Annotated in this window: 43 protein-coding genes and 2 riboswitches (1 of these 45 only partly in view); of the genes, 29 read left to right on the top strand and 14 right to left on the bottom strand. The window is 73.5% G+C overall.

The window, feature by feature from the left end; translation table 11 throughout:
- Positions 1 to 194: 194 nt before the first annotated feature.
- From ACFWP2_RS07600 to ACFWP2_RS07575, 6 genes are all read left to right on the top strand, one after another.
- Positions 195 to 1,835 (top strand): APC family permease, encoded by a 1,641-nt coding sequence (locus tag ACFWP2_RS07600; RefSeq protein ID WP_380449326.1) that lies wholly within the window; start codon positions 195 to 197, stop codon positions 1,833 to 1,835.
- A gap of 273 nt (positions 1,836 to 2,108) precedes the next feature.
- Positions 2,109 to 3,545 carry an aldehyde dehydrogenase family protein gene (locus tag ACFWP2_RS07595; RefSeq protein ID WP_380449325.1) on the top strand — a complete coding sequence of 479 codons (1,437 nt, stop codon included), beginning with the start codon at positions 2,109 to 2,111 and terminating at the stop codon, positions 3,543 to 3,545.
- A gap of 277 nt (positions 3,546 to 3,822) precedes the next feature.
- A complete protein-coding gene (locus ACFWP2_RS07590; RefSeq protein WP_380449324.1) occupies positions 3,823 to 4,260 on the top strand; it encodes a Pycsar system effector family protein in 438 nt (145 codons plus the stop codon).
- A 69-nt stretch (positions 4,261 to 4,329) separates the two neighbouring features.
- Positions 4,330 to 4,983, top strand: a complete 654-nt coding sequence (locus ACFWP2_RS07585) for a Crp/Fnr family transcriptional regulator (RefSeq protein ID WP_380449323.1) — start codon at positions 4,330 to 4,332, stop codon at positions 4,981 to 4,983.
- Positions 4,984 to 5,156: 173 nt separating this feature from the next.
- Entirely contained in the window at positions 5,157 to 5,924 is a 768-nt protein-coding gene (locus ACFWP2_RS07580) for a hypothetical protein (RefSeq protein WP_380449322.1), read from the top strand.
- 11 nt (positions 5,925 to 5,935) lie between these two features.
- Complete coding sequence (locus ACFWP2_RS07575) at positions 5,936 to 8,038, top strand: hypothetical protein (protein WP_380449321.1); 2,103 nt, start codon at positions 5,936 to 5,938, stop codon at positions 8,036 to 8,038.
- A gap of 129 nt (positions 8,039 to 8,167) precedes the next feature.
- On the opposite strand, the gene ACFWP2_RS07570 is transcribed toward ACFWP2_RS07575, so the two are convergent.
- Positions 8,168 to 9,625 (bottom strand): glycine hydroxymethyltransferase, encoded by a 1,458-nt coding sequence (locus ACFWP2_RS07570; RefSeq protein ID WP_380449320.1) that lies wholly within the window; start codon positions 9,623 to 9,625, stop codon positions 8,168 to 8,170.
- 19 nt (positions 9,626 to 9,644) lie between these two features.
- Positions 9,645 to 9,741: riboswitch (ZMP/ZTP riboswitch) on the bottom strand.
- 305 nt (positions 9,742 to 10,046) lie between these two features.
- Here ACFWP2_RS07570 and ACFWP2_RS07565 point away from each other — a divergent pair.
- From ACFWP2_RS07565 to ACFWP2_RS07545, 5 genes are all read left to right on the top strand, one after another.
- Positions 10,047 to 11,027, top strand: coding sequence for an ABC transporter permease (locus tag ACFWP2_RS07565; RefSeq protein ID WP_380449319.1), 981 nt, complete (start codon positions 10,047 to 10,049; stop codon positions 11,025 to 11,027).
- A 72-nt stretch (positions 11,028 to 11,099) separates the two neighbouring features.
- On the top strand, positions 11,100 to 12,860 hold the full coding sequence (locus tag ACFWP2_RS07560; RefSeq protein WP_380449318.1) for an ABC transporter substrate-binding protein: 1,761 nt from the start codon (positions 11,100 to 11,102) through the stop codon (positions 12,858 to 12,860).
- Between the two features lie 223 nt (positions 12,861 to 13,083).
- Positions 13,084 to 14,076, top strand: a complete 993-nt coding sequence (locus ACFWP2_RS07555) for an ABC transporter permease (protein WP_359901642.1) — start codon at positions 13,084 to 13,086, stop codon at positions 14,074 to 14,076.
- 104 nt (positions 14,077 to 14,180) lie between these two features.
- A complete protein-coding gene (locus ACFWP2_RS07550; protein ID WP_380449317.1) occupies positions 14,181 to 15,896 on the top strand; it encodes a dipeptide ABC transporter ATP-binding protein in 1,716 nt (571 codons plus the stop codon).
- A gap of 235 nt (positions 15,897 to 16,131) precedes the next feature.
- On the top strand, positions 16,132 to 16,695 hold the full coding sequence (locus tag ACFWP2_RS07545; RefSeq protein ID WP_380449316.1) for an EF-hand domain-containing protein: 564 nt from the start codon (positions 16,132 to 16,134) through the stop codon (positions 16,693 to 16,695).
- 134 nt (positions 16,696 to 16,829) lie between these two features.
- On the opposite strand, the gene ACFWP2_RS07540 is transcribed toward ACFWP2_RS07545, so the two are convergent.
- Positions 16,830 to 17,960, bottom strand: coding sequence for an EamA family transporter (locus ACFWP2_RS07540; protein WP_380449315.1), 1,131 nt, complete (start codon positions 17,958 to 17,960; stop codon positions 16,830 to 16,832).
- Positions 17,961 to 18,091: 131 nt separating this feature from the next.
- Between ACFWP2_RS07540 and ACFWP2_RS07535 the strand changes: the two genes are divergently transcribed.
- The 6 genes from ACFWP2_RS07535 (at position 18,092) to ACFWP2_RS07510 (ending at position 22,664) form a co-directional block, all read left to right on the top strand.
- Positions 18,092 to 18,523 (top strand): gamma-glutamylcyclotransferase family protein, encoded by a 432-nt coding sequence (locus tag ACFWP2_RS07535; RefSeq protein WP_380449314.1) that lies wholly within the window; start codon positions 18,092 to 18,094, stop codon positions 18,521 to 18,523.
- Between the two features lie 95 nt (positions 18,524 to 18,618).
- Positions 18,619 to 19,920 (top strand): precorrin-6y C5,15-methyltransferase (decarboxylating) subunit CbiE, encoded by a 1,302-nt coding sequence (cbiE, locus tag ACFWP2_RS07530; RefSeq protein ID WP_380449313.1) that lies wholly within the window; start codon positions 18,619 to 18,621, stop codon positions 19,918 to 19,920.
- A complete protein-coding gene (cobM, locus tag ACFWP2_RS07525) occupies positions 19,917 to 20,678 on the top strand; it encodes a precorrin-4 C(11)-methyltransferase (protein ID WP_380449312.1) in 762 nt (253 codons plus the stop codon). The genes cbiE and cobM overlap by 4 nt, the downstream gene beginning before the upstream one ends.
- Complete coding sequence (locus ACFWP2_RS07520; protein ID WP_380449311.1) at positions 20,675 to 21,415, top strand: cobalt-precorrin-6A reductase; 741 nt, start codon at positions 20,675 to 20,677, stop codon at positions 21,413 to 21,415. The genes cobM and ACFWP2_RS07520 overlap by 4 nt, the downstream gene beginning before the upstream one ends.
- A 156-nt stretch (positions 21,416 to 21,571) precedes the next feature.
- Positions 21,572 to 22,075: a DinB family protein gene (locus ACFWP2_RS07515; protein WP_380449310.1), complete on the top strand. Its 504-nt coding sequence runs from the start codon at positions 21,572 to 21,574 to the stop codon at positions 22,073 to 22,075.
- Between the two features lie 82 nt (positions 22,076 to 22,157).
- Complete coding sequence (locus ACFWP2_RS07510) at positions 22,158 to 22,664, top strand: protein phosphatase (RefSeq protein ID WP_380449309.1); 507 nt, start codon at positions 22,158 to 22,160, stop codon at positions 22,662 to 22,664.
- A 25-nt stretch (positions 22,665 to 22,689) separates the two neighbouring features.
- On the opposite strand, the gene ACFWP2_RS07505 is transcribed toward ACFWP2_RS07510, so the two are convergent.
- Both ACFWP2_RS07505 and ACFWP2_RS07500 read right to left on the bottom strand, forming a co-directional pair.
- A complete protein-coding gene (locus ACFWP2_RS07505; protein WP_380449308.1) occupies positions 22,690 to 24,219 on the bottom strand; it encodes a UDP-N-acetylglucosamine 1-carboxyvinyltransferase in 1,530 nt (509 codons plus the stop codon).
- A 146-nt stretch (positions 24,220 to 24,365) separates the two neighbouring features.
- Positions 24,366 to 25,592 carry a cobalt-precorrin-5B (C(1))-methyltransferase gene (locus ACFWP2_RS07500; protein WP_380449307.1) on the bottom strand — a complete coding sequence of 409 codons (1,227 nt, stop codon included), beginning with the start codon at positions 25,590 to 25,592 and terminating at the stop codon, positions 24,366 to 24,368.
- Between the two features lie 329 nt (positions 25,593 to 25,921).
- Here ACFWP2_RS07500 and ACFWP2_RS07495 point away from each other — a divergent pair, with 329 nt between their 5' ends.
- The gene (locus ACFWP2_RS07495; protein WP_380449306.1) at positions 25,922 to 27,661 is read left to right on the top strand and encodes a TIGR03767 family metallophosphoesterase; all 1,740 of its coding nucleotides are present in this window, start codon (positions 25,922 to 25,924) and stop codon (positions 27,659 to 27,661) included.
- A 118-nt stretch (positions 27,662 to 27,779) separates the two neighbouring features.
- Here ACFWP2_RS07495 and ACFWP2_RS07490 read toward each other — a convergent pair whose 3' ends face one another.
- Genes ACFWP2_RS07490 through ACFWP2_RS07480 form a run of 3 tightly spaced genes read right to left on the bottom strand, consistent with a single transcriptional unit; the run spans position 27,780 to position 31,284 of the window.
- Positions 27,780 to 29,297 carry a precorrin-2 C(20)-methyltransferase gene (locus tag ACFWP2_RS07490; RefSeq protein ID WP_380449305.1) on the bottom strand — a complete coding sequence of 506 codons (1,518 nt, stop codon included), beginning with the start codon at positions 29,295 to 29,297 and terminating at the stop codon, positions 27,780 to 27,782.
- 8 nt (positions 29,298 to 29,305) lie between these two features.
- Entirely contained in the window at positions 29,306 to 29,932 is a 627-nt protein-coding gene (locus ACFWP2_RS07485) for a precorrin-8X methylmutase (RefSeq protein WP_360338504.1), read from the bottom strand.
- Positions 29,929 to 31,284 (bottom strand): cobalamin biosynthesis protein CobG, encoded by a 1,356-nt coding sequence (locus tag ACFWP2_RS07480; protein ID WP_380449304.1) that lies wholly within the window; start codon positions 31,282 to 31,284, stop codon positions 29,929 to 29,931. The genes ACFWP2_RS07485 and ACFWP2_RS07480 overlap by 4 nt, the downstream gene beginning before the upstream one ends.
- Positions 31,285 to 31,554: 270 nt before the next feature.
- Positions 31,555 to 31,641, top strand: a riboswitch (cobalamin riboswitch).
- Between the two features lie 47 nt (positions 31,642 to 31,688).
- Between ACFWP2_RS07480 and ACFWP2_RS07475 the strand changes: the two genes are divergently transcribed.
- The 3 genes from ACFWP2_RS07475 to lnt all read left to right on the top strand — a co-directional run bounded on the left by ACFWP2_RS07475 (position 31,689) and on the right by lnt (position 37,157).
- Complete coding sequence (locus ACFWP2_RS07475) at positions 31,689 to 31,844, top strand: hypothetical protein (protein ID WP_380449303.1); 156 nt, start codon at positions 31,689 to 31,691, stop codon at positions 31,842 to 31,844.
- Positions 31,841 to 35,464 (top strand): cobaltochelatase subunit CobN, encoded by a 3,624-nt coding sequence (gene cobN, locus ACFWP2_RS07470; protein WP_380449302.1) that lies wholly within the window; start codon positions 31,841 to 31,843, stop codon positions 35,462 to 35,464. Before ACFWP2_RS07475 ends, cobN begins: the two co-directional genes overlap by 4 nt.
- 88 nt (positions 35,465 to 35,552) lie before the next feature.
- Complete coding sequence (gene lnt, locus ACFWP2_RS07465; RefSeq protein WP_380449301.1) at positions 35,553 to 37,157, top strand: apolipoprotein N-acyltransferase; 1,605 nt, start codon at positions 35,553 to 35,555, stop codon at positions 37,155 to 37,157.
- Here lnt and ACFWP2_RS07460 read toward each other — a convergent pair.
- The 3 genes from ACFWP2_RS07460 to gdhA form a co-directional block, all read right to left on the bottom strand.
- Complete coding sequence (locus ACFWP2_RS07460) at positions 37,133 to 37,897, bottom strand: VOC family protein (protein WP_380449300.1); 765 nt, start codon at positions 37,895 to 37,897, stop codon at positions 37,133 to 37,135. The genes lnt and ACFWP2_RS07460 overlap by 25 nt on opposite strands.
- A 208-nt stretch (positions 37,898 to 38,105) precedes the next feature.
- A complete protein-coding gene (locus ACFWP2_RS07455; protein ID WP_380449299.1) occupies positions 38,106 to 38,981 on the bottom strand; it encodes a GyrI-like domain-containing protein in 876 nt (291 codons plus the stop codon).
- Between the two features lie 181 nt (positions 38,982 to 39,162).
- Positions 39,163 to 40,563 carry an NADP-specific glutamate dehydrogenase gene (gdhA, locus tag ACFWP2_RS07450; protein WP_380449394.1) on the bottom strand — a complete coding sequence of 467 codons (1,401 nt, stop codon included), beginning with the start codon at positions 40,561 to 40,563 and terminating at the stop codon, positions 39,163 to 39,165.
- Between the two features lie 328 nt (positions 40,564 to 40,891).
- Here gdhA and ribA point away from each other — a divergent pair, with 328 nt between their 5' ends.
- Positions 40,892 to 41,521: a GTP cyclohydrolase II gene (gene ribA, locus ACFWP2_RS07445; protein ID WP_380449298.1), complete on the top strand. Its 630-nt coding sequence runs from the start codon at positions 40,892 to 40,894 to the stop codon at positions 41,519 to 41,521.
- 137 nt (positions 41,522 to 41,658) lie between these two features.
- Here the strand turns inward: ribA and ACFWP2_RS07440 are convergent, their stop codons facing one another.
- The 3 genes from ACFWP2_RS07440 to ACFWP2_RS07430 all read right to left on the bottom strand — a co-directional run bounded on the left by ACFWP2_RS07440 (position 41,659) and on the right by ACFWP2_RS07430 (position 48,708).
- Positions 41,659 to 44,757 carry a hypothetical protein gene (locus ACFWP2_RS07440; RefSeq protein WP_380449297.1) on the bottom strand — a complete coding sequence of 1,033 codons (3,099 nt, stop codon included), beginning with the start codon at positions 44,755 to 44,757 and terminating at the stop codon, positions 41,659 to 41,661.
- 866 nt (positions 44,758 to 45,623) lie between these two features.
- Positions 45,624 to 47,735 carry a putative bifunctional diguanylate cyclase/phosphodiesterase gene (locus ACFWP2_RS07435; RefSeq protein WP_380449296.1) on the bottom strand — a complete coding sequence of 704 codons (2,112 nt, stop codon included), beginning with the start codon at positions 47,733 to 47,735 and terminating at the stop codon, positions 45,624 to 45,626.
- A 166-nt stretch (positions 47,736 to 47,901) separates the two neighbouring features.
- Positions 47,902 to 48,708 (bottom strand): SAM-dependent methyltransferase, encoded by an 807-nt coding sequence (locus ACFWP2_RS07430; protein WP_380449295.1) that lies wholly within the window; start codon positions 48,706 to 48,708, stop codon positions 47,902 to 47,904.
- Between the two features lie 248 nt (positions 48,709 to 48,956).
- On the opposite strand from ACFWP2_RS07430, the gene ACFWP2_RS07425 reads away from it, so the two are divergent.
- From ACFWP2_RS07425 to ACFWP2_RS07395, 7 genes are all read left to right on the top strand, one after another.
- Entirely contained in the window at positions 48,957 to 49,454 is a 498-nt protein-coding gene (locus tag ACFWP2_RS07425) for an SRPBCC family protein (protein WP_380449294.1), read from the top strand.
- Complete coding sequence (locus ACFWP2_RS07420; RefSeq protein ID WP_380449293.1) at positions 49,451 to 50,683, top strand: aminotransferase class I/II-fold pyridoxal phosphate-dependent enzyme; 1,233 nt, start codon at positions 49,451 to 49,453, stop codon at positions 50,681 to 50,683. Before ACFWP2_RS07425 ends, ACFWP2_RS07420 begins: the two co-directional genes overlap by 4 nt.
- A gap of 264 nt (positions 50,684 to 50,947) precedes the next feature.
- Positions 50,948 to 52,255 carry an ergothioneine biosynthesis glutamate--cysteine ligase EgtA gene (gene egtA / locus ACFWP2_RS07415; protein ID WP_380449292.1) on the top strand — a complete coding sequence of 436 codons (1,308 nt, stop codon included), beginning with the start codon at positions 50,948 to 50,950 and terminating at the stop codon, positions 52,253 to 52,255.
- Between the two features lie 119 nt (positions 52,256 to 52,374).
- Entirely contained in the window at positions 52,375 to 53,706 is a 1,332-nt protein-coding gene (gene egtB / locus ACFWP2_RS07410) for an ergothioneine biosynthesis protein EgtB (protein ID WP_380449393.1), read from the top strand.
- Positions 53,706 to 54,455: an ergothioneine biosynthesis protein EgtC gene (gene egtC, locus ACFWP2_RS07405; RefSeq protein ID WP_380449291.1), complete on the top strand. Its 750-nt coding sequence runs from the start codon at positions 53,706 to 53,708 to the stop codon at positions 54,453 to 54,455. The genes egtB and egtC overlap by 1 nt, the downstream gene beginning before the upstream one ends.
- Before the next feature lie 45 nt (positions 54,456 to 54,500).
- Complete coding sequence (gene egtD, locus ACFWP2_RS07400; RefSeq protein WP_380449290.1) at positions 54,501 to 55,472, top strand: L-histidine N(alpha)-methyltransferase; 972 nt, start codon at positions 54,501 to 54,503, stop codon at positions 55,470 to 55,472.
- Between the two features lie 144 nt (positions 55,473 to 55,616).
- Positions 55,617 to 57,041 carry a sugar porter family MFS transporter gene (locus ACFWP2_RS07395; RefSeq protein ID WP_380449289.1) on the top strand — a complete coding sequence of 475 codons (1,425 nt, stop codon included), beginning with the start codon at positions 55,617 to 55,619 and terminating at the stop codon, positions 57,039 to 57,041.
- A gap of 134 nt (positions 57,042 to 57,175) precedes the next feature.
- Here the strand turns inward: ACFWP2_RS07395 and ACFWP2_RS07390 are convergent, their stop codons facing one another.
- On the bottom strand, positions 57,176 to 57,671 hold the 3' portion of the coding sequence (locus ACFWP2_RS07390) for a TetR/AcrR family transcriptional regulator (protein ID WP_380449288.1). 224 nt of this gene lie beyond the right edge of the window; 496 of the gene's 720 nt are visible here — the last part of the coding sequence; its start codon lies off the right edge, out of view; its stop codon occupies positions 57,176 to 57,178.

Here is a 57,671-nt window from a genome sequence, read left to right as displayed (position 1 = left end):
CGTCGGCCTCCTCACCGGTCCGCACCGGCCCGGAAGCCGGACACGAGATGGCAACAATCAGACGGTTTGAGCTTTCCCTGAGGTATTCACCCGTTTTCGGACCATAAGCTGCTCTCCGTTTGTCCGAAATAGCGACTCAAAATCGCAAAAACACCGACACCACCCGATGAACCACGAGCGAGAGGACCGATACGTTGAGTGAGCCCGAATCGTCGACGGCATCACACCAGAACTACCGCCGATCGCTCGGCACGATCAGCCTGACCGCGGTCGGGCTGGGGTCGATCATCGGCTCCGGGTGGTTGTTCGGCGCCGAGCGGGCCGCCAAGCTCGCCGGACCCGCCTCGATCCTCGCCTGGGTGATCGGCGCCGCGGTGGCGCTGACCATCGCGCTCACCTACAGCGAGCTGGGCTCGATGTTCCCCAAGGCCGGCGGCATGGTCCGGTACGGCCAGTACTCGCACGGCTCGCTGGCCGGCTACCTGGCCGCCTGGGCCAACTGGATCGCCATCGTCTCGGTCATCCCGGGCGAGGCCACCGCCTCCGTGCAGTACATGAGCTCCTGGCACTTCGGCTGGGCGCAGGGGTTGTACGACGGCAAGGAGCTGACCCTCAGCGGCGTGGCACTGGCCAGCGTGCTGCTGGTCGTCTACTTCGTCCTCAACTGGTTCGCGATCACGCTGTTCGCCAAGACCAACACCGCGATCACCGTCTTCAAGGTCATCGTCCCGACGGTGACCGCCGGTGCGCTGCTCTTCGCTCACTTCGACTCGGCCCACTTCACCGACCACGGCGGCTTCGCGCCGAACGGCTGGAGCTCGGTGTTCACCGCCGTCGCGGTCTCCGGCATCGTCTGGGCCTTCAACGGCTTCCAGTCCCCGCTCAACCTGGCCGGTGAGGCCCGCAACCCCGGCAAGTCGCTGCCGAAGGCCGTCATCGGCTCGATCCTGATCGCCCTGGTGATCTACGTCGCGCTGCAGATCGCCTTCCTCGGCGCCATCCCGGGCGGCGACCTGGCGAACGGCTGGAGCAACCTCTCGTACACCTCGCCGCTGGCCGACCTGGCCATCGCCTGGGGCCTGAACTGGCTGGCGATCCTGCTCTACGCGGACGCGTTCATCTCGCCCTCCGGCACCGGCATGATCTACGCCGCCACCACCTCGCGCATGATCCACGGCGTGCAGGAGAACGGCCACCTCCCCAAGATCTTCGGCAAGGTCGACGCCAAGACCGGCATCCCGCGCCCGGCGCTGCTGCTCAACCTGGTCGTCGCCTTCCTGTTCCTCGCGGTCTTCCGCGGCTGGGGCTCGCTGGCCGAGATCGTCTCGGTGGCCACCGTGATCTCGTACATCACCGGCCCGGTCGCCGTGATGGCGCTGCGCCGCCTGGCCCCGGACCTGCCGCGGCCGGTCCGGCTGCGCGCCATGCCGGTGATCGCCCCGGTCGCGATGGTGTTCGGCTCGCTGGTGCTCTACTGGGCCCGCTGGCCGCTCACCGGCAAGGTCATCCTGCTGATGGCCGCCGGTCTGCCGATCTGGGCCTGGTACGAGCTGCGCAAGCCGTTCGCCGAGCTGAAGCCGCACCTGAAGGCGGGTGCCTGGATGGTCGCCTACCTGTTCGTGATGGCCGGCGTCTCCTGGGCGGGCAGCGCCGACTTCGGCGGGCACGACTACCTGCCGGAGGGCTGGGACCTGCTGATCGTCGCCGCGATCGGGCTGGCGTTCTACTACTGGGGCGTCGCCAGCGCCTGGGCCAACCCCTCGCTGGCCGCGGTCCGCGAGGAGATGGCGGCGGAGGCCGAGAACGCCGGGGCGGCGGAGCCCTCCCGGGTTTGATCCTCCTCACACCGTGAAGGGTCGGTCGGATTCCTCCGACCGGCCCTTCGGCGTCCGCGGTGCGCCGAGGTGGGCATCGAGCCGTTCGGCGTCCGCGGTGCGTCGAGGTGGGCATCGAGCCGTTCGACGAGTACACCGCGCGGTTCGCCCCGACGTCACCGTCAGGTCCGCCGATCCGGATTGACTCTTGCGCGCGGCCGCCCGGGCCGCATTGACTGGCCTCCGACTAGCGCTGCTAGTTAAAGGGCGGCTGAGTGGACGAGAGGACGATCGGTGCGGCAGTACGCGCAGTACCCGGAGCACGGCGACCAGTACATCGACGGCGAGTGGCGGCCCTCCGGTGACACCGGGTCGATCACCGTACTGAACCCGGCGACCGAACAGGTGCTGGCCACGGTGCCGGCCGGCGGCTCGACCGACGTCGACGCGGCGGTGACGGCGGCCCGCCGGGCGGCCCGCGGCTGGGGCTCGACCACCCGGGAGGAGCGGCTGGCGCTGCTGACCCGGCTGCGGGACGGGATCGCCGCCGCGCAGAACGAGATCACCGAGACGGTCGTCGCCGAGCTGGGCTCGCCGATCGGCTTCACCGGGGCGGTGCACGCCGGGCTGCCGCTCGCCGTGGCGACGTCCTACCTGACCCTGCTCGCCGAGCACCCCTTCGAGGAGCGGATCGGCAACTCGGTGGTGCACGCCGAGCCGGCCGGGGTGGTCGCGGCGATCACGCCGTGGAACTACCCGCTGCACCAGATCGTGGCCAAGGCCGTCCCGGCGCTGGCGGCCGGCTGCCCGGTGGTCCTCAAGCCGGCCGAGGACACCCCGCTGGTGGCCCGGCTGTTCGCCCGGCTGGTGCACGAGGCGGGCTTCCCCGCGGGCACCTTCAACCTGGTGACCGGCACCGGCGCGGTGGCGGGCGCGGCACTCGTCGCGCACCGGGAGGTGGACCTGGTCTCCTTCACCGGCTCCACCGGCGTCGGCCGGCAGATCGCCGAGACGGCCGGCCGGGGGCTGAAGCGGGTCTCCCTGGAACTGGGCGGCAAGTCGGCCAACGTGGTGCTGCCGGGCGCCGACCTGGCCCGCGCGGTCAAGGTGAACATCGCCAACGTGTTCGCCAACTCGGGCCAGACCTGCAGCGCGCTGACCCGGCTGCTGGTGCACGAGGACCAGTACGAGGAGGCGGTCGCCCGGGCCGAGGAGTTCGCCGCCCAGTACCGGCCGGGCGACCCGACCGACCCGCAGACCCGGATCGGCCCGCTGGTCAACGCCAGGCAACTCGACCGGGTGCGCGGCTACATCGACGGCGCGCTGGCCGAGGGCGCCCGGCTCCTCGTCGGCGGATCGGAGCCGGTCGCCGAACTGCCCACCGGCTACTACGTCCGCCCGACCGTGCTCGCCGACGTGACCCCGGAGATGACGGTGGCCCAGGAGGAGGTCTTCGGCCCGGTCCTGGCGATCCTCCGCTACCGCGACGAGGACCACGCCGTCGAACTCGCCAACGGCACCCCGTACGGCCTGGCCGGCGGCGTCTGGGCCCGCGACACCGACACCGCCGCCGCCTTCGCCCGCCGCCTCGACACCGGCCAGGTGGACCTCAACGGCGGCCGCTTCAACCCGCTCGCACCCTTCGGCGGCTACAAGAACTCGGGCCTCGGCCGGGAGCTGGGCCGCCACGGGCTGGAGGAGTTCCTCCAGTACAAGTCGCTGCAGTACTGACCGGACCGCCGGTGCGTGGTGGTGCGCGGGCCGTCCGGTCCGCGCACCACCGGGCGCCGCTGCTCACCCGGCCACCCGTCCGCTCCGCGGGGTGACGCAGGTCTCGGCGGATCGGCAATCCAGTGGGCAGTACGGGCCGGCGATCGCTCGGACACTGGGGCCTCCGAGTCCCGTAGACCGAGGGAAGGCCCCCGTCATGCGAGTGATCCGTCCCCTTGCAACCGGTCCGACCGGCCGTCAGGCTCCGGTCCGGATGGTGTCGTCCACCCAGGAGGTCATGGCAGAGCTGCAACGCAGCGACGCCAAGGCCACCGGCATCGGAGCCGCGGCCGTCGGCGGCATCACCATGGCCACCGCGCTGAGCAGCACACTGCCTCCGCTCTCCCCTGCGGCCAAGGTGACGCTCCTGGGCGCCATCGCGCTCCTGCTCGGCGCGCTCGCCCTCTCGTTGGCGGCCGCCAGGCCCCGGCTCCGCCACGAGGGCCACCGCCCCCTCTCCTACCTGGAGTTCGCCGGTTTGACGCCGGAACAGCTGGTCGAGTCGTTCTCGGAGCGGAACTCCGGTGATCTCGCGACCGCACACGCACGGCGTCTGGTGGAGCTCTCCCGTCTCGTCCTCCGGAAGTACCGCCTTCTGCGGCGCGCGGTCGACCTGCTCTCCTGCGGGCTGGCGCTGGCCACGGTGGCCGCCGCTCTGATGCTTGCGGCACACTGAACGGATCACCTTGTCCGGCCGGCACGTCGGCAATCCGCCGACCGTGGGACCGGCCGTCGGAGGCGCCACGTGCAGGAGTCACACCGGGAGTTCCTGAGCGACGAGAAGTGGTCGCTCCTGCGGCAGTTGGCGCCGGAGCGGTACCGCGCCTCCCGCACCACGCTGCTGCGGCAGGACGAGCCCGCCACCTGCGTCGTGCTCCTGGAGACCGGCAGTGTGATGGTGACCGCCGACGGTCCCCGCGGCGGCGAGCAGCTGCTCGCGGTGCGCGGCGACGGCGAACTCCTGGGCGAGATGTCGGTGTTGGCGGAGGGGGTGCGCAGCGCGACCGTACGGACCCTGGAGCCCTGCCGGGTTCGCGTGGTCCCGGCCGTGGACTTCACGGAGTTCGTCGAAGCGCACGGCCTGCTGCGACCGCTGCTCAGGCACTCCTACAGCCGGCTCCGCGAAGCCGACCGGACCAAGCTGGAACTCACGACCGGATCCGTCGCGCTCCGGCTCTCCGGGCTCCTCATGCGGCTCTCCGGCCCGGCGACGCCCGGCGGCCCGTCCCGGATCCGGTTGCCGCAGGAGGACCTCGCCAAACTGATCGGCGCCTCCCGCAACGCCGTCGGCAAGGTCCTGAAGGAGTGGAGCCGGCACGGCTGGCTGACCACGGCCCCGGGCGGCGGCGTGACGGTGACCGACCTGCCGGCCCTGCGTAGGCACGCCGCGGAGCGGTAGGACCGCCGACGTCGATCGCACAGTGGCGCAGCTCACTTCCGTCCTGCCATCCGTTGGGCAGCACCGACCGCCCGCTCGGAGGCATGATCGCTGCCGAGCGCGCGGACCCCGGACCCGCACCAGTACCCGCACCCGCACCCGCACCCGCACCCGCACCCGGAGGACAGACAGACATGCTCCCCGCCCCCGTCGACTGGGATGACCTCCCGCCCGACCTCGCCATCCTCGTGGTCGACATCGTCGGCTACAGCAAGGTGCCGGAGACCGCGATGCCCGGTCTTCGGGCCGCACTGGACGCCGCCGTCGCCGAGACCTTCACCCGCATCGACCTGGCCGCTCTCTGGGCCGACGAGCGCCGGGGCAGCGATACGGGGGACGGCTGGATCAGGATCGTGCCCGCCGCGAAGGTCGTTCGGCTGGTCGACCCGGGCATCGCGCTCCTGGAGGACGCGCTGCACCGCCACGACCGGGAGCGGCGTGCCCACGAGCCGGTCCTGCGGACCCGGCTGAGCGTCCACCTCGGCCCGCTCTCCCCCGATCACCGGGGCGATGCCGTCAACGACGCGTGCCGTCTGGTGGACAGTGACGAGGTCCGCGCCGCGGCCGGGGTGGCCGCGGAACACGACTCGTTCGTCGCGGCGATCGTCTCGGACGAGGTCCACCGGCGGGCCGTCGCCGCCGGTCGCACCCGCACGCTGTCCGAGCGGGACTTCCTGGACGTCTCGGCGGCCGTGCCGAAGAAGCAGTTCCAGCGCGCCGCGTGGGTCCACGTACCGCGGCTCGCGCCCGCGACGGTCAAGGCGGCCCTCGGCCGGAAGGAGCCTCCCGTGGAGCCCGCACCAAGCCCCGCGGCCGGTCCACAGCTCACCTTCAACGGCAACGTCGGCACAGCCGTCGGATCAGTCGAGACCCTGAACGTGGGGGGCGTCAACTTCGCATGACCATGGACGACTTGGAGCGGATTCAGGCCTTCCTGCCCGCGCCGGTCCGCACCGCCCCGGCCGGTACCACCAGCAAACCCGTCACGCCGGAGCGCGCTGCGCCCTCGTTGACGTTCATGGCGGACGTCGGGATCGCCGTCGGCCAGGTCGACAGGATGTACCAGGAGATCCGTCAGGACTTCCTCGAGGCCAGGACGCTGGACCGCACCAAGCTGCTCGAATCCCGGACGTTCACCCTCCCGTCCACCTGGAACACCGTCCGAACGCAGCTGATCGACGCGCTGGCGGACCCCGGGGTGCGGGTGATCATCGTGGTGGCCCCGCGCGGCTACGGCTCGACCACCTTCGTCCACCACCTGCTGGCGAGCCACGCGCCGGGCGAGATGAAACTCGTCGAGCTCGAACCGGACGGGCCGCGCCCGAGGGTCTCGAGGATCCGCCGGGATCCCGGACGGGCCTACCAGTTGGACCTCAAGGACCCGCAGACCGACCGCCCGTCGACGACGTTCCTCGGCGACGTCGCCGGAAGCGTCTCGATGCTGCGGCAGGCCCGCTCGCTCTGGGTCCTCAACATCGCGGCGGATCTGTGGACGGAACAGCGGACCTGGCCCGTCGCGCCCGGGGTCCGGGTGGTCGAGCTCCGCTCCCCGCCGGAGCCGTACGCCGTCGCGGCGCGCCATCTGACGGCGGCCGGCATGTCCTGGCTCGTGCCGTACCTCCGGTCGGACACCGCCCGGGTCCATCTGTCGTCCCTGCGCAACGCGGTGGAGGCGGTGCGCGCGGCCGGCGCCGTGGCCGAGCAGTGGCTGGAGTTCAAGCGCGACCACCCGGAGGAGGCCGGCTGGATCGAGGAGGGACTCGGTCGGCCCGGTGAGGCGGGCGACGACGCGTGCCATCCCGAACTCCGCACGAGCGTCGAGAACGCCCTCGGCGACTGGCGCACCGAGTTGGACGGCGTCTTCGCCCACGGCGGCGACAGCGGTGGTGCGCTGTCCCTGCCCGACCGCTGCCTGTTGCTCTCCCTCGCCCTCCACCGGGTCGCGCCGGCCGCCAGGATCTCGCGGGACGCACGCGCCTTGGAGGAGCTGATCGCCAAGAAGGACCGGACGCACGCTCCGACGAACCTCGGCCAGGTCTTCGCCGGGCGCGGACTTCGGCAGCGGCTCACCGCGCTGCACGCGACGGTGAGTTCCCAGGACATCGTCTCGCTCAGTCGTCCTGGCTACGGCCAGGCCGTCCTCACGTACGTCTGGGACAACTACGAGGACATGCGGTCCGTCCTGCTGGAGTGGCTGATCGCGACCGCCCCGACCGAGCGGGGCAAGGCGGACAAGAGCGTCTCCGCCCTGACCACGCTGGCGGCCCGGCACCGGGCGCCGACGGTTCTGACCGAGATCCGCGACACCGCCCACGAGTCCGGGCGGTCGGACATGTGCGCGGCCGTCATGGCACGCGTGCTCGAGGACGCGGGGATGGAGCGGGCCGCGTGGGCCCGGCTCTACGACTGGGCCGACGACCGCCACCACGGAACGCAGTCCGTGGTGGTCGACGTGGCGGAGCACGTCCTGAGCGCCGAGGACCCCGGGGGCAGGGGGCACCGCAAGGCGATGACGCGGCTGCGTCGGGTCGCCTCGACTTCGAGGGACCAGTCCCTCCTCGGCAGTGTCTTGGCCGTCTTCCGTCGTCTCGGCCACCGGGAGGAGGGACGGAACCTGCTGCTCTCCGAGGTGCTGCGCTGGCGCGAGAGGAAGGCCGCCCGATCCGGGAAGATCGCCATGCTGGCGCTGATGGGGCAGTTCGACGGCCCGTGGCCCTGGCTGCTCGGTACGGCCAACGAGAAGGCTCGTACCGAGATCGACGAAGGCCTGCGGGACCTCCTGGCGGACCCGCAGTTCGAGCCCCGGGCGGTCACCGCCATCTGCGCGTGGTTCGAGGCCGCGGCGACCGACACCGAGGCGTACGCCGCCGTCCGGGACCGGGTCGTGCCCGCGCTGGGCGGACACTCGTCGCGGGACGCCGGAATCGACTTCTTCCGCCAGGTCGACCGACTGGCCCTGCCCGACGGCACCCAGGTCGGCGATGACGTCTGGGCCTCGTTGGTCCGGCTGCGGTGACCTGAGGCCCGCTCACGGCCGGCAGCTGACGGCTGACGGCTTTCAGCGAACAGATGACAGATTTCGAAATCTGTCATCTGTTCGCTGTCGACTGTCTTCTGCAGGCCGTCCGCCGCCTGTCGTTCGCCGTCAGGCCAGGTCGACGCCCGGGTAGAGCGGGTACGGGGCGAGCAGGTCGGCGGCGCGCTTGGCGGTGGCGTCGCGGAGCGTGGCGTCCAGGGCGTAGGTGGCCTTGGACGGGGCGCCCTTGGCCGTGGTGGTGGGGGTGGTGGCGCTCAGGACGGTGTGGATCAGGTCGGCGATCTCGTCCATCTCGGCGGTGCCGAGGCCGCGGGTGGTGAGGGCCGGGGTGCCGAGGCGGACGCCCGAGGTGTACCAGGCGCCGTTCGGGTCCTGCGGGACGGAGTTGCGGTTGGTGACGATGCCCGAGTCGAGCAGGGCCGCCTCGGCCTGGCGGCCGGTCAGGCCGTAGCCGGAGACGTCGGCGAGGACCAGGTGGTTGTCGGTGCCGCCGGTGACCAGCTTGCCGCCGCGGCGCAGCAGGCCCTCGGCGAGCGCCTGGGCGTTGGTGACGACGGCGCGGGCGTAGGCCTGGAACTCCGGGCGGCGGGCCTCGGCGAGGGCGACCGCCTTGGCGGCCATGACGTGCGAGAGCGGGCCGCCGAGCACCAGCGGGCAGCCGCGGTCGACGTGCTCGGCCAGTTCCGACTGGCACAGCACCATGCCGCCGCGCGGGCCGCGCAGGGACTTGTGGGTGGTGGTGGTGACGATGTGGGCGTGCGGGACCGGGTCGTGGTCGCCGGTCAGCACCTTGCCCGCGACCAGGCCGGCGAAGTGTGCCATGTCGACCATGAGGGTCGCGCCGACCTCGTCCGCGATCTCGCGCATCGTGCGGAAGTTCACCAGGCGCGGGTAGGCGGAGTAGCCGGCGACGATGATCAGCGGGCGGAACTCGCGGGCGGTCTCGCGCAGCGCGTCGTAGTCGATCAGGCCGGTGGCCGGGTCGGTGCCGTAGCTGCGCTGCTCGAACATCTTGCCCGAGATGTTGGGCCGGAAGCCGTGGGTGAGGTGGCCGCCGGTGTCCAGGGACATGCCGAGCATCCGCTGGTTGCCGAGCTCCTGGCGCAGCCGTGCCCAGTCCTCCTCGGTGAGGTCGTTGACGTTGCGCACCTGGGCGCGCTCCAGGGCCGGGCTCTCGACCCGCTGGGAGAGGACGGCCCAGAAGGCGGTGAGGTTGGCGTCGATGCCGGAGTGCGGCTGGACGTAGGCGTGGTCGGCGCCGAACAGCTCGCGGGCGTGCTCGGCGGCGATGCCCTCGACGGTGTCGACGTTGCGGCAGCCCGCGTAGAAGCGGCGGCCGACGGTGCCTTCGGCGTACTTGTCGCTGAGCCAGTTGCCCATGGCGAGCAGGACGGCCGGGGAGGCGTAGTTCTCGCTGGCGATCAGCTTGAGCGAGGCGCGCTGGTCCGCCAGCTCCTGGCCGATGGCGGCGGCGATCCGCGGTTCGACGCCGGCGACCACGTCGAGGGCGCTGCGGAAGGCGGTGTCGGCCGCGGCGGAGGCGGCGGTGTGGGGCTGCTGGGCCATGGCGGTCTCCTGGTGGGGATGCGGGGGCCCAGGCGCTCGGCAAGTTCACGTGAGGATCCACGGGGCCGCTTCCCGATGGTTGATTCCATCCCTACGCGCCAGTTGCGGCCCACCGGGATCGTATCAACACCGCAGGGACTGTGGCGGAGGTCTCAGAATGCGGAACGGGCGGTCCGCTATGCCCCTCTATGTCCGTTCTTCTGCAACGCCGGTGTTTCGGCGAAATGAAGCCGCCACATTTCCCGAAACAGTTCGGCAGGAATTAACCGGACGACCGTCGAAGGTGATTTGCGGAACCTCGGACGCATCCGATCCAATGTCGTTCGAACGGCCGCCGGGAAAACCCCTGGGCGCCGTACCGGAAATGCCCACCAGCGCACCCTCACCCATGGGGCGGCGGAGAATTCGGAGGTTACGCCTCATGGCCGTGGTCGACACCGTCCCAGGCACCGCGGCCGGGCCCGTGCCCGCCGCCGACCCCGGCCTGCTCCGCCGGATCCTGCGGGACCGGACCGGCGCCGCCGCCCTGGCGGTGGTGGTGCTGTTCCTGCTGCTCGCCCTCGGCGCCCCGCTGGTGGCCGCGCTGTACGGGAAGAACCCGGTCGACCACTACGGCCAGAACGCTCCGGGCCTGCTCAGCGACGGCGGCCTGCCGATGCTGCCGAACGGCGGGATCTCCGGGGACTTCTGGTTCGGCCTGGAGCCCGGCCTCGGCCGGGACGTCTTCACCCAGCTGCTGTACGGCATCCGCACCTCGCTGCTGATCGCCTTCGCGTCCGCCGCCGTGACCACCACGCTGGGCGTGCTGGTCGGCGTCGCGGTCGGCTACCTGGGCGGGATCACCGACCGGCTGTTCGGATTCCTCGCGAATGTACTGCTGGCCTTTCCGACGCTGCTCCTGCTGCTCGCGCTCAGCCCGGTGATCCAGTCCCGGCTGGTCGACCCGGGCACCGCGGAACCGGAGTGGATGCAGTTCCTGGTGCTGATCCTGGTTTTCTCGGCGTTCGGCTGGATTCCGCTCGCGCTTTCCCTGCGGGCCACCGTCCGCTCGCTCCGGGAAAGGGATTTCGTGCAGTCCGCACGGGCCCAGGGCGCCAGCCGATTCCATGTCGTCGTCCACGAACTTCTGCCGAATGTTCGCTCGCAGCTGCTGGTGCACGCCACCATGGCGGTGCCGACCTTCGTCGCCTCCGAGGCCGCGCTGTCGTTCCTCGGCGTCGGCGTCACCGAGCCGGTCCCGGACTGGGGGCGGATGATCGCCCGCGGCTCCGAGGTCTTCCAGGCCGACCCCACCTACATGGTGTTCCCCGGCGTGGCGCTGCTGCTGTTCGTCATCGCCTTCAACCTGCTGGGCGACGCCGTCCGGGACGCACTGGACCCGCGCACCGGCTCCGCCCGCTGAAACCCTCACCCCTCCCATCCCTCGACCCGAACCCGTCCCGGCACGATCCGCCGGGACAAGGAGAGATTCGCCATGCGCTGGACCAGACCGTCCCTCGCCGTCATCGCCACCGCCCTGCTGGCGACCTCCTGCTCGGCCGGCGCGGGCAGCACCACCGGCTCCGGCGGCGGCGCCGGGGCCTCCGCCAAGGAGACCTCCCCGCTGACCGCCGTACTGGGCAGCGAGCAGGAGAGCGTCGGCCCGGCCCCGGCCGTCCCCGGCGCCCGCGCGGGCGGCACGGTGAACGTGTACAACAGCGTGGAGTTCCGCCACCTCGACCCGCAGAAGGTCTACGCGGGCGCCACCTACAACGCCTCGCTGCTCTGGGGCCGCCAGCTGACCCAGTACCAGGTCGTCGACGGCAAGGCCAAGCTGGTCGGCGACCTGGCCACCGACACCGGCACCCCCGCCGACGGCGGCCGCACCTGGACGTACCGGCTCAAGGCGGGCGTCGCCTGGGAGGACGGGCAGCCGATCACCTCCCAGGACGTCAAGTACGGCATCGAGCGCACCTTCGGGAAGGGCTACGAGGTCGGCCCGCCGTACTGGCCGCAGTGGCTCACCGGCGAGGCCAGCTACGAGGCGGCGCGCGCCAAGTACGCGGGCCCGCAGGCCGGCGACCTGGACGCGATCGAGACCCCGGACGAGCGCACCATCGTCTTCCACTTCCCGCAGCCGCAGGCCGACGTCCCGTACATGGCCGCGCAGTCCTCCTCCTCGCCGGTGCGCCGGGACAAGGACACCGGGACGGACTACGACCGCCTGCCGTTCGCCACCGGCCCGTACCGGATCGTCGAGCACGTCCAGAACACCCGCATGGTGCTGGAGCGCAACCCGGCCTGGAAGCCCGAATCCGACCCGATCCGCAGCCAGTACCCGGAGAAGTTCGTCTTCACGTACGGCAAGGAGGCGCTCAACCTCAACCAGGAGATCCTCTCCGGGCGGGACGGCGGCGCCAACGCCACCACCGCGGCCGACACCCTCTCCGCCGAGCTGTACCAGACCACCGACACCGACCCGAAGGCCAAGGAACTGGTGGTCTCCGGGCGGCAGGGCGCCTTCGTCACCCAGCTGGTGATCAACAACGAGCGGGTGCCGGACGTCGAGGTCCGCAAGGCCCTGCACCTTGCCTACCCGCGCCAGCAGGCCCGCCAGGTCCAGGGCGGCGCCCGGACCGGCGAGCTGGCCACCACGCTCAGCTCGCCCGCGCTGATCGACTACCAGAAGTACGACCTCTACCCGGTCAAGCCCGAGGGCGACCCGGAGGCCGCCAAGGCCGCGCTCGCCAAGGCCGGTCAGGCACCCGGGAGCCTGACCTACGCCTACAAGAACACCCCGACCGGGCAGCGCGTCGCGCAGGTGCTGGTCGAGGGCTTCGGCAAGGCCGGGATCACCGTCGTGCCCAAGCCGGTCGACCCCAAGGCCTTCCTGGACGAGGTGCACCGCGCCGACTCCCCGTACGACCTGTTCGAGGAGACCAGCTCGGTCGACTGGCCGACCCCGTCCACCCTCGTCCCGTTCTCCTTCGACGGCCGGGCCGGCAGCGACATCAACTCCGCGCGCTACCGCAAGCCGGAGGTCGACAAGGAGATCGACCGGATCAACCAGATCGGCGAACCGCGCGCGAAGGCCAAGGAGCTGTACGCGCTGGAGCAGACCGTGATGAAGGACGTGCCGGTGCTGCCGTTCGCCTACCCGACGGTCAACCAGCTGCGCGGCAGCAACGTCGGCGGGGCGTTCATCCACCCGATCTACGGGACCGTCTCGCTGGCCTGGCTGTACCTGAAGTCCTGAGTGCCGGGGCCCGCTCACGCTCCCGTTCGCCGTGTTCCTCGCGTTCGCCGCGTTTGCCGCATCTGCTGCATTCCTCGCGTTCCACGCGTTCCACGGCGGGGCGAGGGCGGGCCCCTGCTGCCTCGTCCTTCCGGTTCCTTCTTCGGCCGTCTGCGTCCTTCCGCCTTCCTCCGCCTCCTGACGCCTCGCTCCGCCTCCCCGTCACGTCGACCCCGGATCGGCCATGCTCTCCTTCGTCCTGCGGCGGACCGCCCAGGCCCTCGCGGTCCTGGTCGCGGTCTCCGCCGCCGCCTTCGCCCTCTTCTACGCCGCGCCCGCCGACCCGGCCCGCGCCGCCTGCGGCCCGCGCTGCGACAGCGGGCAGGTCGCGGCGGTACGCCAGAGCATGGGCCTGGACCAGCCGCTGCTCACCCAGTACACCGACTACCTGGTCGGCGTGGTCGCCGGGCGGGACATCGGCGACGTGGACGGTTCGACCATCCACTGCGACGCCCCCTGCCTCGGCTACTCCTACCGGCTGCACCAGCCCGTCACCGAGGCGCTGGCCGACCACCTGCCCGTCACCCTCTCGCTGACCGCCGGGGCGCTCGCCGTCCTGCTGGTGTTCGGCCTCGGCACCGGGTTCGTCTCCGCGCTGCGGCACGGGCGGCGCACCGACCGGCTTCTCTCCGGCTTCACCCTGGTCGGCGCGAGCGTGCAGATCTACTTCCTCGGGTACGTCGCGCAGTGGCTGCTGGTGTACTCCACCGGGCTGCTGCCGCTGCCGTCCTACACCCCGCCGGCCGAGGACCCGGCCGCCTGGGCGGGCGGGATGCTGCTCCCCTGGTTCGTCCTCGGCTTCGTCAACTCGGCGGTTTTCGCCCGTCTTTCGCGCTCGCAGCTGCTGGAGACGATGAACGAGGAGTACGTCCGCACGGCCCGCGGCAAGGGCCTCGGACGGCTGCGCGCCCACCTCAAGTACACCTCGCGCGGCGCCGCCGGGCCGCTGGTGCAGCTGATCGGGCTGGAGGCCGGGGTGCTGCTCGGCGGAGCCGTGATCACCGAGACGGTGTTCGGGCTGAACGGGGTCGGGCGGTTCGCCGCGGAGGCCGTCGCCGGGCAGGACCTGCCCGCCGTGGTCGGCGCGGTGCTGCTGGCCGCCTGCTTCATGGTGCTGTTCGTCGCGCTGGCCGACCTCGCGGTCGCCTGGCTCGACCCGCGTGTGCGGCTGAGCTGATGGGGAGTCCTTCGATGAAATCCACCCTGCCGGGGGACGGCGTGCGGACCGCGGATGCCCGGGGCGCCGCCGCCGGACGGAGCAGTACGGAAGCGCGGAGCGGTATGGAAGCACGGGGCGCTTCGGAAGCGCGGGACACTGCGGCGAAGGCCGCCGAACCCGTGCTGAGCGTCCGCGATCTGACCGTCGCCTTCGCCGACCCGCGCGGCGGCGCACCGGTGACCGCCGTCCGGAACCTCTCCTTCGACCTCGCGCCGGGTGAAGTCCTGGGCCTGGTCGGCGAGTCGGGCTCCGGCAAGTCGACCGTCGGGCTCGCCGTCCTCGGCCTGCACGACCCGCGCACCACCACCGTCACCGGCTCGATCCGGCTGGGCGGCCAGGAGATCGTCGGTGCCGAGGAGTCCGCGCTGCGCGGGGTCCGGGGCGGAAGGGCCGCCCTGGTCTTCCAGGACGCGCTCACCTCGCTCAGCCCCTTCCACGCCGTGGGCGCCCAGCTCGCCGAGATGTACCGGCTGCACCATCCGGGTGCGGGCCGCGCCGAGGCCGGCCGGCGGGCGGCCGAGATGCTCGACCGGGTCGGCATCGCGGCGGCCCGGACACGCGACTACCCGCACCAGTTCTCCGGCGGCATGCGCCAGCGCGTGATGATCGCGATGGCGCTGATGAACGACCCCCAGCTGCTCATCGCGGACGAGCCGACCACCGCCCTGGACGCCCGGGTCCAGCGGCAAGTCCTCGACCTGCTCGGCGAGTTGCAGCGCGAGCACGGGACGGCGGTGCTGCTGGTCAGCCACGACCTGGGCGTGGTCGCCGGGACGACGGACCGCACGCTGGTGCTGCGCGGCGGAGTCGCGATCGAGTCCGCGACGACCGCCGAGCTGCTGACCGCACCGCGCGAGCCGTACACCCGGGCGCTGGTGGGCGCGGCACTCCGGCTGGACTCGGTGCCCGGCACCGCCCTGCCGACGGTCGACGAGCCGGCGCCGTCGCGGACGTTCCGGCCGCGGACCGTCGAGCGTCCCGAGCGGTGGCTGGTCGAGGTGGACGACCTGTCCGTGCACTTCCCGGGGCGCCGAAGTCTCGCCGGGCACGGGCGCTTCCCCGGGCTGCGGGCCGAACCGGTCCGGGCGGTCGAGGGCGTCGGTCTGCGGATCGCCCCCGGTGAGACGCTCGGGCTGGTCGGCGAGTCCGGCTCGGGGAAGTCCACCACCGCACGGGTCCTGGCCGGACTGCAACGGCCCACCGGCGGAAGGGTGTTGTACGACGGCCAGGACGTCACCCGGCCGGACCGGGAGCTGCGCAAGCGGCTCAGCCGGGAGATCCAGCTGGTCTTCCAGGACCCGTACGCCTCGCTCAACCCGCGCCGGACCATCGGCCGGACCCTGGACACCCCGCTGCGCCTGCACACCTCACTGGGCCCGGCCGAACGGCGGGAGCGCTCCGTCGAGCTGCTGGAGCAGGTCGGGCTGGAGGCCGGGCACCTGGACCGCTACCCGCACGAGTTCTCCGGCGGGCAGCGCCAACGGATCGGCATCGCCCGGGCACTGGCCCCGCAGCCGCGCCTGATCATCGCCGACGAGCCGGTCTCCGCGCTCGACGTGTCGGTGCAGGCCCAGGTGCTCAACCTGCTGATGGAGCTGCGCGAACGGCTCGGCGTCGCCTTCCTGTTCGTCTCCCACGACCTCGCGGTGGTGCGGCACTTCTGCGACCGGGTGGCGGTGATGCACCGGGGCCGGCTGGTCGAGTCCACCGACCGGGACCGGCTGTTCGAGGCGCCGCACACCGACTACACGAGGGAGCTGCTGGCGGCGGTGCACTGAGCCGGCCGAGGCGTCCAGGGGGCCGGGCCGGCCGGACGGCGGGTGGCAGGGTGGCCCGGTGCCTCGTGGGAGTGACCGGGTGGGTCGTGCGGGTGCGGCCGAATGGGTGGCGTAGGAGTGAACGGGCAGGTCGTTCGCCCTTCGTTCGGCTGCGCCGGTCCGGCTCAAGGCGCTAGCGTGCAGGCGATGTGACGTAGGAGACCCGGGCAAGGAATCACCAACCGAGGGGGCACATTTGTCGGATGACCTGCTCATCGCAAAGATCAACCACGGCTTCGATCACCTCGACGCCGACGGAGACGGCCTGCTCACCGAGCGGGACCACGTCCTGATGGGACTCTCGGTGGCCCGCTCGCTCGGCCACCAGGAAGGCTCCGAGGCGGAGGCGGTGATAGTCCGCGCCTACCTGACGACCTGGCACGACCTGCACCTCGCCCGGCTGCCCGCCGGCACCGAGGCGATCACCCGCCAGCAGTTCGTCACCTCGACCGGCGCACTCGCCGACGACCCCGAGGCCGCGCGCGACATCCTCGGCGCGCTCGCCGAGGCCTTCCTCGCCGTCGCCGACGCCGACCGCAGCGGGACGGTGGACGCCGGTGAGTTCTTCGTCTTCCAGCGCGGCCACTTCGTCGGCCTCTCCCGCGACGACGCCGACGAGGCCTTCCGCCACCTCGACACCGACGGCGACGGCGTGCTCTCCGCAGCCGAGTTCACCACCGCGATCATCGAGTACTGGACCAGCCGCGACCCGGACGCGCCCGGCAACTGGTGGACGGGCAAGCCGCCGTACGCCTTCTGAGCCGCACCTCGGGCGGCCCGCCCCTCCCCCGTGAGCCGGAAGCGCGGGGGCGGGCCGCCGTGAAGCGTCGTGCACCTCGTGCACCTCGTGGAGGTCCTGGACGTTGAGTCCGGGGGGGTGGTGGTGAGCCGGGCTCACCTACGGGTGGCCGGCTCCTGTGCCGAATCCTGTGCCGAACGGGCCGGACTCCCGCCGCGCGACGAACGACCCGAGCCCCGGCTGACGCTCACCACCAGGCAGACACCCGCCACCACGATCGCGCCGCCCGCGAGGGTCGGGCCGGTCAGCGGTTCGGCCAGGATCAGCCAGCCCAGCAGCACCGCGACCACCGGGTTCACATAGGCGTAGGTGCCCACCAGGGTCAGCGGGGCGGAGCGCAGCAGCCAGGCGTACGCGGTGAACGCGAGCAGCGAGCCGAACATCACCAGGTAGGCGAGGGCCACCCAGGAGCGGCCGGAGATCGCCCCGAGGTCCAGCCCGTGGTGCTCACCACGGCCCAGTCCGACCAGCAGGTCGGCGGTTCCGCCGGCCAGCATCTGGTAGGCGCTCGCGGCCAGCACGTTGCCGGGCATCGGGATCTTCTTGGTCACGAAGGAGCCGGTCGCCCAGAGCAGGGTGGCGACGATGATCATGATCACCCCGGCCGGCTCTATCGACCCGCCGATCGCGGGAGCCGACAGCACACCGAGGCCGACCAGTCCGAGCAGCACCCCGCCCAGCTCGGCGGCCCTCGGGCGCTCGCCGCCGACCGCCGTGAGCACCACCATCCACAGCGGGACCGCGGCCACCAGCAGGGCGGCCAGACCGGAGGGGACGGAGGTCTCGCCCAGGACCACCAGTCCGTTGCCGCCCGTCAGCAGCAGCAGGCCGACCAGGGCGGCGGAGGCCAGCTGCCGCCCGGTCACCTTCAGGCCGGCCGGACCCTGGCGCACCAGGAGGTAGCCGACCAGCAGCAGGCCCGCGACGAGGAAGCGGGCGGCGGCGGAGAGGAAGGAGGGCATCGTCTCCACCGCGACCCGGATCGCGAGGTAGGTCGAGCCCCAGACGATGTAGACCACGAGGAGGGCCAGCCAGACCGCGCCGCCGAGGCGGGGGGCGCGGGCGGGCGCCGCCTTGGCCTTGACCGTGGCCTCGGTGGTGGCCGCGGCGTCGGTGGTGGCGGTGGTGGCCGCGGCGGTGGTGGCCGCGGCGGTGGTGGCGCTGGGAACGTCTGGGGCCGAGCCGGAGGTCGAGGCCGGCTGGGAGGGTGAAGCGGGCGATGTCATGGGTGTCCCCCTTGGACGGTGCTGGCCGAACATCCGACATGACAGCGCATGGACGCCCGGTGCGCCAGTCGGTATCGGAAGCCGGACCGCAGGACGTACGGTGGGCGGTCCCCAGCAAGGAGGTCGCACCCGTGCCCGCATCCGAGGAGGCCCTGCCGTTCTTCGTGTACGGCACCCTGCGCAGCGGCGGCCGCAACCATGCCGTCCACCTGGCCGGACGCTGCGCCGACATCCGGCCGGCCGCCCTGGAGGGCGCCGCGCTGCACGAGGGCCCCGGATTCCCGTACGCGCTGCCCGATCCGGCGCCCGGACGCCGGATCCTGGGGGAGCTCGTCACCGTACGCCCGGGCGCGTACGCCGGAGCCCTGGAGGCGCTGGACCGGCTGGAGGACTGCCGGGCGGACGGGACCGGGCTGTACGTGCGGCGGCGGATGGTGGTCCGGACGGCGGCGGGCGAGCCGCGGGAGGCCTGGGTCTACCTCGCCGGGCCGAGAGCCGAGGCGCGGCTGCGGGAGCGGCCGGCGCTGATCGAGTCGGGGGACTGGGGGACGGGCGAGGGGTGAGGGGTGAGAGGCATCGGCGGACGGACTGCCAGGTAGGCTGCCCCGGCTAGTCAGATTTCCCACTCATTGGCCTGTCGACCGACGAGGAGCCACCGGTGCCCGAGCTGCCACCCCCGATCACCGTCGTCGGGATCGGGGCGGACGGCTGGCCCGGCCTCGCCACCGGCTCCCGGGCCGCGCTGCGGGAGGCCGAGACGGTCGTCGGCGGCCCCCGCCAGCTGGACCTGCTCCCCCGCGACGAGGTCACCGCCGAGCGCGTCCCCTGGCCGTCCCCGCTGCGCCCCGCCGTCCCCGGACTGCTCGCCGCCCACGCCGGCCGCCGCATCGCCGTCCTGGCCAGCGGCGATCCGATGTTCTACGGCATCGGCCGCACCCTCGCCGAGACCGTCGGCGCCGAACGCCTGCGCGTCCTGCCGCACCCCTCCTCCGTCTCCTACGCCTGCGCCCGGCTCGGCTGGCCGCTGGAGGCCACCGAGGTGGTCAGCCTGGTCGGCCGACCGCTGGACACCCTCTCCCTCGCCCTCCACCCCGGCCGCCGCCTGCTGGTGCTCAGCGCCGACGCCGCGACCCCGGCCGCCGTCGCCGAACTGCTCACCGCCCGCGGCTACGGCGATGCCCGCCTGCGGGTGCTCGAACAGCTCGGCGCCCCCGCCGAACGCCACCTCGACGGCCCCGCCGACGGCTGGCCGCACCCGCCCGGCGACCCGCTCAACGTCATCGCCGTCGACCTCGGCGACGGCCCCCGCACCTCCCTCGTCCCCGGCCTGCCCGACGCCGCGTACGAGAGCGACGGCCAGCTCACCAAGCGCCACGTCCGCGCCGCGACCCTCGCCACGCTGGCCCCCTCCCCCGGCGAGCTGCTCTGGGACGTCGGCGGCGGCTCCGGCTCGATCGCCATCGAGTGGCTGCGCGCCCACCGCGACTGCCGGGCCGTCACCATCGAGCGCGACCCGGTGCGGGCCGAACGGATCGCCCGCAACGCCGCCGCGCTCGGGGTGCCCCGACTCCGCGTGGTGACCGGCCCCGCCCCCGACGCGCTCACCGAACTCCCCGCCCCCGACGCCGTGTTCATCGGCGGCGGCCTCACCGCGCCCGGCCTGCTGGACGCCTGCTGGACCGCACTGCGCCCCGGCGGCCGGATCGTCGCCAACACCGTGACGCTGGAGTCCGAGGCGCTGCTCACCGAGTGGTACCGGCGCCACGGCGGGGAACTCGTCAAGCTCGCCGTCGCCCACGCCGTCCCGGTGGGCGGCTTCACCGGGTGGCGCCAGGCCATGCCCGTCACCCAGTGGTCGGCCGTCAAACCCGACGACGAGCCCAATGACGAGCCCGACGGCGAGCCCGCCGGTGAGCCCGACACCCGCACGCCCGAAACCCCCCAGGAGAACGCCTCGTGACCGTCCACTTCATCGGAGCCGGCCCGGGCGCCGCCGACCTGATCACCCTGCGCGGCCAGCGCATCCTGGCCCGTGCCGAGGTCTGCCTGTACGCGGGCAGCCTGGTCCCGCGCGAGCTGATGGACGAGTGCCCGCCCGGCGCCCGCCTGATCGACACCGCGCAGCTCAACCTGGACCAGATCACCGCCGAGCTGGTCGCCGCGCACGAGGCCGGCCAGGACGTGGCCCGGCTGCACTCCGGCGACCCGTCCGTCTTCTCCGCCGTCGCCGAGCAGATGCGCCGCCTGGACGCGGCCGGCGTGCCGTACGAGGTGGTCCCCGGCGTGCCCGCCTTCGCCGCCGCCGCGGCCGCGCTGAAGCGGGAACTGACCATCCCGACCGTCGGCCAGACCGTCATCCTCACCCGGATCGCCAAGCGCGCCACCCCCATGCCCGAGGGCGAGGACCTCGCCACCCTCGGCCGCAGCGGCGCCCTGCTGGTCCTGCACCTGGCCGCCGGGTACGTGGACGACGTGGTCGAGCAGCTGCTCCCGCACTACGGCGCCGACTGCCCGGCCGCCGTGGTCGCGATGGCCAGCCGCCCCGACGAGCTGGTGCTGCGCGGCACCGTCGGCGACATCGCCGAGCAGGTCAAGGCGGCGGGCGTGGTCCGCACCGCCGTCATCATCGTCGGCCGCACGCTGGCCGCCGAGCAGTTCCGCGACAGCCACCTCTACTCGGCGCAGCGCGAGCGCCCGCACGAGCCCTGCGGGGCATGATGCGGCACGTCCTGATCCTCGGCGGGACCACCGAAGGGCGGACCCTGGCCGCCGAACTCGCCCCGACCACGCACCGGGTCACCAGTTCGCTGGCCGGCCGGGTCGCCCAACCCCGGCTGCCCGCCGGGGAGGTGCGGATCGGCGGCTTCGGCGGACCGGCAGGCCTGGCCCACTGGATGCACACGGAGCAGGTGGACGCGGTGGTGGACGCCACCCACCCGTTCGCCGCCGTCATCTCCCGGAACGCCGCCATCGCGGCCGCCGCCACCGGCATCCCCCTGCTGGTGCTGCGCCGCCCCGGCTTCACCCGCGTCGACGGCGACCACTGGCTCCCCGTCCCCTCCCTCGCCGCGGCGGCCGAGCTGCTGCCCCGGCGCGGCGAGCGGGTCTTCCTCACCACCGGTCGGCAGAGCGTCGCCGCCTTCGCCCACCTCGACGGGTGCCACTTCATCGCCCGCTCGGTGGACCCGCCCGAGCCCCCGCTGCCGCCCTCGTTCGAAGTCCTGCTGGACCGCGGCCCGTTCACGATCGAGGGCGAGGAGGCACTGCTGCGCAGGCACGACATCGACGTCCTGGTCACCAAGGACAGCGGCGGCGCCGCGACCGCCCCCAAACTGACCGCCGCCCGCGGACTCAGGCTGCCCGTCATCATCGTCGAGCGTCCGCCCGCCCCGGACGGCGTGCCGGTCGAACCCGACGTCCCGGGCGCGCTGCGCTGGCTGGAGCAACTGCGGTAGGACACGCGGCGACTACGGTTCCCCACCCCTGACCGCGGACATCGCCTCGGACATCGCCTCGGCCGACGCCGGGCCGGGGCTCACCCCTCGGGGCCCCCTGCGCGGGCCCCGGAGAAATCGCGGGCGGGCCTGGCGGACGGCGGGCAGGATGGTCCGATGACTGATGACCAGCGCACCCAGACCCCTCGTACCGCCGACGAACGCGCCACCCTGGCAGGGTTCCTGGACTACCAGCGCGACACCCTCGCGATGAAGTGCGCGGGGCTCACCGCGGAGCAGCTCCGCGCCCGCGTGCTGGAACCCTCCGGGCTCTCCCTGCTCGGGCTGGTCCGCCACCTCGCCGAGGTGGAGCGCAGCTGGTTCCGCAACGTCCTCAACAAGGAGGAGCGGCCCGGTTTCTGGAAGAATCCGGACGGTTCCTTCGCGGAGTTCGACGCCGACAACGCCGACCCCGACGAGGCCTTCGCGATCTGGCGCCGCGAGTGCGACCACGCCAGGGAACTCGTGGCCGCCGCGGAGTCGTTGGACGTCCTGGGCCACCACGGCGACGAGGTCTTCTCGCTCCGCTGGATCCTCACCCACATGATCGAGGAGTACGCCCGCCACAACGGCCACGCCGATCTCCTCCGCGAGCACCTCGACGGCACCACCGGCGAGTAGCACCGGAGGGCCCCGACAGGACCGGCACAGGGCGGGAACAGGGCAGGAACAGCAGCACCGGCAGCGAGGGAGCGAGCAGGACGTGCGGACCCGCCAGAAGGAACGAGGCACCCCCGGTCCGGCCGAGCCGTGGAACGAGATCGTCCCCGGGCTCTGGATGGGCGGGCACCACTTCACCCCGCCCGGTGGCGAGCTGGAACTCGCGGTCGTGGGGGCCGAGTTCGACCTGGTGGTCAGCCTGTTCACGCGCCCCGGGCACGGCCCGGCGCCGGGGGTGGAGCACATCGTCCGGGAGGTGCCCGACGCCCCGCTCGCCCCCGGTCAGCTGCTCGCCGTCCAGGAGGCTGCCGAGCTCACCGCGGCGGCTGTCCGCCGGGGCCGACGGACGCTGGTGCGCTGCCACTCGGGGTACAACCGCTCGGGCCTGATGGTGGCTCAGGCGCTGGTCGGCCTCGGCTTCGAGAGCGGCGAGGCGGTCCGGCTGGTCCGGGAGCGGCGCTCGCCCTGGGCACTGAACAGCCCGGTGTTCGTGGACTACCTGAACACCGGGCTGGAGGTTGCCGTGCTGCTGACCGGCCTCAACGGGTGAGGCCGGTCAGCGGTATGACGGACCGTCAGATGTCGCGGAAGGTCTCGATCTGGGCGCCGATGGAGTTCAGGCGCTCGGCGAGGTCCTCGTAGCCGCGGTTGATGACGTAGACGTTGCGCAGCACCGAGGTGCCCTTGGCGGCGAGCATGGCGAGCAGGATGACCACCGCGGGGCGCAGGGCCGGCGGGCACATCATCTCGGCGGCGCGCCAGCGGGTGGGGCCCTGGACCAGCACGCGGTGCGGGTCGAGGAGCTTGACGTCGGCGCCGAGGCGGGTCAGCTCGGTCAGGTAGATCGCCCGGTTGTCGTACACCCAGTCGTGGATCATCGTGGTGCCGTGCGCGGCCGCGGCGATGGCGGCGAAGAACGGCACGTTGTCGATGTTGATGCCGGGGAACGGCATCGGGTGGATGGTGTCGATCGGCGCGGTCAGCTTGGACGGGCGCACCGTGAGGTCGACCAGCCGGGTGTGACCATTGTGGGCCCGGTACTCGGGGGTGCGGTCGTAGTCGAGGCCCATGCCCTCCAGCACGGCGAGCTCGATCTCCAGGAACTCGATCGGCACCCGGCGGATGGTCAGCTCGGAGGAGGTGACGACGGCGGCGGCCAGCAGGCTCATCGCCTCCACCGGGTCCTCGGCCGGGGTGTAGTCGACGTCGCAGGTGATCTCCGGGACGCCGTGCACGGTGAGGGTGGTGGTGCCGATGCCCTCGATCTTCACGCCCAGCTTCTCCAGGAAGAAGCAGAGGTCCTGGACCATGTAGTTGGGCGAGGCGTTGCGGATGACGCTGACGCCGTCGTGCCGGGCGGCGGCCAGCAGGGCGTTCTCGGTGACGGTGTCCCCGCGCTCGGTCAGGACGATCGGGCGGTCCATCGGGGCGCCCGGCTCGACCGAGGCGTGGTAGGCGCCGCCGGTCGTGGCGACCTCCAGGCCGAATCGGCGCAGCGCGGTCAGGTGGGGCTGCACGGTGCGGGTGCCGAGGTCGCAGCCACCCGCGTACGGGATGGCGAAGCGCTGGGCGCGGTGCATCAGCGGGCCGAGGAACATCAGCACGCTGCGGGTGCGTCGGGCCGCCTCGACGTCCATCGCCGCGATGTCCAGCTCGGCGGGCGGGGTGAGTTCGAGGTCGCGGCCGTCGTTGATCCAGCGGCTCTTGACGCCGATGCTGGTGAGCACCTCGAGGATGCGGTAGACCTCCTCGATCCGCGCGACGCTGCGGATCGTGGTGCGGCCGGTGGTCAGCAGCGAGGCGCAGAGGATCGCCACGCAGGCGTTCTTGCTGCTGCGGACGTCGATCGCGCCGGAGAGCCGGGTGCCGCCGGCGACGCGCAGGTGCATCGGTCCGGAGTAGCCGAGGGAGACGATCTCGCTGTCGAGGGCTTCGCCGATGCGGGCGATCATCTCAAGGCTGACGTTCTGCTTGCCCTGTTCGATGCGGTTGACCGCGCTCTGGCTGGTTCCGAGGGCCTCTCCGAGCTGCGCCTGGGACCAGCCGCGGTGCTGGCGCGCGGTACGGATGAGGGTGCCGATACGGGTGAGGTAGTCGCCTGTCACTCGCCAGACGATATCTCATGGTTGAGATGGCGACAGAACGGGGGGCCCGCACACTGCTCCATTTGTCCGTTTCTCGCCCCGTATCGGCGTCAGTTCTTCACATCACCAGGTGAGGTTGTCGCACGGCGATGACAGTCGTGACATTGTCACGGCCCGAGCGGCTCCGCCCGGCCGACGACGGTGCCCGCGCGGTCGATGCAGATGACGTCCACCGCGACCGGCGAGCCCAGCAGCACGCCGAGCGCCGTCGCCCGGGCCGCCTCGGCGACCAGGTCCCCGAGCGGCACCCCGGCCGCCCGGCACAACTGCACCGCCTCCAGTGCGGTGTTGGCGCCCGCGACCGCCCCGGCCAGCGCCTCGTCGGCCCCGCCCCGGCGGGCCAGGTCGGCCAGGTAGCCCTTGTCGACCTGGGAGCGCGCCGAGTGGAGGTCGAGGTGGCCGGCCGCGAGCTTGGACAGCTTGGCGAAGCCGCCCGCGATGGTCAGCCGGGGCACCGGGTGGCGCTTGAGGTACTTGAGCACGGCGCCGGCGAAGTCGCCCATGTCCAGCAGCGCGTCCTCGGGCAGCCCGTGCTCCGCCACCGCGACCTTCTCCGAGGTCGACCCGGTGCAGCCGGCCACGTGGGTGCGCCCCGCCGCCCGGGCCACGTCCACCCCGCGGCGGATCGAGTCGATCCAGGCCGAGCACGAGTAGGGGACGACCACCCCGGTCGTACCGAGGATGGACAGGCCGCCGAGGATGCCGAGCCGGGGGTTCCAGGTGGAGCGGGCGATCTCCTCGCCGTGGTCGACCGAGATCTCCACCACCACGTCCCCGCTGCCACCGTGCGCGGCCGCCACCTCGGCGACGGCGTCCCGGATCATCTGCCGGGGCACCGGGTTGATCGCGGGCTCACCGACCGGCAGGGGCAGACCGGCCTTGGTGACCGTCCCCACCCCGGGACCGGCCCGGAACACCACTCCCGCACCGGGCTCGCCGGGCCGCACGGTCGCGCGGATCAGCGCGCCGTGGGTGACGTCGGGGTCGTCGCCCGCGTCCTTGACCACCCCGGCCATGGCGGCGAGGCGCCTGTGCGGGCCGGCCGCACCCTCCGTACCGACCGGCTCCGTGTCACCGACCGGCCCCGCGCCACCGCCCGGCTCGCCGCCCACGGTCAGTTCCTCGGCGGCGAGGGCGAAGGCGGGCTGCTGGCCCTTGGGCAGGGTGATGACGACCGGGTCCGGGAACTCGCCGGTGAGCAGCGCGGTGTACGCGGCCTTGGTGGCCGCGGTGGCACAGGCGCCCGTCGTCCAGCCGGGCCGCAGGCCGCTGCTCTTCAGCTGACCGGCCCGGCCTCCCGCTCCGGCTCCCGCCTCGGCTCCCGCTGCGACCACCTGCGCCCCGTTTCCGACGGCGCCCGCGCCGTCCTGCTCCGCTCCGGCGGCCGCACCGGCCGTCGCCGCCGATTTTCCCTCACCGGGCCGAGTGGGGCCCGACCGGGGTGGCGGCGCCCGCATCGTGCGGGGCGCGACGGAATCTCGTGCACGAGCTGCGGAGGAGCGCCGCCCCGCGTTCCCGAAGAGTTCGCTGCACGGGCCTCGCCCCCCGCCCCTACCAGTGAGTAATCTGGCGGTCCGCCAGAAGCGGGTTCATGACAGACGTGAGCCCGGCCGGGGTCGACGAGCCCCGCCGGGCCATCAGCATGGGGGTTTTTGTGGCAGGGATGAGTCGGCGTACGTTCCTCACCGGTACGTCGGTGGCCGCCGCCTGGTCGGCCTTGTCGCTGGGCGGCGCGCAGTTCGCCTCGGCGGCGACGCGCGACCAGGCGCTGGCGACGACGGCCGCACGGGCGGTAACGATCACCGGGACCACGCTGGAGCAGGTGGCCACCCCGGTCGGCACCGGCGGCTACAAGCGGCTGACGGCCGGACCGGGCTGGCCGCTGATGGTGCGCGGCGACCTCGCGTCGCCCACCACCGGACGGGACGACCGCCGCACCGGCCTCGCCAGCTTCGTCCAGTTCAGCGACCTGCACCTGGTGGACACCGAGTCCCCGGTGCGCTTCGAGTACCTGGCCAAGTTCAACGGCAGCGCGTACCGGCCGCAGGAGGCCCTCAACGCCCGCGGCGTCTCGGCCCTCGTCGAGCGGGTCAACTCGCTCGCCGGCGGCCCCTACACCGGGATGCCGTTCAGCATGGTGATGGCCACCGGCGACAACACCGACAACCACGAGCTCGCCGAACTCGACTGGTACCTCAAGGTCATGGGCGGCGGCCGACTGGCCCAGAGCACCGGTGACCCCAGCCGCTACGAGGGCGTGCAGAACTCCGGCAACTCCGCCTACTGGAACCCCGAACTCTCCTACACCGACGGCTACAAGGCGAAGGGCTTCCCGCAGATACCCGGCTTCCTGTCCGCCGCCGGCCGCCCCTTCGACGCGCCGGGCCTGCGCACGCCCTGGTACACCACGGTCGGCAACCACGACGACAGCATCGAGGGCACGCTGCCGGACTTCGGGCTGCTGAACGACCTGTACACCGGCCGGTACAAGCTGGAGGGCTGCGACGACGCCACGGCCGCCCAGCTGATGGACTCGCTGCGCCGCGACCCGGCGGGCGCCGTGCTGCTGCTGGCGAAGCTGATCGCCAGCGGTGACCTGGTGCGCGAGATCACCCCGGACGAGCGCCGCCGGCCGTTCACGCTCAAGGAGTTCGCCAAGGCCCACCTGAACCCGGCGGCCACCGGCGCCGGCCCGTACGGGCACGGGTTCACCTCGGACATGGTCAACAGCGGCAAGCTCTACTACACCTTCCGCATCTCGGAGAAGGTGGTCGGCATCAGCCTGGACACCACCAACCAGGCCGGGTTCGCCGACGGTTCGCTGGGCACCGCCCAACTGCGCTGGCTGGAGCAGCAGTTGAAGGCGCACAGCGGGCACTGGTACGACGCCGACGGGCGCCGGGTGACGGGCGGGAGCACGGACGAGCTGATCCTCGTCTTCAGCCACCACACCAGCGGCTCGATGGGCAACCTGCTGCCGGACCCGCGCAACATCTTCGAGGGGCGGCACGACGGCAACGAGCTGGTGGCGCTGCTCCAGCGCTACCCGAACGTGGTCGCGTGGGTGAACGGGCACACCCACGCGAACAAGATCACGCCGCACGGCCACGCGGTGCCGGAGCGGGCGTTCTGGGAGATCAACACCGCCTCGCACATCGACTACCCGCAGCACGGGCGGATCATCGAGATCGCGGACAACGGAGACGGCACGCTCTCGCTGTTCACCACGCTGATCGAGTCCTCCGCACCGTACGGGACGGACTTCGGCAGCGGCTCGGACGCCAACCTCGCGGCGCTCTACCGCGAGCTGTCGTACAACGACCCGAACGGGCGGGTGACGTCGCTGCTGGGCACGGGTGCGGACCACAACACGGAGCTGCTGATCACCAAGCCGACCCGGTAGCGGCCGGAGTCCGGCGCACGGGTGACAGACACCCGGTAACAGATGACGGCGAACGGATAACGGCGAACGGATGACAGCGAACAGATTTCATCATCTGTTCGCTGTCATCCGTCGTCCGTCACTCCTCCGGGTACCGCCGCGGCGTCCAGACGACCTCCACGCCGCCGCCCCGCTCGACCGCCCGGGTCTGCGAGGAGCCGATCAGCAGGATGGTCCGCATGTCGACCAGGGCCGGGTCCAGCTCGCCCAGCCGGACGATCCGCACCCGCTCGGTCGGGCCGCCGACGTCGCGGGCCATCACCACCGGGGTCTGCGGCGACCGGTACTCCAGCAGCAGGTCCCGGGCGAGCCCGACCTGGGTGGTCCGGGACTTCGAGCCCGGGTTGTACAGCGCGAGCACCAGGTCCGCCTCGGCCGCCGCACGCAGCCGCTTCGCCACCACGTCCCAGGGCTTGAGCCGGTCCGAGAGCGAGATCGTCGCGTAGTCGTGCCCGAGCGGGGCGCCGGCCCGGGAGGCGGCCGCGTGGGCGGCGGTCATCCCCGGCAGCACCCGGACCGGGACGTCCCGGTACGCCTCCTCGCAGGCGACCTCCAGCACCGCGGTGGCCATCGCGAACACGCCGGGGTCACCCGAGGAGACCACCGCGACGCGGTGCCCGCGCCGGGCGAGCTCCAGGGCGAACTCGGCACGCTCCGACTCCACCTTGTTGTCCGAGCCGTGCCGCCGCTGCCCCGGCCGCTCCGGCACCCGGTCCAGGTAGGTCGTGTAGCCGACCAGGTCGGTGGCCTCGGACAGCGCGCCGCGCGCCTCGGCGGTCAGCCAGAGGGGCCCGGCCGGCCCGGTGCCGACCACGGTCACGCTGCCGACGCCGTCCGACAGCCGGACCTCGGGCTCCAGCGGAGCGACCTTGCTCGGCAGTACCGCGACCGAGAAGTACGGCACCGTCTCCTCGTCGACCTCGGCGAGCGGCGCGACCCGCTCCCCGGCCATGAAGGCCCGCTCCACGTACTGCGCGTCCGCCAGCCGCCCCGCCCGCTCCAGGGCCCGGCGGACGGCCGGGAAGGTGCGCCCCAGCTTCATGATCACGGCCGAGTCGGCGGCCGCGATCCGCGCCGTCAGCTCCTCCTCGGGCAGCGTGCCGGGGATGACGGTGAGCGTCTCCTCGGCCTCGGTCAGCGGCTGTCCGAGCCGGGCGGCGGCCGCGCTGAGCGAGGTCACGCCCGGCACCACCTCGGTCGGGTAGCGGTGCGCGAGCCGCTTGTGCATGTGCTGGTAGGAGCCGTAGAAGAGCGGGTCGCCCTCGGCGAGGACCACCACGTCGCGCCCGGCGTCCAGGTGGGCGGCCAGCCGGGCGGCGGCCTCCTCGTAGAAGTCGTCCAGCGCGCCGCGGTAGCCGCCCGGGTGGTCGGTGGTCTCGACGGTGAGCGGGTAGACCAGCTTCTCCTCGACCTGGCCGCCCGTCAGGTACCGTTCGGCGATCGAGCGCGCGATGGACCGCCCGTGCCGGGCGCTGTGGTAGGCCACCACGTCGGCCTTGCCGATGAGCTCGGCGGCCCGGACGGTCACCAGCGACGGGTCGCCCGGGCCGAGCCCGACGCCGTACAGCCGACCGGTGGGGTTCTGCTGCTCCGTCACGTGCTCCGTCACTCTTCTTCGCTCGCAATCGCGTTGACGGCGGCGGCGGCGATCGCGCTGCCGCCGCGCCGGCCGCGCACCACCAGGTGCTCCAGGCCGGACGGGTGCTCGGCCAGGGCCTGCTTGGACTCGGCGGCGCCGATGAAGCCGACCGGGACGCCGATCACCGCGGCCGGTCGCGGTGCGCCCGCCTCGATCATCTCCAGCAGCCGGAACAGCGAGGTCGGCGCGTTGCCGACGGCGACCACCGCGCCCTCCAGGCGGGGCAGCCACAGCTCCATGGCGGCGGCGCTGCGGGTGTTGCCCATCTTCCGGGCGAGTTCGGGCACCGACGGGTCGGTGAGGGTGCAGATCACCTCGTTGTCGGCGGGCAGCCGCTTGCGGGTGACACCGCTCGCCACCATGTTGACGTCGCAGAGGATGGGCGCACCGGCGTGCAGCGCGGCGCGCGCGGAGGCGACCACGCCGGGCGAGTACACCAGGTCCTCGACCAGGTCGACCATTCCGCAGGCGTGGATCATCCGCACCGCGACCTGGGAGACGTCCGCCGGGAGGGCGGCCAGATCGGCCTCCGCGCGGATGGTGGCAAAGGACTGGCGGTAGATGGACGCGCCGTCCTTCTCGTACTCGATCACTTCGTGGTCCTCCTGGCCTCGGCGACCGCCTCGGCCATCTCCTCGTTCGTCACGTCGACGCCCGTCGCGTCCTTGACGGCCGGCGCGGCGGGGGCCGTCGCACCGGCTCCCGCCCCGTTCACCGTCACCCGGTAGCCGCGCCCTGTCGCGAGCACGTCCACCCACCGCCCGGCCGGGTGGCCGCAGCGCCGTTCACAGCCCGACCAGTGGACGGGCAGCCGGCCGGCGGGGCCGGCACCGGCTCCCGCGGCAGCATCACCTGCCGCCGTCCCACCGGAGTCCAGCGCCCGGGCCGCGTCCGTGCGGACGTCGGCCAGCGACTTGGCGCAGCCCGGCAGCCCGGTGCAGGCGGTGGCCCGCTCCCAGGCCGAGCCGGCTTCGGTGCGGAAGCCGGCCGCGGCGAGCACCGGCAGCCGGTCGGCCGGAGCGCCGGGCAGCACCGCCCCGCGCCAGGGGGTCAGCCGCAGCTCGCCGGCCGAGGCGTCGACCAGCGTCCGCCACTGCCCGGCGCTCGCCCGGCCGAAGCGCAGCCCCACCGAGAGGCCGCCGGGCAGCGCGCCGACGACGGGCGCGGCCCCGGTGAAGGCGGGCAGCGGCACCGAGCCGGCCGGCAGCAGTTCGGGGACCTCGCGCAGGTGCCAGGCCTTGCGCCCGTTGGTCCGCAGCGCCGCCAGGAAGGAGCGGGCCGCGTCCAGTACGGCCGTCACCTCCTGCCCGGCCTCGACCGGGTGCCCGTGGTCGTCGCGCCCGAGGCGCAGCAGCCGGGTGCCGCCCGGGCCTGCGATCAATGTCACATCGGCGTCGAGCGCGGCGACGTCGCCCCGCCCGTCGTCCAGCGCGAACAGGAACTTGCCGGAGAGTCCGGCGGCCCAGTCGCTCGCGCACAGCCGCGCGTCCAACTCCCGCACCCAGGCCTGCACATCGGCACTGCCGGGGGTCCCGGCGGCGTCCGGTCCGGCGGCCGGTCCGGCGGCCAGTCCGGCGGCCGGTGAGGCGACGATGTTGCGGACCCGCTCGTGGGTGTCGGAGGGCAGCAGTCCGACGGCGCGCAGCCGGTCGGCGAGCTCGGCCGCGCAGTGCGGGGCCAGGCCGCGCAGCTGGACGTTGCCGCGCGAGGTGGTCTCCAGTTCGCCGTCGCCGAGGGCCTCGGCCGCCTCGGCCAGCGCGAGGGCCTGACGGATCGTCAGCAGTCCGCCGGGCAGGCGGATCCGGGCGAGGGCGCCGTCGTCGGCCGCATGCAGACGAAGCGCTCCGGGACAGGCGTCCGCACGCCCCCGGTCGGGCACCTCCCGGTCGGGTCCTGCGGCGCCCGGCGCGGTGGCGTCGGGTGTCGGTGGCATGGCGGCGAGCATACAGATGATCCGATCGCTTGCCTCCGTCCGCTGCATCACACCCCGCCCTCGCCATCGGGCTCACCGGCACGCCCACCACGGACCTCACCGCCGGCCTCACCACCGGCCTCACCACCGGCGACGCCCGTGCCTCGGCACCGCGTCGCCGCCGCCCGGCCCCGCCCCGCGTGCCGGACGTCCGAAGCTCACCCTCCCCCAGGTCAGCCGTACCCCGTACGATGCTGACGGGCGGTCCCGACAGGCCGCCCACACGCCAGCGACGGCGCAGGGGAGGAAACCGGTGCGAACCCGGTGCGGTCCCGCCACTGTGACCGCGGTTCACCGGTAGATCCGGTCGGCCGCGGGAGCCAGGAACTCCTGCCGTCCTCCACCGGCCCGGGGCGCGGACCCCGAGGAAGGCAGAAATGTTCCAGCGCTGTCGCATGCCCGCGCCCGCGTCCTCGGCCGCCACCACGGCCGTTCCGGCCGCCGCCACGACCACCCCGGTCGACCGCGCGGCCGTTCCGGCCCAGATCCCGGCCGCCCTGGCCACCCACGAGGCCGGGAGGGCCTTCGCATGATCCTGCTGCTGTCGACGTCCGACACCGACCTGCTCAGCGCCCGCGCCTCCGAGGGCCCGGTGCGCTACCGGCTCGGCAACCCGGCCCGGCTCGCCCCCGAGGACCTGCCCGCGCTGCTGGAGGGCACCGAACTCGTCGTGGTCCGCCTGCTCGGCGGGCGCCGCGCCTGGCAGGAGGGCCTGGACGCGCTGCTGGCCGGCCCCCGCCCCGTCGTCGTACTGACGGGCGAGCAGGCCCCCGACGCCCAGCTGATGGAGCTGTCCACCGTCCCGGCCGGCATCGCCGCCGAGGCGCACGCCTACCTGGCCCACGGCGGCGCGGCCAACCTGGCCGAACTGGGCGCCTTCCTCTCCGACACCGTGCTGCTGACCGGCCACGGCTTCGCCCCGCCCGCCTCCGCCCCGGCCTGGGGCCCGCTGGAGCGCGAAGCCCGTACGAACGACGGCCCGACCGTCGCGGTGCTCTACTACCGCGCCCACCACATGAGCGGCAACACCGCCTTCGTGGAGACGCTCTGCCGGGCCGTCGAGGACCAGGGCGCCCAGGCCCGGGCCTACTACTGCGCCTCACTGCGCGGCGCCGAGCCCGAGCTGCTGGCCGCGCTCGGCGAGGCCGACGCGATCGTCACCACCGTGCTCGCCGCCGGCGGCACCCGCCCCGCCGACGCCCAGGCCGGCGGGGACGAGGAGGCCTGGGACGCCGGCGCGCTGGCCGCCCTCGACCGGCCGATCCTCCAGGCGCTCTGCCTCACCTGGTCCCGCGCCCAGTGGGAGGCCAGCGACGACGGCCTGTCCCCGCTGGACACCGCCACCCAGATCGCGGTGCCGGAGTTCGACGGCCGTCTGATCACCGTCCCGTTCTCCTTCAAGGAGCTGGACGAGGACGGCCTCACCGTCTACGCCGCCGACCCGGAGCGCGCCGCCCGGGTCGCCGGAACCGCCGTCAAGCACGCCCGGCTGCGGCACATCCCGGCCGCCGAGCGCCGCCTCGCCCTGGTGCTGTCCGCGTACCCGACCAAGCACGCCCGGGTCGGCAACGCCGTCGGCCTGGACACCCCGGCCAGTGCCGTGCGGCTGCTGGAGCGGCTGCGCGCGGAGGGCATGGACCTCGGGGACAGCCTCCCCGCCTTCGACGACGGCGAGAGCGGCCACGAGGGCGACGCCCTGATCCACGCCCTGATCGCGGCCGGCGGCTACGACCAGGACTGGCTCACCGAGGACCAGCTGGCCCGCAACCCGGTGCGCATCCCCGCCGCCGACTACCGCCGCTGGTACGCCACCCTCCCGCGGGCCCTGCGCGAGCAGGTCGAGGAGCACTGGGGCCCGGCCCCCGGCGAGCTGTACGTCGACCGCTCGCAGAACCCGGACGGCGACATCGTGCTGGCCGCGATCCGCTCCGGGAACCTGCTCGTGCTGATCCAGCCGCCGCGCGGCTTCGGCGAGAACCCGGTCGCCATCTACCACGACCCCGACCTGCCGCCGAGCCACCACTACCTGGCCGCCTACCGCTGGATCGAGGCCGCCCAGGAGGACGGCGGCTTCGGCGCCCACGCGGTGATCCACCTCGGCAAGCACGGCAACCTGGAGTGGCTGCCCGGCAAGACCGCCGCGCTGTCCGCCGAGTGCGGCCCGGACGCCGTCCTCGGCGACCTGCCGCTGGTCTACCCCTTCCTGGTCAACGACCCGGGCGAGGGCACCCAGGCCAAGCGCCGCGCCCACGCCACGCTCGTCGACCACCTCGTCCCGCCGATGGCCCGCGCCGACTCCTACGGCGACATCGCGCGCCTGGAGCAGCTGCTGGACGAGCACTCCAACATCGCCGCGATGGACCCGGCCAAGCTGCCGGCGATCCGCGCCCAGATCTGGACCCTGATCCAGGCCGCCAAGCTCGACCACGACCTCGGCCTGGACGAGCGCCCCGAGGACGACGGCTTCGACGACTTCCTGCTGCACGTCGACGGCTGGCTCTGCGAGGTCAAGGACGCCCAGATCCGCGACGGTCTGCACGTCCTCGGCCAGGCCCCGGCCGGCACCGACCGGGTCAACATCGTGCTCGCCATCCTGCGCGCCCGGCAGATCTGGGGCGGCGTCAGCGCCCTGCCCGGCCTGCGCGAGGCGCTCGGCCTGGACGAGGCGGCGCTGACCCTGGGCGCCACCGACGCGGCCGAGGCCCGGGCCCGCGCCCTGGTCGAGGCGATGGAGGCCGAGGACTGGGCACCCGAGGCGGTGGAGAAGGTCACCGCCGAACTGCCGGAGGCCGTCCGGCCGGCCGTCCTCGAGGTGCTGGCCTTCGCCGCCACCCAGGTGGTGCCCCGGCTGTCCGCCACCACCGACGAGCTGGACGCCGTGCTGCACGCGCTCCAGGGCGGCTTCGTCCCGGCCGGCCCGTCCGGCTCGCCGCTGCGCGGCCTGGTCAACGTGCTGCCGACCGGCCGCAACTTCTACTCCGTCGACCCGAAGGCCGTGCCCAGCAAGCTCGCCTGGGAGACCGGCCAGGCGCTCGCCACCTCGCTGGTCGAGCGGTACACCGCCGACAACGACGGCGCCTACCCGCCCTCGGTCGGCCTCTCGCTCTGGGGCACCAGCGCGATGCGCACCGCCGGTGACGACATCGCCGAGGCCTTCGCCCTGCTCGGCGTCCGCCCGGTCTGGGACGACGCCTCGCGCCGGGTCACCGGCCTGGAGCCGATCCCGCTCGACGAGCTCGGCCGCCCGCGCATCGACGTCACGCTGCGCATCTCCGGCTTCTTCCGGGACGCCTTCCCGCACGTGGTCGCCCTGCTGGACGACGCGGTGCGCCTGGCCGCCGCCCAGGAGGAGCCCGCCGAGTCGAACTACGTGCGCGCCCACGTCCAGGCCGACCTCGCCGTGCACGGCGACGAGCGCAAGGCCACCGTCCGTGTCTTCGGCTCCCGTCCGGGCACCTACGGCGCGGGCCTGCTCCAGCTGATCGACAGCCGGGACTGGCGCACCGACGCCGACCTCGCCGAGGTCTACACGGTCTGGGGCGGCTACGCGTACGGCCGCGGGCTGGACGGGCGCCCGGCGCGCGAGGAGATGGAGACCGCGTACAAGCGGATCACCGTCGCCGCGAAGAACACCGACACCCGCGAGCACGACATCGCCGACTCGGACGACTACTTCCAGTACCACGGCGGCATGGTGGCCACCGTGCGCGCCCTCACCGGCAAGGCGCCGACCGCCTACATCGGCGACTCGACCCGCCCGGAGACGGTCCGCACCCGCACCCTGACCGAGGAGGCCGCCCGGGTCTTCCGCGCCCGGGTGGTCAACCCGCGCTGGATCGAGGCGATGCGCCGCCACGGCTACAAGGGCGCCTTCGAGATGGCCGCGACGGTGGACTACCTGTTCGGCTACGACGCCACCACGGGCGTGGTCGCGGACTGGATGTACGAGAAGCTGACCCAGGAGTACGTCCTGGACCCGGTCAACCGGGAGTTCCTCGCGGGCGCCAACCCCTGGGCGCTGCACGGGATCAGCGAGCGGCTGCTGGAGGCGGCGAGCCGCGGGCTGTGGGAGCAGCCGGACCCGCAGCTGATCGAGCAGCTGCAGGCCGCGTTCCTGGAGACCGAGGGGGAGCTGGAGGGCGGCGAGGACTGACCTCCCGCGCGGGAGCGGGGGGCGTCCTCGCCGAGGACGCCCCCCGGCGTACTGGTGGTGCGCGCCCTCCCGGCGGACAATGCGAGTCATGTCGCGTCGCTCCGCTCCCACCAGCCCGGCCCTGAGCACGACTGCCACCGGGGCACGGGAGCCGCACGCGCCGCACCGGCACCGGTACCGGGGGCGGGTGGGCGCGTTGGTGTGCGGGGCGGTGCCGGTGCTGGCGTTCCCGTCCGCCGGGCAGGCGTGGCTGGCCTGGATCGCGCTCGTGCCCGGACTGCTGCTGATGCAGCGGGCGCCGTCGGGCCGGGAGGCGGCGGTGCGCGGCTGGTGGTTCGGCGCGGGGTTCATCCTGACCGCGATGGCCTGGCTGGTCCCGTCCATCGGGCCGGGACTGCCGGTGCTCGCGGTGCTGTTCGGGGCGCTCCAGAGCGGCGTCGGCTACGCCGTGCACCGGCTGCTGCGCCCTCAGCTGTCCGCCCCTCGGGCGCTCCTGGCGCTCCTGGTCGTGCCGGCGGTCTGGGTGACCACCGAGTACGCCCGGTCCTGGCCCGCGCTCGGCGGCCCGTGGGCGCTGCTCGGCGCCACCCAGTGGCAGCACCCGGCGGTCCTCGCGCTGGCCTCGGCCGGCGGGATCTGGCTGGTCAGCGCGGCGGTGGCGGCGGTGAACACCGGGGTGCTGATCGCGCTGACCGCGGTGCACTGGCGGCCGCGCGCCGTCGCCGCCGGATCCGTCGTGCTGGTGCTCGCCTCCGGCCCGCTGCTGTTCGCGCTGCGCGAGGCGCCCGCCGGGGACGGGGCCGTGACCGTGGCACTGGTCCAGCCCGGCATCGTGGAGGACCCGCAGGCCAGGTTCGAGGCGAGCGCGCGGATCACGGCCGGACTCGTCGGGCAGCCGGTGGACCTGGTCGTGTGGGGCGAGAGCAGCACCACCGCCGACCTGGACCGCGACCCGGCCGCGCTGGACACGCTGCGCCGACTCGCCGCGACCACCGGCGCCGAGGTCGTCGCCGGGGAGGACGCGCGCAAGGCGGACGGTCGGATCTCCAAGGACGCGGTGCTGGTCTCCCCCGCCGGCGTGGTGGACCGCTACCGCAAGATCCGGCTGGTGCCGTTCGGCGAGTACATCCCGCTGCGGCCGGTGCTCGGCTGGATCGCCGGGGTCAGCCGGGCCGCGGGCGAGAACCGGGCACCCGGCACGGCCTTCCACGTCCTGCCCGCCACCGACCGGGCGGGCGCGCCGCTGCCCGTCGGGACGCTGATCTGCTTCGAGTCGGCCTTCCCCGACATGGCCCGCACCGCCGCCCGGGACGGCGCCCGGGTGCTGGTCTACCAGTCCTCGACCTCGACCTTCCAGCACACCTGGGCGCCCGAGCAGCACGTCTCGCTGGCGGCGATCCGGGCCGCCGAGACCGGCCGGCCCGCCGTGCAGGGCTCGCTGACCGGGGTCTCGGCCGCCTTCGACGCCCAGGGCCGGGAGCTCACCCGGCTCGGTACCGGCGGCACCGGCGCGCTGACCGTCCGGCTGCCGCTCACCGCGCCCGGGACGCTGACCTGGTACGACCGGATCGGCGACGTGGTGCCGCTCGGGGCGCTGCTCACCACCGCGGGGGCGGCGCTGGTGGCCGTGGCCGGGTGGCGTCGCTCACGCGTCGTCCGGCGGGCCGCTCAGCCTTCGACGCCGGCGGTGTAGACGCCGAACGCGGCGCCCTGGGGGTCGCGCAGCACGGCGATCCGCCGGCGTCCCGGCACGCCGGAGACGGGCATCAGGACGTCCCCGCCGAGCGCCACCGCCCGGCTGACCGTGTTGTCGACGTCGACGACCGCGAAGTACGGCATCCAGTGCGGCGGCACCTGGGGCGGGAAGCGGTCGTCCATCGTCAGCATGCCGCCGAAGTCCTGGCCCTCCACGCCCCATTGGGGGTAGTACTCGGAGGGGGCGACGGACCAGCCGAAGACCTTCGGGTAGTAGGCGAGCGCGCCGGACGGGTCGCGGGTGAGCAGTTCCACCCAGCCGAGCGAGCCGGGCTCGTTGAACACCCCGGCGCCCTGGAAGGCGCGGGGCTGCCAGAGGATGAGCACCGCGCCGGAGGGGTCGGCGGCCACCGAGAAGCGGCCGAAGTCGGAGACGTCGGTGGGGTCCTTCAGGATCCGGCCGCCGGACTCCTTGACCCGCACGGCGGTGGCGTCGGCGTCGGCGACCGCGATGCAGACCGTCCAGGCGATCGGCTGCTGCGGAGCGTAGCGCGGGGTGATGGCGGCGGCCGGGACGCCCCCGGCCAGCATCTGGGTGTAGTCGCCGTCCCCGGGGCGGGCCGTGTCGTCCACCTGCCAGCCGAAGAGCTCGGTGTAGAAGGCCAGGGCGGCGGGCGGGTCGGAGGTGCCAAGCTCCGTCCAGCAGGGGGCGTTGGTGGTCACGGAGGTCTGCTTCATGACGTCTGTCCTCGCAGCTTGCTCGGGAACTCCCGGGTTATCGGCGCCTCGGCCCCCGCACCTCCTGCCCCAGCATGCGGGGCGGGGCGGAGCTTGGCGGGCGGTGGTGGGCCGAATGGGGTGGGCGGACGGATGACAGCTGACAGCTGACAGATTTCGAAATCTGTCAGCTGTCAGCTGTCATCCGTTATCGGTTATCTGTCGGCTGTCAGCCGCGCACGGCCCGCGCCACCGGGATCCACAGCTCCGCCTCCGCATCGGCCGTTCCCGGGACGAAGCGGGTCTGGAGGATCTCCGGGCCCGGCCGGGCCTCGTACGGGTTGGACGGGAACCACTGGCCGGCCACGTCCCCCCACATCTCCTGCAAGGCCTGCGGGAACGGCCCCGTGTTGGTGAACACCGCCCAGGTGCCGGCCGGGACGTCGAGCACGTCCAGGTCGGCCGGGACGGCGACGCCCTCGCGCGCCACCACCGCGTGCCAGTAGTCGAGTTCGGACCCCTCCTCGCGGTTCGGCGAGAAGTCGTCGCTCACCGACAGGATCCCGGCCGGGTCGTCCCCGGACAGGGCCGCGATCCGCTCGACCGTCTCCTTGCCGAGCCCCTTGATGAACTCGGCGATCCCCGGGTTGATCCCCAGGTAGACCAGGGTGACCCGGGCCTTCTTGCCGACGATCCGGAAGTCCGTCTTCTCGACGATCCGGTATTCCATGCTGCTGCTTCCCTCCACGACGAGTCGGAAGGACATCCGGGGCTGGGAGACGAGCACCGCACCGTCGCGCCGGGCCTCACCCGGCCCGACTCCGTGCATGGCCCGGAACGCCCGGGCGAAAGCCTCCCCCGAGGAGTACCCGTACCGGACCGCGATGTCGAGCAACGTCCGCTCGCCGTCCAGGACTTCGGCCCCGGCGACGGTGAGCCGCCGGCGCCGGACGTACTCCGACAGCGGCATCCCGGCGAGCATCGAGAACAGCCGCCGGAAGTGGTACTCCGACGTCATCGCGATCCGCGCCAGCTCGGCCACCTCGACCTCGCGGTCCAGGTCCTGTTCGATCCGGTCCATCGCCCGGTTCAGGTGCTCCAGCACGCCAACCCCGTCCTTCCCTTACTGACATCCACCGTAGGAAGGACCCACCCTGCCGCACCCGACAATCGGTGCCCGCTCCGGTCGGGTCACCGATCGCCGGGTGACGGCGGACGGCAGTCGGCAGTCGGCAGTCGGCAGTCGACGGACGGCAGTCGACGGACGGCCGACGGCCGACGGAGGCTCAGATCAGGCCCTGGGCCAGCATCGCGTCCGCGACCAGCTCGAAGCCGGCGATGTTCGCGCCGACCACGTAGTTGCCCGGGTGGCCGTACCGCTCGGCGGTGGTGAAGCAGGAGTCGTGGATGTGCTTCATGATCCCGGCCAGCCGCTCCTCGGTGTGCTCGAAGGTCCAGGAGTCGCGCGAGGCGTTCTGCTGCATCTCCAGGGCGCTGGTCGCGACGCCGCCCGCGTTCGCCGCCTTGCCCGGCCCGAAGGCCACCCCGGCCTCCTGGAACACCCGCACCGCCTCCGGGGTGGTGGGCATGTTCGCGCCCTCGGCGACGGCCAGCACCCCGTTGCGCACCAGGGCCAGCGCGTCGGCCTCGGCCAACTCGTTCTGGGTGGCGCAGGGCAGGGCGACGTCACAGGGAACGCTCCACACCCCCGGGCCCTCGACGAACCGGACGTGGCCACCGCGCAGCCGGGCGTAGTCGGAGACCCGGCCCCGCCGGACCTCCTTGACCTCCTTGAGCAGGTCGAGGTCGACGCCCTTCTCGTCCACCACGTAACCGGAGGAGTCGGAGCAGGTGAGCACGGTCGCGCCGAGCTGCTGCGCCTTCTCGATCGCGTAGACCGCGACGTTGCCGGACCCGGAGACGGCCACCCGGCGCCCCTCCAGGCTCTCACCACGGCTGTGCAGCATCTCGGAGGTGAACATGACGCAGCCGTAGCCGGTGGCCTCGGTACGGACCTGCGCGCCGCCCCAGCCGAGGCCCTTCCCCGTGAGCACACCGCTCTCGTACCGGTTGGTGATCCGCTTGTACTGGCCGAAGAGGTAGCCGATCTCCCGGCCGCCGACTCCGATGTCCCCGGCCGGCACGTCGGTGTACTCGCCGAGGTGGCGGTGGAGCTCGGTCATGAAGGACTGGCAGAACCGCATGATCTCGGCGTCCGAACGGCCCTTGGGGTCGAAGTCGGACCCGCCCTTGCCGCCGCCGATCGGCAGGCCGGTGAGGGCGTTCTTGAAGATCTGTTCGAAGCCGAGGAACTTGACGATCCCGAGGTTCACCGAGGGGTGGAAGCGCAGCCCGCCCTTGTACGGCCCGAGGGCGCTGCTGAACTCCACGCGGAAGCCGCGGTTGACGTGGATGTCGCCGGAGTCGTCGGTCCACGGCACCCGGAACATCAGCTGGCGCTCGGGCTCGCAGATCCGCTCGATGATCCGGGCGTCGAGCAGCTCGGGGCGGTGGGCGAGCACCGGAGCGAGGGTCTCCAGCACCTCGTGGACGGCCTGGTGGAACTCGTCCTCGCCCCGGTTGCGGCGGACGACCTCGGCGTAGAGCGCCGCAATCGCGCGCTGCTCGGCGTCGAGGGAACCGAGGGAGGAGTCGAAGGAGGAGGACTGGGAGGTGGCGGGGGTCATCGGCATCTGGTCAGGACCCTTCCGTGGTCGTCGTTGGGGCGTGCGCGGTGTCCCGGCGGGCCTGAGGGACGTGCCCAGGAAACGGCGCAAGTCTCGCAGTGTCCACACCGCGGGTCCCGCGCCATCCACATGCTGGAAGGCCCGGCCGGAACAGCCGGGGACGATGGGGTGCCGCGCGCCTCCGGGGTCGAGCCCCGTCCCACCGACCGGTAGTTGTTCAAATTGGAACTACCTAGTACGGTCGACCTCCGATCCACCACGATCCGTCCGGGTCCGGTCGAACCCGCCCGGTTCGTCCCGGCCCACCCCGACCTCCGGAGGCCCACCCATGCCGCAGCCCGGCTCCGCCACGGTGCGCTCTCGTGTGCGCATTCCGCTGACCTTCCCCGACGGCTACCGCGCCCAGGCGGAGACCTTCACCTTCCACGGCCTCGCCGACGGCGCCGAGCACCTGGCGCTCGCGCTCGGCACGGTCCCCGAGGACGGGACCCCGCTGGTGCGACTGCACTCCGAGTGCCTGACCGGCGACGTCTTCGGTTCGGACCGCTGCGACTGCGGGCCTCAGCTGCGCGAGTCGGTGGAGCGGATCAGCGAGGCCGGCGGCTACCTGCTCTACCTGCGCCAGGAAGGCCGCGGCATCGGGCTCTACAACAAGCTGGACGCGTACGCCCTCCAGGACTCCGGTCTGGACACGTACGACGCCAACACCGCACTCGGCCTGCCCGAGGACGGCCGGGACTACACCGCGGCCGCCCAGATGCTCGCCGCACTCGGCGCCACGGGCATCGACCTGCTGAGCAACAACCCGGACAAGGCGGCGCAGCTGGCCGAGCTGGGGATCACCGTGCGGCACCGGGTGCCGACGGGTGTGCACCTGTCGGCGAGCAACGTCCGTTACCTGCGGGCGAAGGTGGAGCGGACGGGACACTCGATCGAGCTCTCCCGGCTGGTCGGCTGAGCAGCGGCGGGCGACCCGCGAGAGCGGACAACGGGGGCGGCGGACAGCGAACAGCGGACAAGCGACGGATAACAGATGACAGCTGACAGATTTCGAAATCTGTCAGCTGTCATCTGTAATCCGTCAGTCGCCACCCGTCAGCCGCGCCCCGCCCGCCCCCGGACCGTCCGCAGCCCCCCGTACGCCGCCAGCGGCAGCGCCACCAGCAGCGCGGCCCAGAAGGCCCCGTGCCCCCACAGCCCCGCGATCGACCTGAACAGTCCCTCGAACACCGGTATCCGCAGCGCCTCGACCGGACCCAGCGGCCCCGGCCAGGCCCCCAGGAACAGGGTGGCCGGAACCCAGAGCACGAGCAGCCCCCGGGCGGTGGCCGGGGTCCCGAAGGTGCTCACCAGGGACACCACCGCCAGCAGCAGGACGAACCCGGCTTGGTAGGCCGCACCGGTCTGCCCCGTCCCCCAGGAGCCGGGCGTCCGGTGCACCCCGGTGGCCGCGAGCCGGACCTCGACCGCCGCCCACAGCAGCAGCACCAGCACCGCCGTCGTCCCGAGCGCGAACCGCAGCCGGTCGCGCGTACCGGCGCCGCCCGTCCGCCACCGCCCGGACGGCGCGCTCCACATCCGTCCGCCGCTCGCGGCGGCCCCCGGCGAAGCCGCCGCGTTCCGCTCGTCCAGCTGCCGCCAGGCCTCCCGGACCTTTTCGCGGGCCTCCTGAGCGGGCTTCAGCAGCCGGTGGGAGGCCCGTTCGATCAGGACGAGCGAGACCACGACCGCCACGACCGCCGCGATGCCGGCCCAACTCCCCATCCCGCCCTCGAACACGACCACCCGGTCGGCCACCGACTGCGGCGTCTCCAGCGCCGTCATCGGCGGCCCGAGCCGCAGGTAGCCGATGGCGAGGGCCCCGGTCCCGGTCAGCAGCGCCGTGCCGATGCCCACCCGGGCGGGGAAGAAGGCGATCACGGCGGCCGCGACGAGTCCCGCGCCGAGCTGTCCGACCACCTGCCGGGCCGCGTGCTCCCCGGCGTTGCGCAGGTGACCGCCGAAGGCGCCGGCGGGCGAGATGGCGAGCTTCTCGCCCGCCTCGATCGGGTAGCGGAGCACCGCCCCCGCCCACAGCAGCAGTCCGAAGGCGAGGAGCAGCGGCAGGACCGCCCCGGCCCGGCGCGGCAGCGCGGTACGGGCGTGCGGCCACCAGGCCGCCAGGCGGCCCCGCCGGTCCACCGGCGGCCGTCGGCGCCGGTGGAGCCACGACCGGTTGAGCCCCGGCCGATCGAGCCACGACCGGCCCACCCGCCCGTCGGCTCGCCCATCCGCCCGCCCGTCCGCCCGGACCCCGGCCTCCGGCTCGGGCCGTTCGGGCCTTCCCCGGCCGCGCCGCCGCAGAGCCTCGGCCGCGACCAGGGCCGCCCGTCCGCCGGGCTGCGCGGGGTCGGCGCCCACCGCTCGGCGCCGCAGCCCGGACCAGCGGCGGCGCACCACGTCCCGGGGCGTGGCCGCCGCCGGGTCGGGCGCCGGTCTGCGGGCCACCGTCCGTCCGGCGGTGCGGGCGCCCGCGCCCACGGTCAGCGCGCCGTCCACCACCGCGGCGGCCACCACGGCCGCGAGCTCCGACACCCGCTCGGGCAGCGGCAGCCGGTGCAGGGCGGCGGGCAGCGGCGACAGCCGGCCCAGCAACCGCGCCCGCTCCTCGGGCCGGATGCTCAGCCAGACCGCCTGCCGGTGCGCCTCCTCCCGCTCCTCCGGGCTGAGTCCGTCGCCGCCGCGCCGGCCGCCGCCGACGGTGCGGGCCAGCCGGTCCACCTCGGCCAGCACCTCCGGCAGTCCGGCCAGCGCGAGCAGCCGCGAGCAGTGCTCTCCCGCGCACTCGGGGTGGAAGCAGTCGTAGCGGGCGGCCACGGCCGGTGCCCCGCCCTTGACCAGCTCGTCGATGAACTCGGCGCCGTCCGCCGCGGTGACGACGCGTTCCAGGCCGGTGGTGTCGATCGGACGGTCGCGGTAGTGCGGGACGGCGCCCGGGGCATAGGCGGCGCCCAGGGCGAGCACCGCGACCGCCGCCACGGACTCGCGCCGGGAGCCGGGCGCCCGGGCGACCTCGGAGAGGTAGTGCAGGTCGAAGACGGTGTCCTCGACCTCGTCCCGCAGCCAGTCGCGCACCCGTTCCGCTCCGCCGGTGGAGAGCCAGCGGGCCGCCGCGCCGGAGTTCTTGAGCAGCGCCTCGGTGAGCCGGACCGGGTCGGTGAACGGGTTGCCGAGGAAGGTGACCGGCCGGTGCGCCCGGGCCTGCGGCTGCGGTCGGCGGCGGATCACCTCGGGCGTGCCGCCGGCCAGCCAGCTGCGGACCTGCGGCGCGGTCCAGCGGTCCTCCGGCTTCTTGGTGAACAACCCCTGGAGCAGGAGCAGTTGGCGCGGATCACGGACGGCGGCGAGGTCCACCTCCTCGCCCATGACCAGCTCCAGCTCCAACTCCTGGTCGGCCGGGCGCTCGCCGTCCGCGCCGACGAAGCGCGGGCGGCCGACGAACAGCTCGTACAGCACGTTGCCGAGCCCCCACCAGGGCCCGGCCTGGTGGTTCTTGCCGGCCAGCTGTTCGGGGGCCATGTAGGCGACGGTGACCATCATCGCGGAGGTGAACCGGCGGCTGTCGGTGAGCCGGTCGACGCCGCCGAAGTCGGCGATCACGAACTCCCCGGACCCGCTGCCGGGGCGCACCAGGATGTTGGCGGGCTTGAAGTCCAGTGGGTTGCGCTTGATCCGCCGCTGCCAGAAGTCGAGCAGGGCGACGAGCTCGTAGACGATCTGTTCGGTGGTCCGCCGGTCCCCGTGACCGCCCTCCCGCCACAGCCCGGCGACGTGCGCGGCGAGGGTGACCGGCAGGTACTCCATGGCCACCCAGTCCACCTGGGCGCCGTGGTGCCGGACCCGGCCGAAGTCGATCAGGTGCGGGACGTGCCGGCGGAAGCCGTCGTTGCGCAGGTGGGCGAGCAGCTCGTGGTCCATCGGCTGGCCGGCGACGGCCACCTTGACGGCGGCGTCGCCGCCTCCGTCGGTGCGCCGGACGTACCAGACGGTGCCCTCGGAGCCGGCCCCGGCCCGGCCCAGCGGGATGAAGCGGCTCCGCAGCGCGTCCGGGAAGGCGCCCTCGAACGGGCCGTCGGAGTCCTGGTCGCCGTCGCCGAAACCGCCCTCGGGGCCGACCGCCCCGCCGCCCGCCGCCTCGTCCGGGCGGCCACCCATCGGCCCGCCCGGACGCCCACCCATCGGCCCGCCGGCGCCTCCGGCCGGAGTGGGACCGCCGGGCCCGATGCTGTCCTGCCAGGAGGGCGAGTCGGCTCCCGCCCCGGACCTGGGCCGGACGACCTCGGTCACCGCCTCCGAGTCGACGCCCCCCGAGACCCCCGAGACCCACGCGGCTCCCGAGACCCCCGAGACCCACGCGGCTCCCGAGACCCCCGAGGCTCCCGCGACCCCGGCGTCCCTCGAGCGTTCCGAAGGTTCCGGATGCCCCGGTCGGCCCGGCCGGACCTCCGTCGGAGCGTACGGGTCGAACCTCGGCCCGGCATCCGGCGTACGGCGGGTGGCCGCCTCCGGGTCGAACCGGGGCGCGGCGCCGGACATCCGACGCGTCGCGGCCTCCGGATCGAAGCGGGGCGCGATGGCGGGCGCCCGACGCGTCGCGGCCCGCGGGTCCACCCGGGTCGGCGGATCCACGCCGGGCGGAACCGCCCCGAGCCGGGAGGACCGGTCCGCGGCGGCCTCCGAGCCGCGCCAGCGCCCCCGCGACCACCGCTCCGCCCTGCTCCGCGGCGGATTCCCCGGCTCGGCGCCGGCGGCCGACCGGGGCCTCGGCCCGCGCCGATCGCCCTCGGCCGGGTCCGCGTCCTCCGTCGTGCCCATGCGACGTTCCCCTTTTTTCGCAGCCCGGACGGGCGCGGGGCCGTGACCATGGACGCGCCGGTTTCCGGGGTGGATCGTGACGCGCCATCATCCCGCACGGCGGGCGGGGGTGTCGGTTGCTTTCGCGGATCAGGACCGACCCATCGCAGGACCGGTACGCAAGCGCGACCCACGACGCGGAACCGGGCGCCGTTGAGGATCCGGCACTACCCGACCGGGCGCCCCGCCGGCTCCTCCACGATCCGCCGGGCGATCTCCTCGGGCCGTACCGGGCGCCCGAAGTGCCACCCCTGCGCCCAGTCGCAGCCGATGGTCCGCAGCCGTTCCGCGTCCCGGTGGGTCTCCACGCCCTCGGCGGTGACGTTCAGCCCGAGCGAGTGCGCCATCGACACCAGTCCGCTGACGATCCGCCATCCGGTGGACTCGTCCTTCCCCGGCTCGTGCAGGTCGCCGACGAAGGAGCCGGCGATCTTCAGCCCGGAGACCGGAAGGTCGCGCAGGTAGGCGAGGTTGGACCAGCCGGTGCCGAAGTCGTCCACGGCCAGCGACACCCCGAGGTCGACCAGCCCGTGCAGGGTGCGCAGCGCCTCGTCCTCGGGTCCGACCACGGTCGACTCGGTGATCTCCAGCTGTAGCCGGGCCGGGTCCAGTCCGGTGCCGTCGAGGATCCGGTCGAGGTCGGTGACCAGCGCGGCGCTGCGGGCCTGCCGGACGGCCAGGTTGACGTTGAGCTGCGGCGCGGCGTCGCCGTACCGCTTGATCCAGTCCGCGGCCTGGCCGCAGGCCTGTTCCAGCACCCAGCGGCCGAGCGGCATGATCAGCCCGGTCTCCTCGGCGGTGGTGACGAACTCGTCCGGGCCGAGCACGCCGAGCTGCGGGTGGCGCCAGCGCACCAGCGCCTCGACGGCGGCCAGCCGGCCGTCCGCGAGGCGGTAGAGCGGCTGGTAGTCGATGAAGAACTCGCCGCGGTCGAGGGCCGCGGGCATCCGCACCGACACCGCGTAGCGGCTGACCGCGCGGGCGTTCTCCTTGGGGTCGAACAGGGTCCAGCGGCCGCGGCCGGCCTCCTTGGCGCGGTACAGGGTGAGGTCGGCGGCACGGACGGCGGCGCCCGGGGTGGTGGTGGACACCCGCCGTTCCAGCACACCGACGCTGGCGCCGACGGCGAGCTTGTGGTCGCCGATCAGCACCGGCCCGGAGAGCGCCTTGAGCACGGTCTTCGCGGCGGCCACCGCCTCCTGCTCGCCCCGGCACCGCTCCAGCAGGACGACGAACTCGTCGCCGCCGAGCCGGGCCACCAGGTGGCCGAGCGGGCTGAGGGCGGCCTTCAACCGGGCGGCGACGGCGGCCAGCAGCTGATCGCCCATGTCGTGGCCGAGGCTGTCGTTGACCACCTTGAAACCGTCGAGGTCGACGTAGCAGAGGCCGAAGCGGGCGCCCGGCTCGGGCTCCTCGAACAGCTTCTCCAGCCGCTCGAAGAAGGCCGCCCGGTTGGGCAGGCCGGTCAGCGGGTCGTGGGTGGCCTGGTGGCGCAGCCGCTCCTGGAGCCGGTAGCGGTCGGTGACGTCCTCCAGCATCGCGACCTGGTACTGCGGGATGCCGTCGTCGTCGCGGATCAGCGAGACGGTCAGGTGGGTCCAGACCACCTCGCCGTCCTGGCGGTAGTACGGCTTGTCGAACTGGAAGTAGTCGCGCTTGCCGCTGATCAGCTCCTCGTACGCCTCCCACACGCCCGGGGTGTCCTCGGGGTGCACGAGGTCGTCGACCCGGCGCCCGACCATGTCCTCCGGGCCCGCGCCGAACAGCTCCTGCACGGCCTTGTTGACGGCCAGGATGTTGCCGTCGGTGTCGCCGATGGCGATGCCGATCGCGGCGCTCTCGAACAGCGCCCGGAACCGGGCCTCGGAGGCGCGCAGCGCCCGCTCGGCCTCCTTGCGGGCGGCGTCGGCGGCGGTGCGGATCGCCTCCTGCTCGACCAGCGTGCGCTCGCGCAGGGCGCCCGCCCAGCCGGCCGCGAAGGCGCCGGTCAGGGCCGGGCCGCGGTCGTCGTGGACGGGCTGCGCCTGGAGCAGCTCGACCGCCCGGGCCAGCAGCACCGGGTCGGTGAAGTGCGCGTCGACCAGTTCGGCGCCGGCCTGCGCGGCCAGCCGCGGCTCGAACGGGTCGCCCTCCTGGGCGCGGTGCAGCAGCGCGGCGGTGCGCGCGACCAGCCGGCCGAGCAGGCCGGGGTGGACGGCGATGCCGTGGTCGGCGGAGAGCAGTCGGGCCCAGTCCTCGTGGAACCGCTCCGCGTTGCCGCGCACCGGGGTGGTACTCATCTGCTGAACCTGGTTCCTCTGGTGTGCGCGCCGGTTCCGGCGGGCCCGGCGACGGCCGCTCGGCGGGTACGGCTGCCACCGCCGCGACCGCTGCCACCGCTACGACCGCTGCCGCGCGTCCCGCCGACGGGCGTACGGCCGCCGGTGCCCCGTCCGTCGCGTCCGCTCAAGGGCGGATCCCCACGCCCGCCACCCCGGCGATCCGCTCGGGGTGCTCGCCGACCGTCCCGGGCTGGTCCGGGCGCCACAGCGGCAGGTGGACCACGCCCGGCTCGACCAGCTCGAACCCGGAGAACATCGCGGTGATCTGCTCGTGGGTGCGCATGGTCAGCGGGGTCGGCGTCATCCGGTAGAGCTTCTGGTGGTCCTCGGCCTGGTCCGGGCGGCTCTCCAGGGCGGCGTGCGAGAGCACCAGCGCGCTGCCCGGCGGGAGGGCGTCACGGATCACGCCGATCAGCTTCCACGGGTCCTCCTCGTCGCTGACGAAGTGGGCGACGGCGACCAGCAGCACGGCCACCGGCTCACCGGCCGCCAGCAGCTCGGCGACCTCGGGGCGGGCCAGCAGGTCGGCCACGTCGCGCAGGTCGGCCTGGACGACGGCGCTGTCCGGGTCGCCCTCCAGCAGCAGGCGGCTGTGCGCGACGGCGACCGGGTCGCGGTCCACGTAGACGACCTTCGCCTCGGGGCGGATCTCCCGGGCGATCTCGTGCACCGCGCTGAAGGTCGGGATGCCGGAGCCGATGTCCAGGAAGCGGGTGACGCCATGCTCGGCGAGGAAGGTCACGGCGCGGCGCAGGAACGCGCGGTTGGAACGCATGATCTGGGGCAGCTCCGGCCACAGGGCGATCGCCTTGCGGGCCATCTCCCGGTCGACCTCGAAGTTGTGCGAGCCCCCGAGGTAGTAGTCGTAGACCCGCGCGGCGTTCGGTTTGTCCAGGTCCGTACCCTCCGGTACCCAGCTCGGTCGCCGCATGCCTGTGACTCCTTCACTCCGGTTCTGGGGTGGCAGCACCCTGGGGACACTGCTGTGACTGTCGAGACTACAAGCACACAAGATCCTCCCCCGCACCCCGAACGGGTGCAAGCGGAGTGCACCGTTCCCACCGGACGGACCCTTCCGGAACGCCCGCCCTCCGGGTCGGGCCGGCGCCGCGGACCAACTCGGCAACGGTCCAACGGTGTTCGCCCCTGCGGCGGGCCGGGCCCGACTAGGGTGGGGTGGTGGATCCCAACCACTACCGATTCCGGGGCGTCTGGCGGCTCGCGGCTCCGGCGCCCGCCGTGTACGCGGCGCTGGAGGACGTGCGGAGCTACCCGCTGTGGTGGCCGGAGATCCGCGAGGTCCGGGCGACCGGCGAGGACCGCGGGGACGTGGTGATCCGCGCCCTGCTGCCCTACCGGCTGGTGGTCGGCCTCGTGGCGACCCGGCGTGACCCGGTCGCCGGGGTGCTGGAGGTGATCATGCGGGGCGACCTGACCGGGTGGTCGCGGTTCACGGTGACGCCGGACGCGGCGGGCGGCGCGGGCAGCGCGGGCGGCGCGGGCAGCCGGGTGCTGTTCGAGGAGGACACCCGGCCCGGCAAACCCCTGCTGCGTCGGCTCGCCCTGCCGCTGCACCCGCTGTTCCGGGCCAACCACGCGGTGATGATGCGCCGGGGGCGGCGGGGGCTCGCCGCCTACCTGGCGAACGACGGGCGACGGGTGGAGGCGAACAGATGACGGACGACAGCTTTCAGCGAACAGATGACAGATTTCGAAATCTGTCATCTGTCTCCGGCGCCACCGACCCCGCTCCCGCCCCTGACCTCGAACCCGACTTCGACTTCGACGCCCCTTTCGACCGAGCCGGCACCGGCAGCAGCAAGTGGGCCCGCGCGGACGCCCCCGGGGTGATCCCGATGGGCCTCGCCGACATGGACCTGCCCGGCCCGCCCGCCGTCGCCGAGGCGCTGGAGCGGCGTGCCCGCCACCGCGCGTACGGCTACACGGCCTGCGACCCGGCCGGCCGCACCCTGGTGGCCGACTGGTACCGCACCCGGCACGGCGCCGTGGTGGACCCGGACTGGGTCCTGCTGCTGCCCTGCGGCCCGCGCACCGCGCTGCGCATCCTGCTGGAGACCGTACGGCCGCAGGCCCCCGTCCTCTTCCCCACCCCCGAGTGGGGCGGCTTCGCCCAGCTGTGCCGCGCGGCCGGCCTCCCGTACCGCGCGCTGCCCCTGCACCTGGGCCCGGGCGGCTACCGGCTCCCGCGCGGCCCGCTCCCCCGCCCCGCCGGAGCCGTGCTGCTGAGCAACCCGCACAATCCCTCCGGCACCGTGTGGCCCATCGGCGCGGTGCGCGGCCTCGCCGCGTGGGCGGCCGACAGCGGCGCGCTGCTGGTCTCGGACGAGGTGCACGGCGACCTCACCCACCCCGGCCGGGCCCACCCCGTCGCCGTCACGACCGCCGACCCGGCGCACCGGTCCCACGTCGTCACCCTCAACTCCGTCGGCAAGACCTTCAACTGCTCCGGCATTCCCAGCAGTTTCGCCCTCGTCCCCGACCCGGGACTGCGCACCCGGTTCGCCGAGGCGCTGGCCGGCTACGGCCTCTGGGAGGGTGGCCTGCTGGAGCAGACCGTGCAGCAGGCCGCGCTGCGCGAGGGCGGCCCGTGGCTGGACGCGCTGCTCGCCCACCTGGCCGCCGCCCGCACCCGGCTGACCGACCGGCTCGGGCCCGCCGTCCGCTCCGCCCCGCGCGCCTCCTACCTGCTCTGGCTGGACGCCGCCGCGCTCGGTCTGCCGTCCGCCGACGCCCGCCGGGCGCTACTGGAGCGCTGCGGCCTGGAGGCCTCCGACGGCGCCGACTTCGGCCCCGGCGGCGAGGGTTCGCTGCGCCTGAACTACGCCCTGCCGGGGCCGGTGCTCGGGACCGTCCTGCGGCGGCTGGAGCGGCTGGAGCGCCCGTGACCCCGGCACATGCCCGGGCCGGGCGGGGCCCGGGCGCCGCCCGCCGATTGCCCGGCAAACCCCGTCCTCACCCGTTCGCCACACCGCCAACCTGCGAAAACGAACGTTCACCCGATTTTTGCGGGGCGCCCCCGCATGCTCCGTAGCAGACTGGGCAGGGTAGACCGGGCCGCAATCGTGATCCCGAGGATGGTGAGTCCGGTGATACCGGTATCCCGCACCACTCCGCCCGACCGGCAGAGCACGCCACCACCCCCACCGGGGGTGACCCCGCTGACCGAATCGGGGGCGCGCAGCCATGTGTCGGGCGTCTGCTTCAAGATCGGACCGCCCCGCCTGGTGGGGGTGGAGGTCGAGTGGTTCGTCCATGACGATCGATGTCCCACCCGGCCGGTGCGGCCGGAACTGCTCCACGCCGCACTGGATTCGCTGCCCCTGGGCGGCCCGGACGGCACCTCACTCCCCTCCGGTTCGCGCCTCACGCTCGAACCCGGCGGACAGGTCGAGCTCAGTTCCCCGCCCGCCACCGGCCTCCTGGCCTGCGTCGAGGACACCCGACGCGATCTGACCGCCCTGCGGGCCGCCTTCGCGGCGCAGGGCCTTCGACTCACCGGCACCGGGACGGACCCCCTGGCCCGCCCCCGACGGATGGTGCTGGACCACCCGCGCTACCTGGCGATGGAGCGCTTCTTCGACTCCGCCGGGCCCTGGGGCCGGATCATGATGACCGGTACCGCGTCGGTGCAGGTGTGCCTGGACGCCGGTGACGCGGACGGTCCGCACACGGTGGAGCGCCGCTGGCGACTTTCCCACCTGCTGGGCCCGGTACTGGTCGCCGCCTTCGCCAACTCGCCGATCCTGGACGGCAGTCCGACCGGCCACCGGTCCACCCGACAGACCGTCTGGTCCCGGATGGACCCGACCCGCACGCTCTCCCCGGAGCCGGACCACGGTGATCCGCGCGAGGCGTGGGCGCAGTACGTGCTGGACGCCCAAGTGCTGTGCGTGCGAAGGCCCGAGGGCCTTCCTTGGACGGCCCCGGCCGGGCTGACCTTCCGCGACTGGATCCGCGGCGCCGGCGAACGCCCGCCCACGCTCGACGACTTGGAGTACCACCGCACCACCCTCTTCCCGCCGGTGCGCCCGCGCGGCCACCTGGAGCTGCGGATGATCGACGCCCAGCCCGGGGACGGCTGGATGGTGGTCGCCGCACTGGTCACCGCACTGCTGGAGGACCCGGTGGCCGCCGACGCCGCGCTGGCCGCGCTGGAGCCGCTGGACGCCATCGACCGGCGGGCGGGAACGGACGGTCCGCGCCCGCCGCGCAGCGAGGCCTGGCGCCGCGCCGCCACCCTGGCGATGGCCGACCCCGAGCTGCGCCGCGCCGCCCTCGCCTGCTTCGCCGCCGCCGACGCCGCACTGGGCCGCCTGCCCGGTGCCGGGCGGCTGCGCACCGCCGTCGCGGAGTTCGCCGAGCGCTACCCCGCGCGCGGCCGCTGCCCGGCCGACGACCAGCTGGACGCCCTGCGCTCCGGCACCCGACGCACTCCCCCGGAGGAGGCCGCACCATGACAGACGTCCGACCCCACGGGGGCACCGGGGCAGCCGGCACTGACCGCACCGACGCCCCGGCCGAAACCACCGGCGCCGACACCACCCGCGCCGGCACCGACGGCACCGACGGCACCGGCATGATCGGCACCAGCGGCAGCATCGGCACCGAGGCGCTGCGTGAGAGCATCGCCACCGAGCTGCTGGCCGCCCGCGCCCGCACCGCCGCGCTGACCGACTGCGTCGAGGACGGCGATCTCACCGCCCAGCACTCCCCGCTGATGTCCCCGCTGGTCTGGGACCTCGCGCACATCGGCAACCAGGAGGAGCTCTGGCTGCTGCGCAACGTCGGCGGCCGCGACCCGATGCACCCCGAGATCGATCCGCTCTACGACGCCTTCCAGCACCCTCGTGCCGAGCGCCCCAGCCTGCCGCTGCTGCCGCCCGCCGAGGCCCGCGCCTACGCCCACGAGGTGCGCGGCCGGGTGCTGGACCTGCTGGCCGCCAGCCCGCTGGAGGGCGCACCACTGCTGGAGGCCGGGTTCGCGTTCGGGATGATCGCCCAGCACGAGCAGCAGCACGACGAGACCATGCTGATCACCCACCAGCTCCGCAGGGGCGAGCCGGCCCTGGCCGCTCCCCCGCCGCCGCCCGCACCCGCCGACGCGGCCACCCTGCCCGCCGAAGTCCTCATCCCCGCAGGGCCGTTCACCATGGGCACGGACACCGAGCCGTGGGCGCTGGACAACGAGCGCCCGGCACACACCGTCGACCTGCCGGCCTTCCTGCTGGACACCACCCCGGTCACCAACGCCGCCTACCAGCGGTTCATCGCGGACGGCGGCTACGACGAGCCTCGCTGGTGGACGCCGGAGGGCTGGGAGCACCGCCGGCGCGCCGACCTGACCGCCCCGCTCTTCTGGCGCCACCAGGACGGCCAGTGGCTGCGCCGGCGCTTCGGCTCCGTCGAGCCAGTCGAACCGAACGAGCCCGTCCTGCACGTCAGTTGGTACGAGGCGGATGCCTACGCCCGATGGGCCGGACGGCGGCTGCCGACCGAGGCCGAGTGGGAGAAGGCGGCCCGGCACGACCCGGCCACCGGCCGCTCCCGCCGCTACCCCTGGGGCGACGGGCCGCCCGGCCCCGAGCACGCCAACCTCGGCCAGCGCCACCTGCGGCCGGCCGGTGCGGGGAGCTACCCGAAGGGCCAGTCCGCCTACGGTGTACGGCAGTTGATCGGCGACGTGTGGGAGTGGACGGCGAGCGACTTCCGCTCCTACCCGGGTTTCCGGGCCTGGCCGTACGAGGAGTACTCGGAGGTGTTCTTCGGCCCCGAGTACAAGGTGCTGCGCGGCGGCTGCTTCGCGGTGGCGCCGGTCGCCTGCCGGGGCACGTTCCGCAACTGGGACTACCCGGTCCGGCGGCAGATCTTCGCCGGGTTCCGCACCGCGCGCGACCTGGAGTCTGCCTGATGTGCCGTCACATCGCCTATCTGGGCGAGCCGCTGGCACCTCAGGAGCTGCTGGTGCACCCGCCGTGCGGGCTGTACCGGCAGTCCTGGGCGCCCCGGATCCAGCGGTACGGCACGGTCAACGTGGACGGCTTCGGCCTCGGCTGGTACGCGGACGGCGACGAGGTGCCCGCCCGCTACCGCCGGCGCGGGCCGATCTGGGCGGACGAGACCTTCGCCGACCTCGCCCGGGTGGTCCGCACCCGGGCGCTGCTGGCCGCCGTCCGCTCCGCCACCGAGGGCTGTGCGGCGGGCGAGGGCGCGGCCGCGCCGTTCGCCGCCGAGCGCTGGCTGTTCAGCCACAACGGCGCGGTGGCGGGCTGGCCCGGCAAACTGGACACCCTGGCGGCCCTGCTGCCCCCGGCCGAGCTGCTGGACCTGGAGGCGCGCACCGACTCGGCACTGCTGTGGGCGCTCACCCTGCACCGGCTGCGGGCCGGCGCGGGGCTCGGCGAGGCGCTGGCGGGCACCGTCGCGGACGTCTCCGCGCACACCACCGGCCGGCTCAACCTGCTGCTCTCCGACGGCACCGCTATCGCCGCGACCACCTGGGGCGACACCCTGTACCACCGCACCCTGCCGGGCCTCGGCACGGTGGTGGCCTCCGAGCCGTACGACGACGCGCCGGGCTGGACGGCCGTCCCGGACGGTTCGCTGCTGCTGGCGGACGCGCGCGGCATCACCGTGAACTCTCTCCCCGGTCGCGACTGACCCTCCACTCTCCCTTCATCTTCTGAACAGAGGAACCACCCTGTCATGGACACATTCGAACTCACCCGACTGCTGCCCGCCGACCACTTCAGCACCGCGCTGCACCACGACGTGGAGCACGGACTGACCTCGCAGCCCAAGTGGCTGCCGCCGAAGTGGTTCTACGACGCGCGGGGCAGCGAGCTGTTCGAGGAGATCACCCGGCTGCCCGAGTACTACCCGACCCGCGCCGAGCGGGCCATCCTGACCGCCCGGGCCGGCGAGATCGCCGCCGCCACCGGGGCCCGCACCCTGGTCGAACTGGGCTCCGGCTCCTCCGAGAAGACCCGGCTGCTGCTGGACGCCCTGCGCGCGCTCGGCACCCTGGAGACGTACGTCCCGGTGGACGTCAGCGAGAGCGCGCTGACCGCGGCCGGCGCCGCGCTCGCCGCCGAGTACCCCGGGCTCGCGGTGCACGGCGTGCTCGCCGACTTCACCGCCCGGCTCGGACTGCCGCCGGAGGGCGGGCCGCGCCTGGTCGCCTTCCTCGGCGGCACCCTCGGCAATCTGCTGCCCCCGGAGCGCGCGGCCTTCCTGCGCGGCCTGCGCGCCGCCCTCGACCCGGGCGACTTCCTGCTGCTCGGCACCGACCTGGTCAAGGACCCGGCGGTGCTGGTCGCCGCCTACGACGACGCCGCCGGGGTGACCGCCGAGTTCAACCGGAACGTGCTGAACGTGCTGAACCGCGAACTGGGCGCGGACTTCGACCCGGACGCCTTCGAGCACGTCGCGCTCTGGGACGCCGAGCAGGAGTGGATCGAGATGCGGCTGCGCTCGCTGTGCTCGCAGACCGTGAAGATCCCGGCCCTGGACCTGCCGGTGCACTTCGCCCGGGGCGAGGAGCTGCGCACCGAGGTGTCGGCCAAGTTCCGCCGGGAGCGGGTGGCCCGGGAGCTGGCGGCGGCCGGGCTGCGGCTGAGCCACTGGTGGACCGACCCCCAGGGCCGGTTCGGGCTCTCCCTCGCCTCCCCGGCCTGATCGGCGCACCCGAGCAGCTCAATTTGCTTGTTCACCTTACGAATTCTCAGAGCGAAACTTGAGGGTCCAGGTGTACAAGACTTAAACGAATAGGGGTTACGATCTCGGCTACCGAGCTCAGCGTTGAGTACCAGGAGTCAGATCGTGAGCGTCACCCAGAAGCCCTCCGGGGCGGTCGAGGCCCCCGCGCCCGGCCGCCTCGGCTTCGTCGTCTTCATCACCGCGGCAGCCGCCCTCGGCGGTTTCCTGTTCGGCTACGACAGCTCCGTGATCAACGGCGCCGTCTCCGGGATCCAGGAGAAGTTCGGCGTCGGAAGCGGCGTGACCGGCCTGATCGTCTCCTCGGCGCTGCTGGGCTCGGCGGTCGGCGCCGCGTTCGCCGGACGGTTCGCCGACCGGTACGGCCGGATCAAGGTCATGAAGGCGGGCGCACTGCTGTTCGCCGTCAGCGCCGTCGGCTCGATGCTGCCGTTCTCCGCCTGGGACCTCGCGCTCTGGCGCGTCCTCGGCGGCGCGGCCATCGGCATCGCCTCGGTGATCGCCCCGACCTACATCGCCGAGGTCGCGCCGACCAAGTACCGGGGCCGGCTGGCCTCCTTCCAGCAGGCCGCGATCGTGCTCGGCATCGCGATATCCCAGCTGGTCAACTGGGTGCTGGCGCAGGCGGCCGGCGGCGACACCCGCGGCCAGCTGCTCGGGCTGGAGGCCTGGCAGTGGATGCTCGGCATCTGCGTCGTCCCGGCCGCGGTCTACTTCGTGCTCTCCTCGGTCATCCCCGAGTCCCCGCGCTACCTGATCCAGGCCGAGCGCCTGGACGACGCCCGCAAGGTGCTCGCCGAGGTCGAGGGCGAGGGCGTGGACGCCGACGCCCGGATCACGGAGATCCGGACGCTGATCGCCTCCGACCACCGCCCGCGCTTCCGCGACCTGCTCGGCGGCCGCTTCGGCCTGCTCCCCGTCGTCTGGGTGGGCATCGGCCTGTCGGTCTTCCAGCAGCTGGTCGGCATCAACGTGATCTTCTACTACTCGTCGATCCTCTGGCAGTCGGTCGGCATCGACCAGAGCAACTCGCTGCTGATCAGCTTCGTCGGCTCGGTGATCAACATCCTCGGCACCGTGATCGCGATCGTGCTGGTCGACCGCATCGGCCGCAAGCCGCTCGCCCTGATCGGCTCGGTCGGCATGGCCGTCGCGCTCGGCACGGCCGGCTGGGCCTTCTCCTCCGCCACCGGCAGCGGGGACAACCTCACCCTGCCCGATCTCCAGGGCACCGTCGCGCTGGTCGCCGCCAACGCCTTCGTGCTGTTCTTCGCGATGTCCTGGGGCGTGGTCGTCTGGGTGATGCTCGGCGAGATGTTCCCGAACCGGATCCGCGCCGCCGCGCTCTCCGTCGCCGCCTCCGCGCAGTGGATCGCCAACTGGGTGATCACCGTCTCGTTCCCGGCCATGTCGCGCTGGAACCTGTCGGCGACCTACCTGGTCTACGCGGCCTTCGCGGCGCTGTCCATCCTCTTCGTGGCGAGGTTCATGAAGGAGACCAAGGGCGTCCGGCTGGAGGACATGGGCTGATCCGCCCGTCGGACTCCCGGCCCCCGCACTCCCGCGCGATCAGCGCGGAGGTGCGGGGGCCGAATCGTTTCCGCGGGCCGGGCTCGCGAGGCGGAGCGTCACGAGGCAAGGCGAGGCGAAACGTTCCGACGGGCTCAGGGCCGCTCGGCGAGCCGGGCGTAGCGCAGGGCGAGCCCGTCGAGCAGCGCCTCCAGCCCGGTCTCGAAGGCGCCCTCGTCCACCGTCCCCCGGTGGCCGGCCAGCCGGTGCGCCTCACCGAGGTGGGGGTAGTCGGCCGCGTCGTAGACCTCGGCGTCCGCCGGGAAGCCGGCCGCGAAGGAGGCCAGCGCCGAACCGGTGACGAAGTAGCGCATCAGCGCGCCGATCCTGGTCGCCTGTCCGCGGGGCCACCCGGACTCGACCAGGTGGCCGAAGACCGCGTCGGCCAGCCGCAGCGCGTTCGGCCGGCGCCCGGGGCCCTGGGCCAGGACCGGGACGATGTTGGGGTGGGCGGCCAGCGCGGCGCGGTAGGAGCGCGCCCAGTCGCGCAGCGCCTCCGGCCAGGCGGTCCCCGTGGAAGCGTCGGCCTCCGCCGAACCGGCGGTCCCCGCGGAAGCATCGGCCTCCGCAAGCCCGGCGGCCCCGTCGGAG

Source organism: Kitasatospora sp. NPDC058444 (assembly GCF_042721415.1).
GTDB lineage: Bacteria > Actinomycetota > Actinomycetes > Streptomycetales > Streptomycetaceae > Kitasatospora.
This window is presented reverse-complemented; position numbering and strand designations above follow the sequence as displayed.

Excerpts from the sequence above, each read along its gene's own strand:
- gdhA (WP_380449394.1), bottom strand. The coding sequence starts at position 40,563 with ATGACCCCCGCCACCTCCCAGTCCTCCTCCTTCGACTCCTCCCTCGGT.
- cobN (WP_380449302.1), top strand. The coding sequence starts at position 31,841 with ATGATCCTGCTGCTGTCGACGTCCGACACCGACCTGCTCAGCGCCCGC.
- ACFWP2_RS07435 (WP_380449296.1), bottom strand. The coding sequence starts at position 47,735 with ATGAGTACCACCCCGGTGCGCGGCAACGCGGAGCGGTTCCACGAGGAC.
- ACFWP2_RS07565 (WP_380449319.1), top strand. The coding sequence starts at position 10,047 with ATGGCCGTGGTCGACACCGTCCCAGGCACCGCGGCCGGGCCCGTGCCC.
- ACFWP2_RS07495 (WP_380449306.1), top strand. The coding sequence starts at position 25,922 with ATGAGTCGGCGTACGTTCCTCACCGGTACGTCGGTGGCCGCCGCCTGG.
- ACFWP2_RS07515 (WP_380449310.1), top strand. The coding sequence starts at position 21,572 with ATGACTGATGACCAGCGCACCCAGACCCCTCGTACCGCCGACGAACGC.
- ACFWP2_RS07580 (WP_380449322.1), top strand. The coding sequence starts at position 5,157 with ATGCTCCCCGCCCCCGTCGACTGGGATGACCTCCCGCCCGACCTCGCC.
- egtC (WP_380449291.1), top strand. The coding sequence starts at position 53,706 with ATGTGCCGTCACATCGCCTATCTGGGCGAGCCGCTGGCACCTCAGGAG.
- ACFWP2_RS07520 (WP_380449311.1), top strand. The coding sequence starts at position 20,675 with ATGATGCGGCACGTCCTGATCCTCGGCGGGACCACCGAAGGGCGGACC.
- ACFWP2_RS07440 (WP_380449297.1), bottom strand. The coding sequence starts at position 44,757 with ATGGGTGGCCGCCCGGACGAGGCGGCGGGCGGCGGGGCGGTCGGCCCC.
- ACFWP2_RS07555 (WP_359901642.1), top strand. The coding sequence starts at position 13,084 with ATGCTCTCCTTCGTCCTGCGGCGGACCGCCCAGGCCCTCGCGGTCCTG.
- ACFWP2_RS07430 (WP_380449295.1), bottom strand. The coding sequence starts at position 48,708 with ATGCGGCGACCGAGCTGGGTACCGGAGGGTACGGACCTGGACAAACCG.
- ACFWP2_RS07475 (WP_380449303.1), top strand. The coding sequence starts at position 31,689 with ATGTTCCAGCGCTGTCGCATGCCCGCGCCCGCGTCCTCGGCCGCCACC.
- ACFWP2_RS07560 (WP_380449318.1), top strand. The coding sequence starts at position 11,100 with ATGCGCTGGACCAGACCGTCCCTCGCCGTCATCGCCACCGCCCTGCTG.
- lnt (WP_380449301.1), top strand. The coding sequence starts at position 35,553 with ATGTCGCGTCGCTCCGCTCCCACCAGCCCGGCCCTGAGCACGACTGCC.
- ACFWP2_RS07420 (WP_380449293.1), top strand. The coding sequence starts at position 49,451 with ATGACGGACGACAGCTTTCAGCGAACAGATGACAGATTTCGAAATCTG.
- egtD (WP_380449290.1), top strand. The coding sequence starts at position 54,501 with ATGGACACATTCGAACTCACCCGACTGCTGCCCGCCGACCACTTCAGC.
- ACFWP2_RS07480 (WP_380449304.1), bottom strand. The coding sequence starts at position 31,284 with ATGCTCGCCGCCATGCCACCGACACCCGACGCCACCGCGCCGGGCGCC.
- ACFWP2_RS07570 (WP_380449320.1), bottom strand. The coding sequence starts at position 9,625 with ATGGCCCAGCAGCCCCACACCGCCGCCTCCGCCGCGGCCGACACCGCC.
- ribA (WP_380449298.1), top strand. The coding sequence starts at position 40,892 with ATGCCGCAGCCCGGCTCCGCCACGGTGCGCTCTCGTGTGCGCATTCCG.
- ACFWP2_RS07550 (WP_380449317.1), top strand. The coding sequence starts at position 14,181 with ATGGAAGCACGGGGCGCTTCGGAAGCGCGGGACACTGCGGCGAAGGCC.
- ACFWP2_RS07590 (WP_380449324.1), top strand. The coding sequence starts at position 3,823 with ATGGCAGAGCTGCAACGCAGCGACGCCAAGGCCACCGGCATCGGAGCC.
- ACFWP2_RS07460 (WP_380449300.1), bottom strand. The coding sequence starts at position 37,897 with ATGAAGCAGACCTCCGTGACCACCAACGCCCCCTGCTGGACGGAGCTT.
- egtB (WP_380449393.1), top strand. The coding sequence starts at position 52,375 with ATGATCGGCACCAGCGGCAGCATCGGCACCGAGGCGCTGCGTGAGAGC.
- ACFWP2_RS07540 (WP_380449315.1), bottom strand. The coding sequence starts at position 17,960 with ATGACATCGCCCGCTTCACCCTCCCAGCCGGCCTCGACCTCCGGCTCG.